Genomic DNA, 56,962 nt, shown 5'->3' on the forward strand with positions numbered 1-56,962 from the left:
CACCGGCACCGCCCTCGACGGCAGCGGCAGCACCACGTCCGGTTCGACCACGGTGCTGTGGACGCCGAACTCCAGCACCAACAACCAATGGACCATCACCCCCGTATGAGCACCCGCGCTCCCTGTCACTCCCCTGACCACGGAAGAAGGAGAGCATGAAACGCAAACCGCTCTTGATGTCCCTCGTGGCCGCGCTGCTTCTCGTCCTGGCGGCCGCGGGCACGTCGTTCAGCAGCGGCCTCGGCGCACCCACGTCGGTGACGAGGACCGCCGCGGCCAGCACCGGCTGTGGCAAGCCCCCGGCGCTGACCAGTGGAAACCACACGATCCAGAGCGGCGGCCAGAACCGCAGTTACATCCTGCGGGTCCCCGCCGGCTACGACAGCAACCGCCCCTACCGGCTGATCTTCGGCTTCCACTGGCGGGGCGGCACCGCGAACGACGTCGACTCGGGCGGAACGGACGGGTACAACTGGTCCTACTACGGCCTCAGGCGCCTGGCGGACAACGCGAACAACGGCACGATCTTCGTCGCGCCCCAGGGCAACGGCAACGGCTGGGCCAACCCCGGCGGCCAGGACCTGGCCTTCGTCGACGCCCTGGTCAACCAGATCGAAGCCGGCCTGTGCGTCGACACCACCCAGTTGTTCGCCGGGGGCTTCAGCTACGGCGGCGGGATGTCGTACGCCCTCGCCTGCTCCCGGGCCACGGTCTTCCGCGCGGTCGCGGTCTACTCCGGCGCCAACCTCAGCGGGTGCAACGGCGGCACGCAGCCCATCGCCTACATGGGTCTGCACGGCATCAGGGACAACGTGCTGCCCATCTCACTGGGACGGGAACTGCGCGACACCTTCGTCCGTAACAACGGCTGCACCCGGCAGAACCCGCCCGAGCCCCGTCAGGGAAGCCTGACACACATCATCACCACGTACTCCGGGTGCCGGTCCGGATACCCGGTCGTCTGGGCCGCGTTCGACGGCGGCCATGACCCCGGTCCCGTGGAGGGCTCCACCGGCAGCGGCTGGCGCACCTGGACGTCGGCGGCGGTGTGGCAGTTCTTCACACAGTTCGGCTCGAACACGCCGACGCCGCCAGAGCCCTCCGGCAACCAGAAGATCGTCGGTCAGCAGTCCGGGCGCTGCCTCGACATCAACAACCTCACTACGACCAACGGCACGCAGGCACAACTGTGGGACTGCAACGGCGGTACCAACCAACGGTGGACCTACAGCACCGGAAAGCAGCTGGTGGTCTACGGCAACAAGTGCCTCGGCGTGGGCCAGGCGGCGGGCAACGGCACGCCGGCGGCGATCTGGGACTGCAACGGTCAGGCGGACCAGCAGTGGAACATCAGCCCCGACGGCACGATCACCGCGGCGCAGTCGGGGCTCTGCCTGGACGCCAGCGGTCAGGGGACCGCCAACGGGACGAAGATCCAGCTGTGGAGTTGTTCGGGCGGCGCGAACCAGCACTGGCGCCTGGAGAACTGACCCACCGGGGCCAGGCACGGCATCCTACGGGCCTGGCCCCCACAGACGGACGGGGCGCAACCGCAGCTCCGGGCCGGGTACGCCTCGGGCAGCGCCCTGCGGCTGGCCGGCATCGGCGGCTCAGGGCGAGTTACGGCACCCGGCCCGCTGAACGGCGACCGGTAGGGCGGCGTGCGGTGACCGCGATCCGTCCGGCGCCCATCCCGCCGCCATTCGTCCGCGCCCTCCGTTCTCACATCGAGCGATGCGGCTTGGCGCAGGACGGCCGGCTGTTCCGGCTGCGATACCTGTGGGAGGCATCGGGAGGCGCCTCGCAAACCAGGCCCGATGTCGACCGCCCTGAGAGTGAGGCGCCTGACGGGCGAAGGACCAGCTCAGGCGCCGGAGGCGGACGCACGTCCCACCCACGCTCAGGCGGGTTGTGGGGCCGTCCTCCTGGCGCCCCACCGGCGGGTGCGGTAGCTGCCCGCCAGCCGGCAGACGGCGTAGATGGTGAACGAGATCGTCGTGACGTAGGGGCTGATGGGGATGGAGCTGCCCAGGGCCAGCAGGATGCCGCCCTCGATCGAAGCCACGGCGAAGAGCACGCTCAGCAGGGGGAGGAGCACCGGAGAGGCGGTGAGGCGGGCGGCGGCCGCGGCCGGGGTGACGACGAGGGTGAGGACCAGGAGCGCCCCGACGACCTGGACCGACAGTGCGACCGCGAGCCCGAGCACGATCATGAAGGCGAAGGACAGGCCGCGCACCGGTACGCCGCGGGCCTCGGCGACGTCGGGGTCGGCGCTGGCGAAGGTCAGCGGCCGCCACATCACCGCCAGCGCGACGAGCACGACCGCCGACGTGCCCAGCAGCCACGCCGTCTGCGGGGTGTCCACCGCGACGATCTGCCCGGTGAGCAGGCCGAACTTGTTCGCCGCCCGGCCCTTGTAGAGGGCCAGGAAAAGCACCCCGAGGCCCAGGCCGAACGGCATGAGGATGCCGATGGCCGAGTTGCGATCGCGGGCCCGCGCGCCCAGGACGCCGATCGCGCCGGCCGCGACGAGCGAGCCGACGATCGAGCCTGCCACCACGTTCGTCTCCAGCAGCAGCGCGGCCGAGGCCCCCGCGAAGGACAGCTCACTGATGCCGTGCACCGCGAAGGGCAGGTCCCGCATGATGACGAAGACCCCGGCCAGGCCGCCGATCAGGCCGAGCGCGACGCCCGCGATGAGGGAGTTGCGGACCAGGGCGAGGAGCTCGCCGTAGTTGTCGTAGCTGAAGATCTGCTGCCAGATCCCGTCGGCGAGTGTCATGGGCGGATTCCGTCGGTCTTGTGGAGTTCCTCGGTGTGGTGAGGCTGGACGGCCGGCTCGTCCGGGGCTCCGACGACCACGATCCGGCCGTGCACCCGGACGACGTCGACATGCGTGCCGTAGAGCCGGGACAGCGACTCGGAGGTCAGGACCTCCTCGGGCGGGCCGACGCGGTGGGCGCCCGGTGCCAGATAGAGCACGCGGTCCACCAGGTCGAGCACAGGGTTGATCTCGTGGGTCACGAAGACCACCGCCGTGTCGTGGGAGCGGCGCCGGGCGTCGATCAGTTCGGTGACGGCCCGCTGGTGGTTCAGGTCGAGGGAGAGCAGCGGTTCGTCGCACAGCAGGATGCGGGGGTCCGTGGCGAGGGCCTGTCCGATGCGGACGCGCTGGCGTTCACCGCCGGACAGCAGGCCGAGGGGGACGTCGGCATAGGCGGTGGCCCCGACCGCCTCCAGGATCTCGTCCACCCGGCTGCGGACGGCGCGGGTACGCGGCCGTAGGCCGAAACGGTGACCGTCGATCCCGAAGCGCACCAGGTCGCGGGCCCGCAGCATGGCGTGCGCGGAGAGCGTCGCCTGCTGGGGCACGTAGCCGAGGTGCCGACTCGCCTCTCGGGGCGAGTGACCCATGACCGTCAGCGTGCCGGCGGACAGCTGCTGCCGGCCCAGCAGGGCCTTCACCAGGCTGGTCTTGCCCGACCCGTTCGGACCGAGCACGGCCAGGAACTCCCCTGGCCGTACCTCCAGGTCGACTCCCCGCCATACGGTGCGCGCGCCGTAGGACAGCGCGGCACCGCGCAGGCTGATCACCGGCGCGGCGCCGGCGCCGCCCCTCTCGGTGCGGGGCCCGTCCGCACGGGCCCGTGGTACGGGGGCCATGACCGGATGCCTCACTTGTTCAGGGCCGCGGCGAGCGCGTCGACGTTCGACGTCATCCAGCCGAGGTAGTCCTTGCCCTTGGGCAGGGTCTCGGTGACGGGCACGACGGGGATGCCGGCCGCCTTGGCGGCGTCCTCGACCTTCTCGGTCTGCGGTCCGGAGGTCTGCGCGTTGTACACGAGCGCCTTGACCTGCTTGCCGCTGTACAGCGCGAGCGTCTCCTGGAGGATCTTCGGGGAGACGTCGTCGCCCTCCTCGATGGCCTCGCTGAACTCCTCGGGCGTCTTGTTGACCAGGCCGCTCGCCTCGGTCATGTACAGCGGCACGGGCTCGGTGATGCCGATGGCCTCGCCGCCGTGCTGCTTCTTGATGTCCGCTTCCTTGGTCTCCAGCGGTTTCAGCTTCGCCTTGAAAGTCTCGGCGTTATTGGTGAAGGTCGCGGCGCTCGCGGGGTCGGCCTTGCCGAGGGCCGCGGCGATACGGTCGGCGATCTTGGCGACGCCGGGGAAGTCGTACCAGACGTGCTCGTTGAGTTCACCGCCCTCGGGGGCGGTCCTGCCGGAGACCTTGACGGCGTTGATGACCTCGGCGGAGGAGTTGTCGCTGCTCTTCAGCATCCTGTCGACGAAGTCGTCGTAGCCGCCGCCGTTCTCTATGACGACCTTCGCCTTGGACAGGGCCAACTGGTTCTGGGTGTTGGCCTCGTAGGAGTGCGGGTCCTGGTCGGGGTCGCTGATGATCGACGTGATGCCGACCTTGTCGCCGCCGATCTGCTTGACGATGTCGCCGTAGACGTTCGTGGAGGCGACCACCGGAACAACGGAGTCGGAAGCCGGGCTCGCCGAGGCGCCCCCGCCGTTTCCGGAGTCCGACGAGCTGCCGCAGCCTGCCAGCAGGGCCAGACCGGCACCGGATATCAGGGCCGCCAGGCGACGGGACGGGGACGCGGGCATGGATCCTCCACGACAGATGGGGCGATGTCACCGCCAACGCTAGGTGGAAACGAATGTCAAGACCAGCTTTCAGTCTGATCATTATGAAAATCGTTGCCAAGCGTTGACCTCTCCTGGCACTGGTCGCAGATGCCGGTGAGTTCCACGGTGTGCTCGACCTGGGCGAATCCGGTGCCTGTGGCCACGTCGTCCGCCCATCGCTCGACGACCTCCGCGTCCACGGCCCGGCTCAGGCCGCAGTGACGGCAGACCAGATAGTGCCGGTGTCCGTCGGCGGGTCGCGGGCGATAGAGGCGCTCGCCTGCCTTTTCTCGTACGACGTCGACGTGTCCGTCCCGCTCCAGCGTCCGGAGGGTCCGGTAGACCGTGGTGAGCCCGACGGCTGTTCCTCCGGCCGTCAGTGCTTCGTGCAACTCCCGGGCGGAGATGAAGCCGGGGGAGTCGTGCAGTACGCGCAGCACGGCGTACCGCTGCCGGGTCAAACGCCAGTCCGGCAGCCGCTCCCCGGTCGACGAGCCGTGCACGGCGCACCTCCCACGATGCTGGGGCCGATTTGTCGTGCCAGGTTAGTTGAACATGATTTCCATGACTACTGTCAAACTCGCCCCGCCGGGCCGCAGGCGGCAACTGACCGCTGTCCGTGCCATGCATGGCCCGGTCCCGCGCGAGGGCGCCGCTGTCGCGGCGGCGGCGCCGCCCGGCGAGGTGAGGGCGTGAGGTATCCGGTCTCAGCAGTCGCGGAACTCCGGTGACTGGTTGAGGATCTGTGACCGCAGTGAGGTGAAGCGGGTGTGGGTCTCGCCGCCGCGTGCCTCGGGGTGGAAGACCGCGACGCGGTGGCAGTTCTGGAAGGCCAGCGCCACCCCGAAGTGCCGTTCCAGGCTGCCGCGGATGGCGTCGCTGGACAGCGCACGCAGCAGCTGGCCGCGTTCCCTCTCGGAGGGCGGAGGGGTCCGGTTGTCGGCGAACTCCCCGGTGCCGGAACGCAGTTCGGTGACCAGACGGGCGACCAGGTCGTAGGCGTAGGGCAGGGAGGTGCGGACCGTTTCCACGAAGTCCTGCTCTCGCACCTCGCCGTTCTCGGCTTCGGCGAGCAGCTGCGGGGAGACGTCGAGTGACATGGAGGTCTTTCCTGTTCTGTGGTGTTGTTCTTGGGGCGGGCGGGCGGGCGGGGCGGGCTCAGGCGAGCGCGCCGAGAGCCTGGGGTCCGTGCTGGAAGTCGGGGTCGACCTGGGTGGCGAGGTCCTGGCCGGTGGCCTCGTCGGCCCAGGCGGTGGCGTTGCGCAGGTGGAACTCGACGGCATGCTGCTGGAATACGGCCCAGTCCTTGGGGCGGGCGTCCACGGCCGCGCGGAGCCGATCCAGCGTGCGCATGTTGTGCGCCTCCAACTCGCCGTGTTCGCGGCCCTGTTCCTGGGCGCGGACGTAGGAGGACTGCACGCAGTGGGCGATCAGGTCGTCGCCGACGTGGGTGCGGAGGAAGTCGAGGTCGTCCTCGCCGGTGACCTTGTTGCCTACGACCGCGACGGGGATGCCGAACTCGGCGGCGTGGTCGCGGTACTGGCGGTAGACGGAGACGCTCTTTCGGGTCGGTTCGGCGACCAGGAACGTCATGTCGAAGCGGGTGAACAGGCCGGAGGCGAAGGCGTCGGCGCCGGCGGTCATGTCGACGACGACGTACTCGCCCGCCTCGTCGACCAGGTGGTTGAGGTAGAGCTCGACCGCGCCCAGCTTGGAGTGGTAACAGGCCACTCCGAGGTCGCTCTCGTCGAAGGCGCCGGTGACCATCAGCGGGACGCCGGCCACTTCCTGCACGTGAGAGGAGTGGACCTCGTCGTCGCCCAGCAGCCGCAGCAGACGGGAGCCGCGGCCCGGCGGGGTCGTCTTGACCATGGCGTCACGGGACGGGATCCGCGGGTTGCAGCCCCGCAGGTAGTCCTTGATCTCCCCGGTCCGCGCGCTGAGCGGCGGTGCGGTGAACAACTCGTCCTCGTCGAGGCCGAGCGCGTAGGCCAGGTGCTGGTTGATGTCGCCGTCGATCGCGACGACCGGCGCGCCCGAGCGCGCGAGGTGACGGGAGAACAGGGCGGACAGGGTGGTCTTGCCGCTGCCGCCCTTGCCCACGAAGGCAACGCGCATCGCTAGCGACCCCTATTGGAAATGGATGTCATGAGCATAGGCTGATGGGTGCACGGAACCGGTGTCAAATCACTCGCGCCTCAACTTCCTTGCCTACCAGGCGAGTTGGGGTTCTCGTGGCGCAAACAGGGGGTCTCTTTGACCATCGCGAAGGAGAGGCGGAGATGAGTGACGCCGTACGCGACCCTCGGGCCCGTCCGTTCACGCTCGTCGTCTGCGGGGCCTGTGACGCTGCCCTTGCCGGACGGGTGAGGGGGGCGTTGCGCCGGGTGGTCCGGGGCTGCCCGCACGCCGTCATGGTCTCCACGGGCTGCCTGGAGAAGGTGCTGCACTGCCGGAGCGGGCGCGGTCTGTACGCCGCCGTGCAGCCGTGCGCGGCCGACCGCAGGCCCACCGGTGCCGTTGTGCGCCTGGGTCCACTCGTCACCGAGGCCGACGCCGAGGAGGTCGGGAGCTGGCTGCGGGCCGGAATGCCCGACGACGGCACGCTGCCCGACCGGCTCCGCGCGGCCCCCGCTCCAGGGCGGGTGGCCCACCTCAACTGACGGGCAGTCCCTGGGCATGCCGGATGGCGTCCAGCACGACGGGGGCGACGTGCCCGTCGGTAACGGCGTACGGCGCCGTGGTGCCCTCGGGGCCGTCGCTGGCGAGGCGCCCGGCGCTGACCGACCGCCGGGCGCCTGTCGGGCGCGGCCCTCCTCAGCGATACCGAGCCGGCGGGGCGGGAGGGCTGGACGTCCCTCCCGCCCCTTCTCAGCGGTCAGCGGCCCGGAATCGCCCTGACCGCCGGCCGACTGATACTCAAGGCAGCTGAACGAGGTTGAGCCGGTACTCCTCGACCTGTGGCAGCCGCTGCTCGGCTAGGCCGGCCAGCATCTCCCGGTACGCGGCGGGCAGCTCGTCGTACATCCGGGGTGGGAGAGCGCTGAGCCTCTGGGACGCGAGGATCCGGGCTCCCGGTCGCCACATGGTGAGTTCGGCCGGATCCGCGCAGGTCCACTGCATCCGGGCCTCGACCTTGCTCAGCGCGTCGTGCTGGTCCTGGGTGTCGATGATGCCGGGGCCGGCGGTGTCCAGGGCCAGCAGCGAACCGGGGAAGCGTCCGGCGATCAGGTCGACGACGTGGCGGACCTGTGCCTCGCTCAGGAACGGCAGCACGGCCTCGGCGGAGAAGAAATACGGGCCCGGGGATTTCACCGCGTCGGTCCATGCCTCGTCCGTCACCGACGCGGCGATCATCGTCCGGCGCGGGCTGTCGGTGAAGAAGGTCCGGCGCAGGTCGATCACGTCGGGCAGGTCGAGGTCGAACCAGTGTGCCTGGCCGTTGTCGAGGCGTTCGTGGCGGGTGTTGAGTCCGACCCCGATCTCCACCACGCTTCCGGTCGGGTGGGACGTGAGGAAGTCCGCGACCCACCGGTCGAACAGGCTGGTGCGCAATACCGTGCCGATCAGGCTGGGCAGGTTGTCGAAGCGCGCGAAGTCGTAGTCGATCGACGCGACGATGTCCTCAGCCCGGGGGTCGCGCAGCGCTGGTTGCGGTTTGCGGTTCTCCACCGCGCGGCCGTACAGCGGGATGAGGAGTGTCTCCTGGACCTTACCCAGGTGCACGCCGCGTTCTGTCATGGTGGGCCTCCCTCGCTCGGGGTGTACCGGGCCGGGCGGAGCCGTGGCTGCGAACCTCCGCCCGGTCCGGAGTCCTCAGACCTGTGCCATCGGCACCGGCGTCTGCTCCATGTGCTCGTGCTCGCAGGTGTCATCGATGCCGTACGCGTCCCACGCGGGGAACGGATCGCCCGACACGGTCTCGCCGTCCGCCATGAGGCAGTCGGTGAGGGCGGATCGGAGTGCCTCGGAGTGCAGGTGCGTGCCGATGAAGACGAGTTCCTGGCCGCCGGGGCTGTCGTCGTCGCGTGCGGCGGAGGGCTCGAAGCGGGCGACGGAGCCCGCCTGCGACCACAGGCCCGTCACGTGCGGGCGGCTGGCGAGCGTGAAGAAGCCCTTCGAGCGCAGGATCTGCCCGTACGCGCCGCTGTCGAGCTCCTTGGTCACGAACGACCACAACCGGTCGGGTTGGAAGGGGAGTTCGGAGCGGAAGACGGTGGAGGAGATGCCGTACTCCTCCGTCTCCGGGACGTGGTCGCCGTTGAGTTCCATGACCCAGCCGGGTGCTTGTTGGGCGCGTTCCAGGTCGAACAGCCGGGTGCCGAGGACGTCCCGGACAGCGATCCGGCCGTGGACGGCGGGGACGATCCGGGCGACGGGGTTGAGGCGGGTGAGCGTCGCCCGCAGCCGGTCGGCGGTGTCGGCGTCCACCAGGTCGAGCTTGTTGAGGACGATGACGTCGGCGAACTCGATCTGGTCCATCAGCAGGTCGCTGACGGTGCGTTCGTCGTCCTCGTACTGGTCGAGGCCGCGCTCGACGAGTTCGTCGCCGCCCGCCAGCTCGGGCAGGAAGTTCGCGGCGTCGACGACCGTGACCATGGTGTCGAGGCGGGCCAGGTCGTCCAGGGTGGCGCCGTCGTCGCGGGCGAAGGCGAAGGTGGCGGCCACGGGCATGGGCTCGGAGATGCCGGACGACTCGATGAGGAGATAGTCGAAGCGGCCCTCGCGGGCCAGCCGGTCGACCTCCTCCAGCAGGTCGTCGCGCAGGGTGCAGCAGATGCAGCCGTTGGTCATCTCGACCAGGCGTTCCTCCGTGCGCGAGAGGGCCGCCTCGCCGCCGCGCACGAGGGCGGCGTCGATGTTGACCTCGCTCATGTCGTTGACGATGACCGCGACGCGCAGGCCCTCACGGTTGCCGAGGACGTGGTTGAGCAGGGTCGTCTTGCCCGCGCCGAGGAACCCGGACAGGACGGTGACGGGCAGTCGCTCGTAGTCCATCGCCGGTCAGCCCTCCGGATGCAGCAGCCCGCGCTCGTACGCCTTGGCCAGCCGTCGGGGGACGAGGTAGGTGGAGCCGTCGACCGTGATCGGCACGAGTTGCGGCGTGGCGGCCTTCCACTGGGCGCGGCGGTGGCGGGTGTTGCTGCGGGACATCTTCCGCTTGGGAACGGCCATGAGGGTCTCCTCGGTCGGTGGGCGCCACGTACGCTACATGAAAATGGGATCCATTACTAAGTGGTAGGTCAAGGGGTCGGCGGCGGTTCGCGGGGGAGAGTGAGCCGTGGAATGGTTTTGAAAATCATATTCATCTACCCTGTGTGGCGTCCCGCCCACAGAAGGAGATCCCCGCCATGCGCCCCGCCCTGATCCGCCGCACCCACTCCGCACTCGCGGTCACCCTGTTGGGACTTGGCGCGAGCGCCTGCTCGACGGCGGCCTCCTCGGACTCCGCCACGTCTTCGGACGGGCCGATCCAGGTGGTGGCCGCGGAGAACTTCTGGGGCAGCATCGCCCAGCAGCTCGGCGGCAGCCAGGTGAAGGTCACCAGCGTCATCAACAACCCCAACGCCGACCCGCACGACTACGAACCGACCGCCGCCGACGGCCGGAGCGTCGCCACCGCCCGCTACGCCATCGTCAACGGCATCGGCTACGACGCCTGGGCCGACAAGCTGCTGGCCGCCAACCCGAACAGCGACCGTGCGGAACTCGAGGTCGGAGACGTCGTCGGACTCAAGCCCGGTGACAACCCCCACCGCTGGTACTCCCCGGACGACGTCGACAAGGTCATCGAGAAGATCACCGCCGACTACAAGAAGATCGACCCCGGCCACGCCGCGTACTTCGACTCCCGCAAGAAGGCGTTCGAGGACAAGACCCTCGCCCCGTACAACGAGCTGATATCCGGCATCACGAAGACCTACGCGGGCACGCCGATCGGGGCCTCGGAGTCCATCGTCGGCCCGCTCGCCGACAACCTCGGCCTGAAGATGCTCACCCCCGAGTCCTTCCTCGAAGCCGTCAATGACGGCACCGACCCGACGGCCAAGGACAAGGCCGCCATCGACCGGCAGATCGCCGACAAGAGGATCAAGATCTACGTCTACAACAGCCAGAACTCCACCCCTGACGTGCAGGCTCAGGTCAACGAGGCCAAGGCGCGGGGCATCCCGGTGGTCACGGTGACCGAGACGCTCACCCCGGCCGGCGCCTCCTTCCAGGAGTGGCAGGTACGGCAGCTGCGCGAGCTGAACAGCGCGCTGGCCGAGGCGACGGGCCGGCGATGAGCTTCGACACCGTACGCCGCCGGGTCCCCGCGCCTCGGGCGGAATGCTCCGTGCCGCCGGTGATCCGCATGCGGGACGTCGCTGCCAGGGTCGACGGGCGGCCCTTGTGGTCGGGGGTGGAACTCGACGTCCACGCCGCGGAGTTCGTGGCGGTCCTGGGGCCGAACGGGGCGGGCAAGTCGACCCTGGTGAAGATGCTGCTCGGGATGCTCCCGCCCGCCGCCGGCGAGATCCGGGTGTTGGGCGAGGCGCCCGGCCGCACCGGCGACCGCGTGGGCTGTCTCCCGCAGCGCCGGCACTTCGACGCATCCCTGCGGATCCGCGGGACCGACGTCGTACGACTCGGTCTGGACGGCCACCGGTGGGGCGTGCCTCTGCCGCTGCCCGCCCGCTTCAGCACCCGCCGCCGCACGGAACGCCGACGCGTCGCCGAGGCCGTCGAGCTGGTGGGGGCGAGCGGGTACGCGCACCGTCCGATCGGGGCGTGCTCGGGCGGTGAGCAGCAGAGGCTGTTGATCGCCCAGGCCCTCGTACGAGAGCCGGAGCTGCTGTTGCTCGACGAGCCGCTGGACAGCCTGGATCTGTCCCACCAGGGTGCGGTTGCCGCGTTGCTCGGACGGATCTGCCGGGAGCGGCGGATCAGTGTGGTGATGGTCGCGCACGATGTGAACCCGATCCTGCCGTGGCTGGACCGGGTGGTGTACATCGCCGAGGGCGGGGTCGCCGCGGGGCCGCCGGAGGAGGTCATCACCACCGAGACGCTCACGCGCCTGTACGGCGCTCCGGTGGAGGTGCTGCGGGCCCGTGACGGACGGCTGGTCGTGGTCGGCATGCCCGAACCGCCCGCCGTGCACGCCGATCGGCACGCGTTGTGAGCGGGCCGGCCGAGATCTGGGCGTATCCCTTCATGGTCAACGCCTTCCGGGCCGGCACGGTGGTGGCCGTGCTGGCGGCGGTCATGGGGTGGTTCATGGTGCTGCGGCGGCAGAGCTTCGCCGGGCACAGCCTCGCCATGGTCAGCTTTCCGGGCGCCGCCGGCGCCACGCTGCTCGGCATCAGCGCGACCTTCGGCTACTTCGCGTTCTGCGTGGGTGCGGCCCTGGTCATCGCCGTCCTGCCGCGGTCCGGCCGTGATGGCCAGGACGGCCAGGGCGCGGCGCTCACCGGCACCGTCCAAGCCTTCCTGCTGGCCTGTGGCTATCTCTTCGTCGCTCTGTACAGAGGTTTCCTCGGCGGGATCAACTCCCTGCTGTTCGGGAGCTTCTTGGGCATCACCGACGCCCAGGTCGTGACGCTCGCGGTGGTCGCCGTGGTCGGGCTGGGGGTGCTGGCGCTGATCGGGCGGCCGCTGCTGTTCGCGTCGGTCGACCCGGATGCCGCCGCCGGACGAGGCGTGCCGGTACGGGCCTTGTCGGCCGCCTTCCTGGTTCTGCTGGGTCTGGCGACGGCGGGCGCGTCGCAGATCACCGGCAGCCTGCTCGTCTTCGCGCTACTGGTGCTGCCGGCCGCGACCGCCCAGCAGCTCACAGCACGGCCGGTGTTGAGCCTGACCGTCTCTGTGTTCCTTGCGCTCGTGGTGATCTGGGGCGGGCTGGTGGCCGCGTACCACTCGCCGTATCCGATCGGGTTCTTCGTGACGACCTTCGCCTTCGCCGTCCATGTCGCCGCCCGGCTGGTCCGGACGGTCCGGGGCGCGTGGCCGGCTTGGGCTGTGAGGTTCAGTGGTACGCGGCTCGCCCGGACCGTGACCGTCAGGGGCACCCGATGAGCGCCTTCGACCATCCCTTCTTCGTGCACGCGCTGCTGGCGGGCACAGCCATCGCGCTCGCCGCCGGTCTCGTGGGCTACTTCCTGGTGCTGCGGGCCCAGGTGTTCACCGGCGACGCGCTCAGCCATGTGGCGTTCACCGGCGCGTTGGCCGCCCTCGCGGCGGGAGTGGATCTGCGGCTCGGGCTGTTCGCAGCCACCATCGGGGTGGCCGTGCTCATTGGAGTAATGGGCCGCCGGGGGCGGGCCGACGACGTGACCATCGGCAGCGTCCTCTCATGGCTGCTGGGCCTGGGGGCCTTCTTTCTCACTCTCTACACGACCTCCCGCGGCGCCGGCCACGGCACGGCGGGGGTGAGCGTGCTGTTCGGATCGATCTTCGGCCTGTCGGGCGGTCAGGCGGGTGTCGCGGTGCTGGTGGCCGCCGGTATCTGCGCGGCCGTGCTGCTGATGGCCCGACCGCTGCTGTTCGCCTCGCTGGACGAGGCGGTCGCGGCGGCGCGCGGGGTGCCTGTACGGGTCCTGGGCATCGCCTTCCTGGTCCTGGTCGGCGCGTGTGCCGCCGAGGCCACCCAGGCCGTCGGCTCGCTGCTGCTCCTCGGCCTGCTCGCCGCACCCGCCGGCACCGCGCACCGGGTCACCCCACGTCCGTTCCGCGCCCTGCTGTTGTCGGCCGGGCTCGCGGTCGTAGAGATGTGGACCGGCCTCGCCCTCGGCTACGCCGTGCCGTCCCTGCCGCCCAGCTTCGCGATCCTCGCCGTGGCCACCGCTGTCCACGCGGGTGTGCTCGCCCTCGGGCGACCGCGTCCGCATGGGGCTGTCGCGGTGACCTGAGGTCAGCCGGGTCGTGGATGGACCCTGTCCGTCGCCGGGGGTGCCTCCCATGCCCTCAAGGCAGTGGGGGAGCACCGGCCGGAGGATCGCCGTCGAGGAACTCGACGGGCTCCGGGCCGGGTACGGCTGCGACACGACCAGCGGGGCACGCTCTCCTCCCGGCCCTTCCACCAGCTCGGACTGAGGCCGCCGAGGGGAGATGCGACCCGTGACCGTCCTGTCGTAGGGGGCGGTGGGGAGCGCGAGCAGGCGTGGAACGGAGCCGTACAAGCTCGGCCGTTCACGGCCGAGAAGGTGACAGGCTCCTTCGCGCGGTGGCCCGCAGGTCGTCCTCGGAAATCTGTCCGGCGGGGCGGTGCTGAGTCCAGCGGCGGGACTCGCCGTCCATGGGCAGGACGGCGACGACCGTCTTCAGCGGCGGGAGCCCGGCTCGGTGCAGGCTGGTTCCCGGATCACGACCGCGGTGTCCTCGTCGAGGCCGAGCAACGTGCGCACGGTCTCCCTCGGCTCGCGCGGACTCGGCCCAGGTCGTCCCGGGCGGACTCCCAGTGGCACGGCGGGGGTTCTCCTTCGTCCGGGGCGGGTCGGCAGCCGGCGCAGATGCCGGCGAGTTCGACGGTGTGCTCCACCGTGGTGAAGCCGGCGTCGGCGGCGATCCGTCCGGCCCACCGCTCGACGACCTCCGAGTCGACCGGCCGACTGGGGCAGCGGCTGCGGCAGATCAGGTGGTGGCGGTGGCCGTCGTCGGGGCGCCGACGACGGAGCCGCTCGCCCGCCTCGTCGCGTACGACGTCGACACCGCTGGACCGTCCAGGCGGTCGCTGGTAGGCGCGACCATTGCGGGCGACGTCGTCGGGGCGGTCGTCCCCGGCGGGCCCGAAATGTGCCAAGCTGACCTCGTGATACTTATTGAAAATCGTTTTCGTTTCCTGTTAGCTTGCGCTCGACGGCTTGACGCACTGGCTGTCCGGTTCGAGGGAAGGGAACGACGGTGGGGGAACGGCATATTGCGCGCAGGACGGTGCTGCGGGGGGTCGGCGGTTCCGTGGCCGCGGCCGCGGCCACGGGTCTGGTGACCGCCTGCGGTGGTGACGGCGGTGGCGCGACGCCGGCGGCGGACGACGGAAAGCCCCGGCACGGCGGGCGGCTGCGGGCGGCCTTCACGGGGTCCAGCGCGGAATCGGCGAGCGTCCTCCAGGCGACCTCGACGCCCGTCGACTACGTGCGGGCGCGGATCGTCTGGGACACGATCGGCGAGATCGAGAACAGCAAGCCGGTATGGCGGGTCGCCGAGTCCGTCGAGCCCAACGACGACGCGACGGTGTGGACGGTGCGCGTCCGGGACGGCATCACCTTCAGCGACGGCAAGGCCCTCACCGCCGACGACGTGCTGTTCACCCTGCGCACCTTCGCCACGCAGCCCACCACCCAGAGCGCCTTCCTGGCCGGACTCGACACCAAGGCGTCCAAGGCCCGCGACAAGCGCACGGTCGAACTGCACCTGAAGGGCGCGGACGGCTTCTTCGACCTCGCGCTCGCCCAGTCGATGTTCGTGTTCCCGGACGGTACGAAGGACTTCGCGAAGGCGCCGGGTTCCGGGCCCTTCGTGCTCAAGACATGGTCCCGGGGGAAGAGCGGTCTGCTCACGGCCCGCAAGGACTACTGGGGGAGCGGCGGACCGTATCTCGACGAGATCGAGCTGCTGTCCGTCACCGAGGCCGGGGCGCGCCTGAACGGGCTCAAGGCCGGGCAGTTCGACTACGCGGGCGCCCTGTCCCTGCCCACCACCCGGGCCGAGGCGAACAACTCCCGCCTGCGCATCACCACCGCTCCGCGCGAGCTCTGGGGCGAACTGGCCTTCTCCATGAACCTCTCCACGGACCCCTTCACCCAGGCCGAGGCCGTCCAGGCGGTCAGGTACGCGATCGACCGCGAGGCCATGGTCCGCACCGTCACCCTGGGCAAGGGGGAGGCCGCCGACGACGCGATGGGCCGTCACCAGGCCTGGTACGACAGCTCCTTGCCGCGTGTCCCGCACGACCCCGACCGCGCGCGGCGGCTGATGTCCTCCGGGAGTCTCAAGGGCACGAAACTGTCCATCCGGACCAGCAACTACGAGTACGGGCCCCTGGAAGCCGCCACCGCCTTCGTCGAGCAGGGGCGGGCGGCCGGGCTGAAGGTCGCCGTGGACAAGGTGCCGCCCGCCGACTTCTACACCGACATGAAATCCCTGCTGGGCGCGCCGCTGAAGACCAGCTTCTACCACCCGCTTCCGCTGCCGCTCGCCCTGAGTTCGTACTACGGGCCGCAGGCGTCCTACCCCTTCACCGGCCCGTCCGACGACACCCTGAACGGGCTGATGAGCGCCATGCGCGCCGCAGTCGGCGAGGACAGGCGCACCGGCGCCGTGCACGACGTTCAGCAGTACCTGTACAAGCACGGCGGCGACGCGGTGTTCGTGAGGGTCCCCACGGTGGCGGGCGCGACGCCGGCCGTGCGCGGGGTGCAGGCATACGGTTTCTTCGACTATCCGTCGCTGCGTGACGCCTACCTCGCCTCGTGACCGGCACACCGGGCGTCGCGTGGTGGCTGCGGCGGGCCGGCATCGCTGCCGTCACCCTGCTCACGGCCTCCGTGCTGGTCTTCGGCGCGACCCTGCTCGCGCCGGGCGACGCGGCCGCGGCCCGGCTCGCCGGGCAGGGCGCCAGTCCGCGGCAGATCGCCGGACTGCGGCACAGCCTGGGCCTGGACCGGCCCGCCTGGGAGCGCTACGGCAGCTGGCTGTGGGGCGCGCTCCACGGTGACCTCGGCCGCTCGTACGCCACCGGGGAGACCGTCTCCGGGCTGATCGCCGAACGGGCGGGGAACTCCCTGGCGCTGGGCGCGGTGGCGGCGGTCCTGCTGGTGCCGTCGGCCGTGGGGCTGGGGCTGTGGGCGGGGCTGCGTGCCGGGCGGTCCGCGGACCGGGTGGTGTCCACGGCCACGCTGGCGCTGGTCAGCCTCCCCGAGTTCGTCATCGGGACCGTGCTCATCCAGATCTTCGCCGTCGGGACCGGGTGGCTGCCCGCGGTGTCCTTGCCGCCCGCCGGCGAGGGGCCGTTGTCCCAGCCGCAGATCCTGGTGCTGCCCGTGCTCACGCTGCTGTCGGTCTGCCTGGCCCAAAACGTGCGCCTGATCCGGGCCGGGGTGACGGAGGCGGTGGGTTCGGACGCGGTGCGGGCGGCCCGGCTCGGCGGGGTGCCCGAACACCGTGTGGTGCTGCGGTGGGTGCTGCCGGCGGCGGTCGTCCCGGCCGTCCCGGTGCTCGCCCGCTATCTGGCGTACCTGCTCGGCGGGACGCTCGTCGCCGAGACCCTCTTCGGATATCCGGGGCTCGCCGCAGCTCTGGTGAACGCCACGGCCGCCCGGGACGCCCCCGTCGTCCTCGGCGTCAGCATGCTCGTAGCCGCCGTGACCGTGACTCTGAACCTGCTGGCGGACGCTGTCGCTGCCGCCCTCAACCCGGCGACGAGGAGGCCGAGTTGAACCGTCTGGTGCGCCGCATGGCGGCCGCCCGGTTGTCCCGCCGGGCGGGCGCGGTGGCAGCGGGCGTGGTCCTGGCCACCGTCGTGCTGCTGGCGCTCATCGGGCCCTGGCTCGCCCCCCACACGCCGGGTGCCGTCCTGGACATGCCGTACGCGCCGCGCAGCGGGCATGCGCCCCTGGGCACTGATCACCTCGGCTCCGACGTGCTCAGCCGCTTCCTGACGGGCGGGCGCGCGCTGGTGCTGCTCGCTGTGGGCGCCCTTGCCGTCGCGTACGTCCTGGGAGCCGGTCTGGGCATGGTCGCGGCGCTGCGGGGCGGGCTCGTGGACGCCGGCGTGCTGCGCCTGGTGGACGTGTTGCTGAGCCTGCCCTCCTTCCTGCTGCTCAGCGTGGTCGTGGTGGCCGTGGGGCGGGGCGCCGGCGGGGTGGCGGTCGCCACCGCCGTCGTCCTCTTCCCCGAGATCGTGCGGGTGGTGCGGGCGGCGACGCTCCAGGCCCTCCAGCACGACTACGTCGAGGCCGCCGTCGCGCGCGGTGAGACGACCGGCCATGTCCTCGCCCGCGAGGTGCTGCCCAACCTGGCGCCGGTGCTCGCCGCCGACGCCGGAGTGCGGTTCGTGGGCGCGGCGTTCACGGTCGCCACCGCCGGGTTCCTCGGCTACGGGGCCCAACCGCCCGCCGCCGACTGGGGGTTGATGATCCTCGAGAACCGCGACGGCCTCGCGCTGCAGCCCCTGGCCGTGATCGTGCCCGCCACCGGGATCCTGGTCCTGCTGCTGAGCGCCAACCTCCTGGTCGACGCGGTGCTTCCGACGGCTCGTGTCCACCGGCCAGGTTCCGTCGGTGGTACGGCCGTGGACATCGACGCCGGCGACGCGGCGCTTCGCATCAGAGACCTCACCGTCGAGGCCGACGGGATGCGAGTCCTCGACGGCATCGAACTCGACGTCCCCCGCGGCCGCGTCCTCGCCCTGGTCGGCCCCTCTGGATCCGGCAAGACGACCCTGGCACTCGCCGCCTTCGGCGAACTGCGCCCCGGGCTCGCGGCGACATCCGGCACGGTGCATCTGGCCGGGACGTCCGTGTTCGGGCTGCGCCCCCGGCAGCTGCGGCAGCTGCGTGCCCGGCATGCCGCGTACGTCCCCCAGGACCCGCGCACCTCGCTGGCGCCGACCCTGCGGGTGGGCGACCACATCGGGGAGTTCCTGCGGGCCCGCGGCGTGCCGCGCGCCGAGCGGCAGGACCGTGTGCGGATGGCTCTGCGCAGCGCCCGGCTCCCGGACGACGACGCCTTCCTGCGCCGCCGCCCGCACCAGCTCTCCGGCGGGCAGCGGCAACGCGTGGCCCTGGCCGCCGCCCTCGCTCACAGCCCCGACCTGCTGGTTCTCGACGAACCCACCAGCGCCCTCGATCCGGTGACGGCCGCCGGGCTCCTGGCCGACCTCGGGCGGATCCGTGAGCAGGGCGGACCGGCCGTCGTACTGATCGCCCACGACCTGACGCATGTGGCGGCGGTGGCCGACGACGTGGTGGTCCTGGAGCGGGGTCGAGTGGTGGAACAGGGGCCGGTGGAGGCGGTGTTGGCGCGGCCGGCGAGTGAACCGGCCCGGCGCCTGGTCGTCGCCGCACGTGCTGCCATGGCGCCCCGGCCTGTGGGCGGTCGAGCGGAGGGCCCGACCGTCCTGTCCGTACGCGACCTGAGTGCCGACCGCGGCCGACGGAACGTGCTCAGCGGTGTCGATCTGACTGTCGCCGAAAGCGGCTGCCTGTCGGTGGTGGGCCCCTCGGGCGGTGGGAAGACGACGCTGCTGCGCTGTCTCGCCGGGCTGCACCCCGACTGGGCCGGCGAACTCCGGCTGGACGGGCGGAACGTGGAGCACGGTGTGCGCGGGCGGACCCGCGACGACCTGCGCCTGCTCCAACTCGTGCCGCAGGACCCGTACGACTCCCTCAACCCGCGCCACACCGTGGAGCGGATCGTCTCCCGGCCGCTGCACCTGCACCGGCCCGAACTCGACGCAGATGCGCGCCGGGCCGAGGTGCACCGGCTCCTTGAGCGGGTCGGCCTGGACGCGGCCCACGCCGCCGTGCGGCCCGAACGGCTTTCCGGGGGACAACGTCAACGCGTCGCACTGGCCCGGGCTTTGGCAGCCGAACCGCGGGTGCTGCTGTGCGACGAGGCGACCAGTGCGCTGGACGCACCCACGGCGGCCACGGTGCTGGCGCTCCTCGACGAGCTGCGACGGGACCTCGGGCTCGCGCTGGTGGTCGTCACGCACGACATGACGGTTCCCGTACGGCTGGGCGGGGATCTCGCGGTCCTCGTCGATGGCGCGATCCGCGAGGCGGGGCCCGTCGAACGCGTCGTCGCCGCGCCCTTGGACCCTGTGACCGTGCAACTGCTCAGCGCCGTACCTCAGTTGCCGAGTTCGACGACCTACGAAAGGACGGGTCCGTGAACCGTCTCGAAAGCGCTTGGCTGCGCCGCCCCCGTCCGCAGCGGCACCCGGCGGTGCGGTTGCTGTGCCTGCCGCACGCCGGCGGGTCGACCGCGTTGTACCGCTCCTGGAAAAACCTGCTGCCACCGGAGGTCGAGCCGGTGTTGGTCTGTCCGCCGGGACGGGAGGACCGCATGGATGAACCGCTGCCCGAGGAGCTGCCTGAGCTGGTGGCGGGGCTCGCCCGGGCGGTGGAGCCGCTGCTCGACCGGCCGTGGGCGGTGTTCGGGCACAGTATGGGCGCCACGGTCGCGCACGAGCTCGTCCTGCGGCTGCTGAGAGGACGCCACCGGGCGCCGGAGCACCTCTTCGTCTCCGCGCGCGAGGCACCGCAGCACCACCGCGGCGGCACCGTGCACCTCCTGGACGACGACGCCCTGGCCGCCGAGCTGATACGGCTCGGCGGGACCTCCCCCGAGCTGCTCGCGATGGCCGAGGTACGCGGACTGGTACTGCCCGCGGTCCGAGGGGACTACCGGCTCATCGAGACGTACGCGGCGGATCCGCAGGGTCCGGTGCCGTGCCCGCTGACCGCGCTGATCGGCGAGGCGGACACCGAGCTGACCGCCGAGGAGGCAGCGGGCTGGGAGAAGTGGACCACCGGCCCCTTCCAGCTGCTGACCTTCCCCGGCGGCCACTTCTACCTCTCCGACCGGCCGCAGGCGGTGGTCGATGCCGTACGCCGCCGCCTGCTCATTCCTGCGTGACAGGGGTCTCGTAGGTGTCCTTGTCACGGACCAGCACCAGGCTCGCCGCAGCCGCCACCAGGGCCGCGATCCCCGCGATCAGGAAGATCTGCGAGAGCGCCTCGGTGTAGGCGCTGCGGGCCAGGGAGAGCACCGGGCCGCGGGCCGTCCCCGGCACGGCCGCGGCGACCGCGTCGAACTGACCCGCCGTGACCAGGCGGCGCAGCTGCCCGCCGGCCGAGTCGGGAACAGCGTGCTCACCCAGGGCACCCGCGGACATGACGTCGTTCACCTTGCTCGTCAGGACGACGCCGAAGACGGCCACGCCGGTGGCGGTGCCGAGCGGGAAGAAGCTGTTGGCCGCGCCCGAGGCGGTGCCGGCGCGCGAGGGCGGGACCACGTTCACGGCCAGCGACAGCAGATGCGGCAGCGTCAGACCGGCGCCGACACCGATCAGGACCAGCATGGGAAGCAGCGCCGTCCAGTCGTCGTCCGGCGAGATGCCCACGGTCAGCAGTACTCCGGTCCCGACCGCCGCCATACCGAGGGCCAGCACGCGCGACACCGGTACCACCTTGGTCAGCAGCCCGCTCAGCGGTGCGCCGATGATGATCGCGACCGACTGGGCGAGCAGCACCAGGCCGACCTCGATCGGGGTGAGGTGCAGCATCCCGCCGAGCCACAGGGTGATGAAGGGCAGCATGCCGAAGCTGAAGATCCGGGCGGCGAAGCTGAGCAGCAGCGCACCGGCGAAGGTGGGGATCGTGAACAGCCGCAGGTCCAGCATCGCGCGCTCGCCGAGCCGCCACTGCACGGCGACGAACGCCACGGCCAGCAGAGCTCCCGTGATCAGCGAGGCCAGTACGTCCGCCTGCGACCAGCTGTCCTCCGAGCCGGCCAGCAGGCCGTAGTTGAGCAGGAAGAGGGCCAGCACCGCCAGAATCGCTCCGGCGTAGTCGATCTGCCGCGAGCCGCCGGTGCCGCCGCCCTCGGGGACCTTGCGCACGGTGCCGTAGATGATCAGGAGCCCGAGCGGCACGTTGACGGCGAAGAGCCAGGGCCAGCTCAGCCACTCCACGATGGATCCGCCGACCAGCGGGCCCAGCGCCGCCGACACGGCGCCTCCGGCGGTGAACAGGCCGATGGCCGTCGTGCGCGCCCGCGCCGGAGCTCCCTCGAAGACGCCGGATATCAGGGCGAGCGACGTACCGAGAACCATGGCCCCACCCGCTCCCTGAACGGCCCGTGCCGCGATCAGCACGCCGGCGTTCGGGGCCAGCGCGCAGGCCGCCGAGGCGAGGGTGAAGACCGCGACGCCGGCGAGGAAGATGCGCCGGCGGCCGATGAGGTCCGACACGGATCCCGCAGTGAGCAGCAGTGCCGCGAAGCTCAGGGTGTAGGCGTTGACGATCCACTGGAGGCTGTCCAGCGACGCACCCAGGTCGGCGCCGATCTCGGGCATCGCCACGTTGACGACGGTGATGTCGAGCGTCATCAGTGCGGCCGCCAGCGCCGTCACGGCGGTCGTCCAGTGCCGAGCGCTGCGGACGTCCGGTGGCGTCTCCTCCTGGTGTTCGATCTTCAACTCCGGTGCACTGCCTCCCTGTTGGGTGGCTTCGGCTTCAGCCATGGCCTTCCTCTCCAGTTGTCCGTGCGAGCTGACGCTAGCGAGAAACCCAGCTCTTGTAAATGAAAATCGTTTCCATTAGTTTGGGCTTTGGCCGGAACGGACCGTGACTCGAGGGGGATGCATTCAGGTGGCACAGGAACGCACGGACGAGGGCATGGATCTGCCGGGAGCCGTCGGCGAACTTCTGGGGCTGCGCTCCGAGGAGATCGACGACAACGTCCACCTCATCAACCTCGGGCTGGACTCACTGGCGATGATGCGACTGGCCGGGCGATGTCGGCGCGCCGGCCTCGACATCGGATTCGCGGATCTCATCGCCGAGCCGACACTCGCGGCCTGGCGGCGGCTCGTCGCCGAGCGGCGCACCGAGGGCCCGGCTTCCGAGACGGCTGCCGTGGACGAGGCGGAGCCCTTCGATCTCGCTCTCATGCAGCACGCCTACTGGGTGGGGCGGGCGGACGGGCAGCAACTCGGCGGTGTGGCAGCCCACTTCTACCACGAGTTCGACGGCCGGGACGTGGACCCGTCGCGTCTGGAGGCCGCGGTACGAGCCGTCCTCGCGCGGCACGGCATGCTGCGCGTGTGCGTCCTCGACGACGGGCGCCAGCGCATCCTGCCCGAGAGTCCCTGGCCCGGACTGCTCGTGCACGACCTCCGGGATCTCTCCGGGGTGGACGCCGAGCAGCGCCTCGCCGGCCTGCGCCGCGACCTCTCGCACCGCCACCTGGACATCACGGCCGCGGAGGTCCTCGACGTGCAGCTGTCGCTGCTGCCCGACACCCTGCGGCCGGGCGGCACGCGGCTGCACGTCAACCTCGACATGGTCGCCGCCGACGCGCTCAGCCTGCGGGTGCTGCTCGCCGACCTGGCCCGTGCCTACGCCGACCCCGCGACACCCCTGGCCGAGCTCGGCTACAGCTTCCCCCGCTACCTCGCCGAACGCCGCGCCGCCCGCGACTCGACGGCCCGCAAGGCCGCGCTGGAGGCCGACCGCGCGTACTGGCGGGAACGGCTGCCGGATCTGCCTGCCGCACCCCGACTCCCGGTCGCCGCCGGGGACGCCGAGGCCGTCACCGTCGTACGACGTCATCTGCACCTCGATGCCGAGCGCACCCGGCGCTTCGAGCAGGCCGCGCGCCGGCACGGTCTGACCCCCGCCATGGCGCTCGCGGCGGTGTTCGCCGAGACGCTGCAGGCGTTCGGCGCGGAGCCCGAGTTCCTGCTCAACCTTCCGCTGTTCGACCGCGAGCCGCTGCACGACGACGTGGCGGCACTCGTCGGCGACTTCACCTCGTCCGTGCTGCTGGCCTGGCACGGAGGGACACCCGGAACCTTCGCCGAGCGCGCCGCCCGCCTGCAGGAGCGCTTCCACCAGGATGTGGCGCACGCCGGGTACTCGGGTGTCGAGGTGCTGCGCGACGCCTCCCGGCTGCACGGCGAACGCATGCTCGCTCCCGTCGTCTACACCAGCGCTCTGGGCCTGGGCGAACTGTTCGCGCAGGAGGTGCGGGAGAGCTTCGGCGAGGCGTCCTGGATCATCTCGCAGGGACCGCAGGTCTGGCTCGACGCGCAGGTCACGGAGATGGGCGGCGGGCTGCTCGTGAACTGGGACGCCCGCGAGGACGCATTCGCGCCGGGCGTTCTGGATGCCATGTTCGCCGGCTACAGCGGTCAGCTCGACCGGCTGCTGCACGACCCGGCGGCGTGGACCGAGCCTGTGCCGTCCATGCTGCCCGACGCGCAGGCACAGGTGCGGGCAGTGGTCAACGACACGGTGTGGCGGCCGGACGACGTGCGCCTGCACGACGGTTTCTTCGCGCGGGCGGCGATCGGGCCCGACTCGCCCGCGCTGCTGTGGGGCAGTGGTGAGTCGCTCACCTACGGCGAACTCTCCTCGCGCGCACTTGAGTTGGCAGGCCACCTGCGGACCCGTGGCGTCGGCCCAGGAGATCTGGTGGCCGTCACCCTGCCCAAGGGACCCGACCAGATCACCGCCGTACTCGGTGTCCTGGCCGCGGGCGCCGCCTACCTCCCCCTCGGCATCGACCAGCCCACTGCCCGCCGCGAGCGCATCCACACCGCGGCCCGCATACGCCTCGTACTCGACGACACCACAGTGCCGGACAGCACCCAGCCCCTCCCCGCACCCCTCCCCGGCAGCCCGGCCGACCTCGCGTACGTGATCTACACCTCGGGCTCCACCGGAGAGCCCAAGGGCGTCGAGGTGACGCACGCGGCCGCCGTCAACACGGTCGCGGACCTCAATGATCGTTTCGGCATCGGGTCCGCCGACCGGACCCTGGCCCTGTCCGCGCTGGACTTCGACCTGTCGGTGTACGACGTCTTCGGCACCCTCGCGGCCGGCGGCGCACTCGTCTGCGTCGAGGAACCCGCTCGCAGGGATGCCACCGTCTGGGCGGATCTGGTCCGCACCCATGGCGTGAGTGTCGTCAACTGCGTACCGGCTCTGCTCGACATGCTGGTCACAGCCGCGGGCAGCAGTGGACTGCCCACGGTGAGGCTCGCGTTGCTCGGCGGCGACTGGGTGCCGCTCGACCTGCCCGACCGCGTGCGGACGGTCGCACCGGACTGCCGCTTCGTGGCGCTGGGCGGCACGACCGAGACCGCCATCCACTCCACCGTCTGCGAGGTGGGCGAGGTGCCCGCCGAGTGGGTGTCGGTGCCGTACGGGACACCGCTGCGGGGCGTCCGGTGCCGTGTCGTCGATCCGCTCGGCCGCGACTGCCCGGACTTCGTGCCCGGCGAACTGTGGATCGGCGGAGCCGGAGTGGCGCGCGGTTACCGGGGGGATCCGGTCCGCACGGCCGAGAGGTTCACCGATGTGGACGGGGTGCGCTGGTACCGCACCGGTGACCGTGCCCGCTACCGGCCCGACGGCAGCCTGGAGTTTCTCGGCCGTGCCGACCATCAGGTCAAGGTGCGAGGGCACCGCATCGAACTCGGCGAGATCGAGGCCGCGTTGGCCGCGGTGCCCGGGGTGGAGAAGGCCGTGGCGGTCGTCGGCGAGGACCGGCGCCTCGGCGCCGCCGTCACCGGTGTCGCCGATCCCGCGCAGTTGCGTGCCTGGGTCGCAGAGTCACTGCCGGCGGCGATGGTGCCGGAACGCGTCGTCGTCCTGGTCGAGTTGCCGCTCACCCCCAACGGGAAGATCGACCGGAAGGCGATCGCGCAGCGGGTGGCGGAATGCGGCGCCGCGGCTGCTCGGGCCGTCACACCGCCGCGCGACGAGCGCGAACGACAGATCGCCGAGGCGTGGTCGGCGATCCTCGGCGTCGGTGACATCGGACGAGAGGACGACTTCTTCGCCCTGGGTGGCGACTCGCTGCTGGCCACCCGCCTCGTCGCACGGCTGCGTACCGGCGGATGGGGCGACGTACGCCTCGCCGACCTCTTCACGCACCCCGTGCTCGCCGCGTTCGCCGCACGGCTGCGCCCTGACGGGACGGGCCGCACCGAGCGGGCGGTGACCGCCGCCCCCGAGCACCGCCACGAACCGTTCCCGCTCACCGACGTGCAGCGTGCCTACTGGCTCGGGCGCGGCGAGGACTTCACGCTGGGCGGCATCGGCTGCCACTTCTACCGCGAGTACGACGTCGAGGATCTGGACGCGGGACGGCTGGAAGCGGCCATCGACCGGCTCGTCGAGCGCCACGAGATGCTGCGCGCCGTCGTCGACGAGAACGGCGAGCAGCGCATCCTGGCCGAGGTGCCGCGGTTCACCGTCGAGATCACCGATGCGGGCCCCGATGCCGAGGCCGCCTTCGCCGAACTGCGTGAGACCGCCTCGCACCAGGTGTTCGATCCCGCCGTCTGGCCGCTGTTCGCCGTACGCGGGGTGCGCGCGGGAGGTCGTACACGACTGGGCATCGGCATCGACAACATCGTCCTCGACGCGCTGAGCATCCTGGTCTTCTACGCCGAACTCGCCGCGCTGTACGCCGATCCCGACGCCGAACTCCCTTCCGTGGACGTGTCGTTCCGCGACTACGTCTGCTCCACCGCCCCCGACCCGGAAGCCATCGCCTCGGCCCGCGACTACTGGACCGAACTGCTGCCACAGCTGCCTCAGGCCCCGGCGTTGCCGCTGGCCAAGGACCCGTCCACCGTCGAGCGCCCTCACTTCACCCGCCGCGAGGCCCGCATCGCACCGGATCGCTGGCAGGCCCTCACCGAAAGGGCCCGTGACCACGGACTCACCCCCTCCGGCGTGCTGCTCACCGCCTTCGCCGAGGTGCTCGGCCGGTGGAGTGCCCGTCCGGAACTCACCCTGAACCTGACCCTGTTCGACCGCCGTGACGTACATCCCGACATCGGCCGTGTCCTCGGTGACTTCACCTCGCTGATGCTCGTCTCGTCCCGCCCGCAGGCCGGGGACAGCTGGCTGACGCGGGCCCGCCGCGTTCAGGAGGAACTCTGGCGTTCTCTCGACCACCGGGAGGTCTCCGCCGTCTGGGTGCTGCGTGAACTGGCCCGTCGCAGTGGCGAGCCCGAGTTGACCATGCCCGTCGTCTTCACGAGTGCGTTGGGGGTGGGCGGCGAGACTCCGCGCGCGCCCTTCGACCGGCAGGTGTGGGGCGTCTCGCAGACCCCGCAGGTGTGGCTCGACCACCAGGTCACCGAGGACGGCGACGTTGTCCGCCTCAACTGGGACGTCGTCGAGGAACTCTTTCCCGAGGGCTTCGTCGACGCGATGTTCGACGCCTATCTCGGGCTGGTGGACTGGCTGGCCACGGGCCCCGGCTGGACCGCACCCGCCCCCGATCTGCTGCCCGCCCCGCAGCGCGCCACCCGTGCGACCGTCAACGCGACCGGCGCCGGCGTGCCCGGCCTGCTCCACCGCGACTTCTTCCGCCGCGCCGCCGACCAGCCGCACCGCACCGCTCTCGTCCGGGACGACGGCGAACGGACCGAGCGGATGACCTACGGCCAACTCGCCGACCGGGCCCTGCGACTGGCGACCGTGCTCGCGGAGCGCGGGGTACGGCGGGGCGAGACGGTCGCCGTCTGCCTGCCCAAGGGCCCGGACCAGATCGTGGCCGTTCTGGGCGTGCTGGCCGCCGGGGCCGCGTACGTGCCGGTCGGCGTCGACCAGCCGCGGGCGAGGCGCGAGCGCATCCACCGCCTCGCGGGCGTACGCCTGGTCGTCGGCGAGGTGGAGACGGCCCCGACCGAGGGGGTCCAGGCGGTGCCGGTCGACGCGGCGCCCTCGACGGACGTGGCCGCCGCCCCTGTCGACGTACCCGGCGACGCACTCGCGTACGTCATCTTCACTTCCGGGTCCACCGGCGACCCCAAGGGCGTCGAGATCACCCACCAGGCCGCCGCCAACACCGTCACCGACATCAACGAGCGCTACGGCGTGACGGAGGCGGACCGGGTGCTCGCGGTGTCCGCGCTGGACTTCGACCTGTCCGTGTACGACGTCTTCGGGCCGCTGTCGGCCGGGGGCGCGCTCGTCCTCATCGAGGAGGAGGACCGGCGCGACGCGCGCCGCTGGCTCGACCTGGTGCGCCGCCATCAGGTGACGCTCTGGAACACCGTCCCCGCCCTGCTCGACATGCTGCTCACCGTCGCCGAGGGTGCTCAGCCGCCCGACCCGCTGCGGCTCGTGCTCGTCTCCGGCGACTGGGTGGGCCTCGACCTGCCCGGCCGGCTCGCCGAACAGTGCCCGTGGTGCCGGTTCGTCGCGCTCGGCGGTGCGACGGAGGCCGCGATCTGGTCCAACGCCTGCGAGGTCGAGGCGATCGACCCGGAATGGCGCTCCATCCCGTACGGGCGTCCGCTGCGCGGCCAGCGCTTCCGCGTCGTCGACGCCCACGGCCGCGACTGCCCCGACTGGGTCCCCGGCGAGCTGTGGATCGGTGGTGCGGGGGTGGCCCGGGGCTATCGCGGGGCGCCCGAGCTGACGGCGAGGCAGTTCGTGGCCGAGGGAGCGGACCGCTGGTACCGGACCGGCGACCTCGGACGCTACTGGCCCGACGGCACCCTGGAGTTCCTCGGCCGTGCCGACCACCAGGTCAAGATCCGCGGTCACCGCATCGAACTCGGCGAGATCGAGGCGGCGTTGCGGGACGCGCCCGGCGCGGGGCGTGCCGTCGTCACGGTGGCCGGGGAGGGCGCGGCACGACGGTTGGCCGCCGCGGTCGTTCCGGCCCCCGGCTCCGCGCAGGGGAACGTGGCCGACGCGCAACCGGGGGCATCGACACGGGAGTTCCGTGAGCGTGCCCGTCGGGTGGAGAGCGCGGCGGCGGAGTCCTTCCTGACTCGCCTTCTGGACCTGCACGCACGTGCCGGGCAGCCCTCCGGTCTCGCTCCCGCACAGTGGGCAGCCCTTCTGGAGGTCGCCGGGGAGCACCTGCCGGTTCTGCGGCTGTGGCTGCGCTGGCTCGCCGAACGCAAGGTCCTCGTGGAGGACGGGGGAACGTACGCCGTGGGCCCCCGGCTGGGAGACGCCGAGGCGGAGGGCGCACAGGACACCTACGGAGCCCTGATCACCCGCGCGCGTCAGCGCCTGACCGAACGCCTCGGCGACTTCCGGGACATCCTCGCCGGGCGCCTTGCCGCCACCGTGCTGCTCGAGGACGACGTGCTCGCTCCGGCGCGACTCGCCGCCGCCGACCCCGGCAGCGAGCGTGCGATGGACGAACTCGCCCTCCGAATAGACGAGTTGGCCACCGAGGCAGACGGGCCCATAGAGGTCGTGGAACTCGGCGGTGGGGACGGCAGCGGTGCCGAACGACTCCTGGGCCGCCTCGCACCCGAGAAGGTGCGCTACACGCTGCTCGACAGTGATCCGGCCCTCGTCGATGCGGCCGAGCGCCGACTCGCGGCCTCGCCGCACAAGGTCACCTGCCGACGGCAGCACGGCATCGTCGTCCCCGACGACCTGCGGCACCGCTTCGACGTCGTCGTGGCCGACCAGGCACTGCACCGCAGCCCGGACCCGTCCCACGGGCCCGCCCTGGCCGGGCTGCTGGCACGACGCGGTGGCGTCCTGCTGGCCGTCGAACGGTCCGAACTCACACCGGTCGCCCTGCTCACGGCCGCCCTGCTGGACGGCGGATACGCGCACTTCGACCGCGAGCGGCGCACCGCGGGCACCCCGATTCTGCCTCCTGCGCGCTGGGCCGAGCTGCTGACCGGTGCCGGATTCGACGGGGTTGCGCATCAGCCCCTCGCGGACTCCTTCGTCGAGATACTGACGGCCCGCAGGCCCCAGGACGCCGTCGACCTCGATCCGGCCGCACTGCGCGACCACGCGGCGGCCAGGCTGCCCGCGCACATGGTGCCTGAGCAGATCACCGTGCTGCCGTGGCTGCCACTCGGCGCCAACGGCAAAGTCGACCGCGCCTCTGTCGCCGCGCTCGCCGCGGCGGCGCGGGACGAGGATCCGGACGAGCCACCGCAGGGCGAGCTGGAGCAGGCCGTGGCGACCATGTGGGCGGACCTGCTGGGCGTGTCGGCCGTGGGCCGCCGGCAGAGCTTCTTCGTACTCGGCGGCGACAGCCTCCTCGCGACCCGCTTCCTGACGCTGGCGGAGCAGCGGTTCGGGGTGCAGCTGCCACTGCGGAGGCTGTTCGCGGGGCCGACACCGGAGCGGGTCGCGCACGCCCTCGCCCAGGAGTCGGCACAGAGCGCGGAGACCGAGGAGGGCGCGCTGTGATCGGCGTACTCGGGGGATACGGCGCCGTCGGCGGCCATGCGGCGCGGCTGCTGGCCCGGTGGGGGGCCGGGCCCCTGCGGATCGGCGGCCGCGACGACGTACGGGCCAAGCGGTTCGTCGCCGCCCACCTGGCCGGTACGGAGGCGGAGGCGGCCGCCGTGGACGTCGACGACGCGGCCTCGCTCGCCGCGTTCGTCCGGGGCTGCGACCTTGTCGTGCACTGTGCGGGCCCCTCGCACCGCACCTCGGAGCGGGTCACTTTCGCCGCGCTGATGGCGGGAGCCGACATGGTCGACGCCGGAGGCGGCGGGCGACTGGACCGCGTGCGGACGGCCGTCGGGGAGCGCACCGCGCTGTACGACGCCGGGGCGCTGCCCGGTCTTTCGGGGCTGCTGCCCCGCTGGCTGGCAGCCGAACACTTCGACTCGGTGCACCGACTCACCGCGTATGCGGGAGTGCTGGACCGCTTCACAGAGACCGGCGCGCACGACTACCTCGACGGGGTGCTCGACGGCACGACCGAACCCCTCGCCGCCTGGCGGGACGGTGCCCGGCGCGGGGGCGCTCTGCAGCGGCTCAATGGGCAGCAACTGCCCCACTTCGCAAGGGAAGTGGTGACCCTCCCGTACCTGGATGCGGAAGGGGAGCGGCTGGCCCGCGACCTGTCGCTCACCCACGGGAACTGGTTCACGGCGGTGGACGGCGAACACCTGGCCGCCGCGCTCGACGCGGCCCGCTCCCTCGACCGGGCCGACGCCGTGGTCGCCCTGTGCCGGGCCGCCGCGCTGGACACCGCCGGCCGCAGCCCGTACGTCACGCTCCTCGCGCAGCTCGACGGCACCCGCGCGGGCCGGAGCGTGACACGCACGGCGATCCTGCGGGCGCCGGGCATCTCACAACTCACCGGCGCCGTCACAGCCGTGGCCGCACTGGCGGCCCTGCGCGGCGACGTGCCGCGCGGCACCCACCGCGCCGACACGGCACTCGACCCGAGGTCCGCCGTCGCGCGCCTGCGCGCCGAGCCCGGGCTGTGCGACGTGACCGTGCACGACACGGCGATCTCGGAACTCGCCACGATCGAGGAAGGCGCACTGTGAACACGCGGCTGAAGACAGTGGTCTGCGGGACGACGTTCGGGCAGTTCTACCTGGCCGCCCTGGCCGGCATGCCCGCCGACTTCGAGATCGTCGGTGTGCTGGCCGCGGGCAGCGAGCGGTCCGTGGCGTGTGCCGCGCGGCACCGGGTACCGCTGTACACCCACGTCGACCAGGTGCCCGACGACGTGGACCTCGCCTGCGTCGTCGTCCGCTCCGGAGTCCTGGGCGGTGTCGGCACCGACCTGGCGCTACGGCTGCTGCGGCGCGGCGTCCACGTCGTGCAGGAGCAGCCCGTGCACCACGACGACCTGGTCGCCTGCCTGCGCGAGTCGCGCAGGAACGGCGTGCGGTACCGGCTCAGCGATCTCTACGTGCGTCTGCCGGAGGTCCGGCGCTTCACCGAGGCCGCCCGTACGGCCCTCGCCCGGCAACCCGTGGCCTACGTCGACGCCGCATGCGCCTCGCAGGTCGCCTTCCCCCTGCTGCACATCCTGGGAGAGGCACTCGGCGGTCTACGGCCCTGGCAGGTGAAGGCTGCTTCCACCGACAGCGGCGGTCCCTTCGCGGTCCTCACCGGCACCATCGCCGGCGCACCGCTCACACTCCGCGTGCACAACCAGGTCGACCCCGACGACCCCGACAACCACCTGCATCTCCTGCACCGCGTCACCCTCGGTACCCCTGGGGGCAGCCTCACCCTGACCGATCCGCACGGCCCGGTGCTGTGGAGCCCGCGCCTGCACATCCCTGAACCGGTCAGGAACCGCTTCGACTTCGACGCTCCCGGCACCGAGCACCTGGACGAGCCGAGCACGTCCCCGCTGGGCGCAGCCGGTCCGCCCGACTACCGGCACCTGCTGCGCGAGCAGTGGCCGGCCGCCATCGGCGCGGACCTGAAGGCGGCACGCGCCGCGATCCTCGGCGACCCGGATGCCGAGCGGCCCGACCAGTACCACCTGACGCTGTGCCGCATGTGGCAGGACCTGACGAAGGAGCTGGGCTATCCGACGCTGCGACCCGGGCAGTCCCATCAGCCACTCCGCACAGCCGAGTTGACCAGCGCGGGATCCGACCTGCGTGAACTCGTGCGGTACGCGACGACCGAGGCCGACCGCCGCGTCGGCACCGTCGATCCCCGCCTGGCCGACGACTTCGTACGGCAGCTCGACGAGGCGGTGCTCGCCTCGATGCTCGCCGCGCTACAGCACTCCGACGCACTGAGTGACCCCGGGCGTACACAGACCGCCGAAGAGGTACTGGCCTCCGCCCGCGTGGCACCGCCCCATCACACCCTGATCCGGCGGTGGCTGCGCATCCTCGCCGACCGCAAGGTGATCGAGCGGGACGGAGACGGATTCCGCGGTGCCTCGCCCGTGGATCCCGCCGCGGTGCGCCGGGCCTGGGACACGGCCGCCGCCACCTGGCAACGCGGCCTCGGCACACCGGAGTTCGTCACGTACCTGCGACGCAACGCCGAGCGGCTGCCCCAGTTGATGACCGGCGAGCAGCAGGCGGCACTGCTGCTCTTCCCCGAGGGCCGCACCGAGGTGGCGGACGCCGTGTACCGGGACACCATCACCGCCGGCTACCTCAACACCGCTGTGGCCAGTGCCGTACGCTCCCTGGCCGCGGTGCGCGACGCCGCCCGCCCGCTGCGGGTCGTCGAGGTCGGGGCGGGGACGGCGGCAACCACGGAGGCCGTCGCCCAGGCCCTCACGCAGAACGGACCCGGCAGGCCGCCGGTCGACTACCTGTTCACCGACGTCTCCCACTTCTTCGTCACCACGGCCAAGGAGCGCCACGCCGGGCACCGCTGGATCCGCCACGGCCTGTACGACATCGACCAGGACCCGGCTGCCCAGGGGCTCGAGCCCGGCAGCGCGGATGTCGTCATCGCCGCCGGCGTCCTGAACAACGCGCGAGACACCGACGCGACAGTGCGGTCACTCGTCGGACTGCTCGCTCCGGGCGGCCATCTGTTCATCACCGAACCGACCCGCGAACACCTGGAGATCCTCGCCTCCCAGGCGTTCATGATGACCGCCTCCGAAGACGCCCGACGGACTTCCGACACCACGTTCCTCTCCCGTCGGCAGTGGCTCGACGTCCTGGCGGGAGCGGGACTCGGAGATGTCGTCACCGCGCCGGACGAGGACCATCCGCTGGTACCGCTGGGGCAGCGGCTGTTCGCGGCCCGTACCAACTGATCACGTCGGGGGAGAACACCGTGCTGAGATGCAGCCACGTCCTGTGCAAGGTCGACGACGTCCGGTCGGTCGTACGGGACTACACAGAGCTCGGCTTCACCGTCGAGTGGGGGAGCGCACCAGAACGCGCCCACAACGCGCTGGTGTGGTTCGAGGAGGGACCCTTCATCGAGTTCTTCCAACTGCCTCCTGCCTTCCGTCTGTTGAAGTGGCCCATGAGTGCCGTCAACGGTGTGGCGGCCGGAGAGCGGCTGGTGCGCTGGGCCCGCCCGGGCGAGGGCTGGCGGGACCTGGCGCTGGAGACCGACGACACGGAACTGGCCGGCGTTCATTCGGCGCTGCGCGCCGGCCAGCTCCGCGTCTCGCGCGTCATGAAAGGCCGCCGCACCCGGCCGGACGGCGACCGCGTGCGCTACCAGTTCCTCGCCGCCCGCCCGGCCCGGCTGCCGTTCGTCGTCTCCGCCTACGACCCGCCGCAGCGCCCCGCCGCCGTGCACCACCCGAACGGCGCACGGCGCATCACACGGGTGCGCATGGGGGTGGCGGACCATGACCGCGCCGCCTTCGACGCGCTCACCGCCCATGTGCGCGGGGACGGTCTGCTCGCCGTGGAGGGGGCTGAGCATACGGGCGTCATCGCGGCCGAACTCGACGGACTCACACGTCCGTTGGACCCGACCCGGCTGCACGGCGCGGTCCTCACCTCGCCCGCACGGAAGGACTGACCGGTGACCACTGCTGCCGTGACCCTTCCGGGATTCCGCGGCCGGATCCTCACGCCGGGCGCCCCCGGCTACGACCGCGCCCGCCGTGTCCGCAACGCCCGCGTCGACCGCCGGCCCGCCCTGATCGCCCGCTGCACCGACGTCGACGACGTGATCGCCGTCCTCGCCCACGCACGCACCCTGGCTCTGCCGGTCGCCGTCCGCGGCGGCGGAGCCAACGTGGCCGGCTGGGGCACCTGCGACGACGGCATCGTCCTCGACCTCGGGGCGATGAAGCGCCTCGACGTCGATCCCCTGTCCCGTACCGCGGTCGCGGAGCCCGGCCTGACGTGGGGCGAATTCGACGCCGCCACCCAGGAGTTCGGGCTCGCGGTGCCCGGCCCGCGCAACACCGACGTCGGCATCGCCGGCCACACCCTCGGCGGCGGCGTCGGCGACCTGTCCCGCCAGTACGGGCTCACCAGCGACAACGTCACCTTCTTCGAGCTGGTGACCGCCGACGGAAGACACCTCAGGGCGGACGCCGAACATCACCCGGAGCTGTTCTGGGCGCTGCGCGGAGGCGGCGGCAACTTCGGGGTCGTCACCCGTTTCGGCTTCCGGCTGCACCCTGTCAGGGGCGTCGTCGCCGGAGCTCTCGTCCATCCCGCCTCCCAGACGCGCACAGCCCTGCGCACGGCCCGGGACTGGCTGGCCACGGCACCCGACGCGGCCTCACTCGTCGCCGTCGTCTGGACCGCGCCGCCGCTGCCGTTCGTGCCCGAGCACCTGCACTTCGAGCGGTGCGCCGTTCTCATCCCGAGCTGGTTCGGGCCTCCCGAGCAGGCCGACGAGGTGCTGGCACCCCTGCGGTACGGCGCCGCCCGCCCGATCGCCGACGGCGTCACCGAGCTGCCGTACACCGCCTACCAGCGGCTCCTGCCGTCCCCGCCCGATTTCGCCCGTCAGCACGTCTACAACCGCGGCGAGCTCCTCACCGAACTGACCGACGCCACGCTCGACGGGATCCTCGACCACTGGGAGTCCGCCGGACCGAACTTCTCCGTCGTGCTGGGGGCGCTCGGGGGCGCCATCTCCCGGGCTCCGGCAGGACCGACCGCGTTCACGCACCGCGGCGCCCAGTGGTTCGTGGAGATCTGCGCCCAGTGGTACGGCGCCGCCGACGACGGCGAGCACCTGGAGCCGGCCCGCACCGGCTGGCAGGCACTCCAGGACGTCGCCGAGGGCCCTTACGTCAACCTGCTGCCCGACCCGGAGGCCCGGTGGGTGCGCGCCGCGTACGGAGACGCCACCTACGCGCGGCTGGCCGGCCTGAAGGCCGTCTGGGACCCGGACAACCTCTTCCGCTTCAACGCCAACATCCCGCCGCTCGCGGCCGGGGCCAAGGAGACCGACCGATGACCATCGCATCCACCCCGGCCGCGCTGATCGCACACCTGCGGCAGGCGGGCGTACAGCTGTGGGACGAAGACGGCACCCTGCGCTACCGCGCCCCGAAGGGGACCCTGAGCGCCGGGCAGCTTCAGGCGCTCAAGGACCACAAGGCCGCCGTACTGGAGTGTCTGCGGGCCGAGGCCCGGCCCGCCGCGCTCACACCCGACCCGGGGGCCCGCCACGAGCCGTTCCCGCTGACCGACGTGCAGGCCGCCTATCTGCTGGGCCGCAACGAGGTCTTCGAATACGGCGGCGTCGCCTGCCACGTCTACCTCGAAGTCACCTACCCCGACCTGGACCCGACCCGCACCGAGGACGCCTGGAACCGGCTCGTCCAACGCCACGACATGCTGCGCGCCGTCATCGACCCCGCGGGTCACCAGCAGATCCTGCCGACCGTGCCGCGGCTCACGGTGGCCGTCACCGACGCGCGGGGAGCAGCGGACGCGGAGGCCGCGTTGCTGCGGGCACGCGAGGAGATGGGCCATCGCGTGTACGACAGCACCCGCTGGCCCTTGTTCGACCTGCGCGTCACCCGCACCGACGCCCGGGCCGTCCTGCACCTGTCGATGGACTTCCTGATCGCCGACTGGGCCAGCATCTGGCTCCTGCTCGCCGAGTTCGAGACCCTGCATGCCGACCCCGCCGCCCAACTCCCGCCTCTCGACGTGCAGTTCCGGGACTACCTGCTCGCCGAACGCGGCCTGCGCGAGTCCCCGGCCCACCAGCGCGACAAGGACTACTGGTCGGCGCGGCTCGACACGCTCCCGCCCGCCCCCGACCTGCCGCTCGCCGAAGCCGGAGCACGCCAGCAGCCCCGCTTTCGCCGTCGCTACCTGAAGTTGGACTCGGCCGCCTGGGAGCGTCTGAAGGACCGGGCCACGCGCCGGGGCCTGACCCCGTCCTCCGTCGTCCTCGCCGCCTACGCCGCGGTGATCGGCCGCTGGAGCCGCAGTCCGCGCTTCTGCCTCAACCTGACGGTGCTCAACAGGCTGCCGCTGCACGAGCAGATCGACCGCGTCGTCGGCGACTTCACCACCGTCAACCTCCTCGCCGTCGAGGCGGCGAACGGCGCGCCCTTCGCCGAGCGGACGCGCACCCTCGCCGGTCAGCTCTTCGACGACCTCGACCACCGCCTGTACTCCGGCGTCGAGGTGCTGCGCGAGCTCGCCCGAAGGCGTGGCCGGGACGCCGCCCTCATGCCGGTCGTGTTCACCAGCGCCATCGGGCTCGGCGACGCCGGCACCGGCAAGCGGGCCGAGGGCCGTCTGGACGGCTTCGGCATCACCCAGACCCCGCAGGTGTTCATCGACTGCCAGGCCATGGACGACGCGGAGGGCCTTCAGGTCAACTGGGACGTCCGCGACGGGGTCTTCCCCGACGGTCTCGTGGACGACATGTTCGACGCCTTCGACACGCTGATACGCGGCCTCGCCGACTGCGACGGACTCTGGGACACCGCTGACGTCGTGGCGCTGCCGGCGTGGCAGGCAGAGGAACGCCGCCGTGCCAACGACACCTCCACCGACCTGCCCGACGGCCTCCTCCACCACCGCGTCCTCGACCAGGCCGCCCGCACCCCTGACCGGCCGGCCGTGATCGGCTCCACCTCGGTGCTGAGTTACCGCGAACTCGCCACCCGCGCCACGACCGTGGCCGAGCGACTCAGGGACGCGGGCTGCGCCCCGGGTGAGCGGGTCGCGATCGTCATGGACAAGGGACCCGAGCAGGTCGTCGCGGTCCTGGGCACCCTGCTCGCCGGTGGTGTCTACCTTCCGGTCGACACCGCGCAGCCGGCGCTGCGCCGTGCCGCCCTGCTCGCCGACGCGGACGTCCGGCACATCCTCACCCAGTCGTGGCTGGACGCCGACTGGCCCGAGGGCTGCCGGGCCGTCGCCGTGGACACGCTCGCTCCGGCGCGGAAGGCAGCCGAAACCCCGTCCGACGGCGACCCCGACGCACCCGCGTACGTCATCTACACCTCGGGCTCCACCGGCCGCCCCAAGGGCGTCGTGATCAGCCACCGGGCCGCGCTCAACACGATCACGGACATCAACCGCCGCTTCGGCATCACCGCGGACGACCGAGTCCTGGGCCTGGCGGGTCTCGGCTTCGACCTGTCCGTGTACGACATCTTCGGCCCGCTGTCGGCCGGCGGCGCCCTCGTGCTGCCCGACCCGCAGCGGCGCACCGACCCCTCCCACTGGGCCGACCTGATCGCCGCACACGGCATCACCGTCTGGAACTCCGTACCGGCCCTGATGCAGATGCTCGCGACCTACCTGGAGACCGAGCCGGATCTCGACCTGTCCGCACTGCGCCTGGCCCTGCTGTCCGGCGACTGGATCCCCGTCACCCTGCCCGGCACACTGGCCGGCCGCCTGCCGGACCTGGACGTCGTCGCGCTCGGCGGCGCCACCGAGGCGGCCATCTGGTCCAACTACCACCGCTGCAAGGGCAGTTACGAGGGCAGCAGCAGCGTCCCGTACGGCTTGCCCCTCGCCAACCAGGGATTCCGGGTGCTGGACGCGGAGCTGCGCGACTGCCCGGTCTGGGTGGCCGGCGAGCTGTACATCAGCGGGCACGGGCTGGCCCAGGGCTACCTGGGAGACCCGGAGACCACCGCCCACCGGTTCGTCACCCATCCCCGCGATGGTCAGCGCCTGTACCGCACCGGCGACCTGGGCCGCTATCTGCCCGGCGGCGAGATCGAGTTCCTCGGCCGCGAAGACACCCAGGTCAAGGTGCGTGGGCACCGCATCGAGCTCGGCGAGATCGAGGCCGCGCTGCTGGAGCACCCGGCCGTGTCCGCAGCGGCCGTCGTCGTCGACGGTACGGGCGAGGAACGGGCGCTCCTCGGGGCCGTCGAGGCCGCGCCCGCCGAGCGGTCCGCCGAAGGGGCCGCCACCCTGGCACCCGCGGTGCGGGTGGCCGCCGACGCCGCCGTCCCCGGAGTCGGCCGCGACCGCGTGTCCGCCCACGTCGACGCCTTCGACACGGCCGTGCTGGCGTCCATGGCGCGCACGTTGGGGGAGTTGGGCCTGTTCCCGGCCGCCGGCGACAGGGAGGTGCGGGACGCGGGGATCGAGCAGCGCCACCACTGGCTCGTGCGGCGCTGGCTCGCCGTCCTCGACGAGCGGGGCACCGGCCAGGTCGACGACCGCACCGTGAACGCGCTGTGGAAGGAAGCCGAGGCGGCCTGGAGCGACGACATCGCCTCCCGTGACTTCCTGACGTACGTGAAGAACCACGCCGACCGACTGCCGCAACTGCTGACCGGCCGCCAGGACCCGGTCGAACTCCTCTTCCCAGAGGGGGACTTCGACACCGCGCACGCGCTCTACCGCCGCAACGCCACCGCCCGTTATATGAACCGGGCCGTCGCCGGCGTCCTCGAGCACATCGCCGCCGAGCATCCTGCCGACAGCCCGCTGCGCGTCCTCGAAGCCGGCGCCGGCACCGGAGGCACGACCGAGGACGCCCTGGCGGCGCTGGCGGATCGGTACGGCACCTACCACTTCACCGATGTGGCGGGCTTCTTCCTGCCCGAGGCCAGGCGGCGCTTCGGCGACCGTGACCGCCCGGAGACACGCTTCGGCCTCTTCGACGTCGACAGCGACCACCGAGCCCAGGGGCTCGCCCCGAACGCCTACGACGTCGTACTCGCAGCCGGAGTGCTGGAGAACGCCCGCGACATCAGGGCATCCCTCGCCCGGCTGGTGGAACTCGTCGCTCCACGCGGCTGGTTGATCCTTACGGAACCCACCCGCGAACACCCGTGGATCCTGGCCTCCCAGGCGTTCATGATGACCGAGCCGGAGGACGAACGGGCCCTTGGCGGCCCGTCGTACCTCGACCGCGAACGCTGGCTCGACCTGCTGGCCGAGGCCGGCGCGGAGCAGATCCTGTGCCTGCCCGACGACGCTCACGCACTCGCTCCGCAGGGCGTCCATCTGTACGCCGCGCGGATGAAGACCGACCGGGCGTACGTCACCGAGGCGGACCTGGCCGCGCACCTGCGCGACCGTCTGCCCGCCCACATGATCCCGTCGCACCTCCAGATCGTCGACGCCCTCCCCCTGACCGGCAACGGCAAGGTCGACCGGCGCGCGCTCCAGGGCTGGCGGCCCACTCTCACCGACACCGCACCCGAGCAGAGCGCACAGGCGCCGGCCGACGCCTTCGAATCCCGCCTCGCCGCCTTGTGGGCGGACGCGCTGCCCAGCGGACGCGTCGGCCGCACCGACAGCTTCTACGACCACGGAGCCGACTCCCTGATCATGGCCAGGATGGCCGGCCGCCTGCGCGAGGAGGTCCCCGAGGCGTCCGGCATCCCCTTCGACACGCTGCTGCGCCGGCTGCTCAACCACCCCACGCTCGCCGACCTCGCGGCCTTCCTGCGCACCAGCGGCGAGACCGGAGCCCAGCCCGCCCTCCGCCGCGCCTCCACCGGCAGCAACGCCGCCCTGATGTCCTTCAGCGCCACCGGCGAAGGCCCCCTGCGCGTGATGTTCCACGCCGGACTCGGAACCATGGACTGCTACCGGCCGCTCGCCGCCCGCCTCGTCGAGCAGGATCTCGGCCCGGTCCTCGGCGTCGTCATCGACGACACCGAGCGCTACCTCTCCCAGGATCCGGCCACCGTCATCGAGCGCGCCGCCGACGACTACGCCGAGCGGGTCATCGCCGAGGGGCACGACCGTGTCCAGCTCATCGGCTACTGCCTGGGCGGCCTGTACGCCACCGAGGTCGCCCGGCGCCTCGACGAACGCGGCGTGACCGTCGAGGACCTGACCCTGATCAGCAGCCATCCGGTCGTGGTCGACGTCGAGGACGACCTGATGATCGAGATCCTGTTCGTCCCCAACCTGCACATCTCGCTCGACAGCACCGGATTCGGCGACATCGACGCGGACACCGTCGTCCGTGGCTTCATGCACGTCATCGAGCACAACGGGGGAAAGGTACCGCTCGGTGCGCTCGCCGAGGTCGGCGGGGATCCCGATCTCGACCGGGCCGGGGAGTTCTTCCGCAGGCTCGGCTCGCACACGCGCGAGGAGCGGTTCGCCGCGTACGCCCGCACGGCCACCGAGTCGAGCGGCGAGGAGATGCCGCCGGAGATGGTCGCCGCGATGTTCCGGGTCTTCCGGCAGAGCTTCCTGTCAGCCCGGTTCACCCCGCCCCCGTTCGCGGGCGACATCCGCTTCCTGCTGCCTCGCGGCGCCTCCGGCTTCGCGCCGGGAATGGACGACACGACGCTCGCCTTCTGGCGCGACGTGTGCATCGGCGACCTTCCCGTCACCGGCATCGACGGCAACCACTTCAGCTGCATCGAGGAGCCGAACGTCGCCCATGTCGCCGACCTCGTGGCCGCCCCGCTGCGCGCGCCGCGCAGCCGCTGACCACATCCAGGAGACCGCGCCATGACCGAGCAGTACCACCACACACACATCGACGGACCGTTCGACCCCCTCGCCGCCGTCGCCCACCTCGTCGGCTCCGGACTGATCACCGAGTACGTCGTCTACGAGCACGACCGCCACTGGTACGTGGCGGGCAACCCGATCGGCGAGATACGCGTCGACGCCCACACCGTACGTACGCGTTTCACCGCGCCCCGACTCCAGCACCAACTCGCCTGGGCGGGCACCCCCTGGGAGCCGATCCGGTCCGCCCTCGACAAGACCCCCGTCGACGGCTGGAACGCCTACGGCTGGCTGTCGTTCGAACTCGCGAGCGGGAACCGGGCCGGGCAGGAGAAGGATCTGCTGGCCCATCTCATCGTGCCCGGCACGGAGTTGACCGTCACCGAGGACGGCGTCGAGGTCCGTACCGTCGACCCCGACCTGCCCGACCGCCTCCGCAAGACCCTGGCCGAGGCCCCGGCGTACGCGACACCACGGTCCCCGAAGCCCGTCGACATCCACGCGCCCCACGGCCCGTACCACGGACACGTCACCCACGCCGTGACCGAGATCGGCCGCGGCAGGCTCGACAAGGTCATCCTCTCCCGCACCGTCCCCGTGCCCTTCACCGTCGACATGCCCGCCACCTACGTGACCGGCCGCACCGCCAACACTCCCGCCCGCTCCTTCCTGCTCGACCTGGGCGGGACACAGGCCGCCGGCTTCAGCCCCGAGACCGTGATCGAGGTGTCCGGCGACGGCACCGCCGTCACCCAGCCACTCGCCGGCACCCGCGCCCTGACCGGCGACCCGGACAGGGACGCCGCCCTGCGCGCCGAACTCCACCGCGACCCCAAGGAGGTCTACGAGCACGCCACCTCCGTGAAGCTCGCGGTGGAGGAGCTGACCTCCGTAGGTGTCCCGCACAGCACCCGCGTGGGCGAGTTCCTCACCGTCAAACCACGCGGCAGCGTCCAGCACCTCGCCTCCCGCGTCACCACCGACCTCGCCGAGGGCCGCAGCGCCTGGGACGCGCTCGGCGCGGTCTTCCCTCCGGTGACCGCGTCCGGCATCCCCAAACAGGCCGCGTACCAGCTGATCCACGAGCTGGAGGAGGAGCCGCGCGGACTCTACGCAGGCGCGGTGCTCCGAGCCGGCAGCGACGGATCCCTGGACGCGGCCCTGGTGCTGCGCGCCGTCTACCAGCGCGGCGACCGGGCCTGGCTGCGCGCGGGCGCGGGCATCGTCGGGGCCTCCCGACCGGCCCGCGAGTACGAGGAGACCTGCGAGAAACTCCGCAGCGTCGCCCCCTACGTCGTCCCGAAGGAGGGCTGAGCATGCTGGACGGATTCACTCCGTGGCCGAAGGAGTTCGCCGACCGCTACCGCGAACGCGGTCACTGGGGCGGTCGTACGCTCGGCTCGCTGCTGCGGCAGCGGGCCGCGGCCACCCCCGAAGCGATCGCCGTCGTCGACGGCGACCGACGCTGGACGTACCGCGACCTCGATGAGCGCGCCGACCGGCTGGCGGCCGGACTGCACGGCCTCGGCCTCGCATCCGGTGACCGCGTGCTCGTCCACCTGCCGAACATCGCGGAGTTCCTGGAGCTGTCCTTCGCCCTGTTCCGGCTCGGCGCCCTCCCCGTCATGGCGCTGCCCGCCCACCGCGAGGCGGAGATCGGACACCTGCTGGCCCTGTCCGAAGCGGTGGCGTACGTCATCCCCGACACACACCTGGGCTTCGACCACCGCCCGCTGGCCCGCACCGTAGGACAGAAGGCGCCGGCCCTGCGTCATGTCCTGGTCGCCGGCGATCCTCAGGAGTTCACCGCTCTGGCATCGCTGTCCGCCGAGCCGCGCCCGCTGCCGGAGCCCGACCCGTCCGACGTGGCGCTGCTGCTCCTGTCCGGCGGCACGACCGGCGCGCCGAAACTCATCCCGCGCACTCACGACGACTACCTCTACAACGCCGCCGCCAGCGCGGCCGTGACCGGCCTGACCTCCGGCACCCGTTACCTGGCGGCGCTTCCGGTCGCCCACAACTTCCCCCTCGCCTGCCCCGGACTGCTCGGCACGCTCCACGCGGGCGGCACCGTCGTGATGTGCCCCCATCCGAGCCCGGACACGGCCTTCCCGCTGATCGCCCGCGAACGCGTCACGGTCACCGCCCTCGTGCCCTCCCTCGCCCTGTTGTGGCTGGAGGCGGCGGAGTGGGCCGATGACGATCTCGGCAGCCTGGAGCTGTTGCAGGTCGGCGGTTCCCGGCTCAAGGCCGAGGCCGCCCGGCGGATCGGCCCCGAGCTGGGCTGCCGCCTCCAGCAGGTGTTCGGCATGGCCGAGGGACTGCTCTGCTACACACGCCTCGACGACCGCGACGACCTCGTCCTCGACACCCAGGGCCGCCCGCTGTCCGAGGACGACGAGCTCCGCATCGTCGACGCCGAGGACCACGAGGCGCCGGACGGCGAGGTGGGCGAGCTGCTGGTCCGCGGCCCGTACACGCTGCGCGGCTACTACCGCGCCGACGACCACAACGCCAGGGCCTTCACCGAGGACGGTTTCTACCGCAGCGGCGATCTCGTACGGCGCCTGCCGAGCGGGCACCTCGTCGTGGAGGGCCGCATCAAGGACGTCATCAACCGCGGCGGGGAGAAGGTCCCGGTCGAGGAGGTGGAGAACCATCTGCTCGCCCATCCGGCCGTCCTGGACGTGGCCGTGGTCGGGCTGCCGGACACGCGGCTGGGGGAGCGCTCCTGCGCCTGCGTCGTCCCCCGCGGCACGCCGCCCAGCCGCGCCGACCTGATCGCCCATCTCACGGGACGCGGCCTGGCCGCCTTCAAACTCCCGGATGAGGTCAAGGCGTTGGGCTCCTTCCCCCGCACCGCCCTCGGCAAGGTCGACAAGGCCGCGCTCATCCGGCAGGTGAGCGCATGAGTTCCCTGCGTACCGTTGTGGACCTTGCGGCGAGCTCCCAGCGGGTCCGTCGGCAACTCGGGCAGGCCGCGACACTCGGTCTGTTGAGCGGCGTGTGCGCCGTCGCGGGCTTCGTCTGCGTGGCGTACGCCGTCGGGCAACTCCTCGCCGACGACCCGTCGGGGGCCGTCGTCACCCGCTGGACGCTGGGTGCGCTCGCCGGCCTGCTCGGCGGCTTCGGCGCGCGCTGGTTCGCCGAGCACCTCGCCCACGAGGCGAGTTACGAGCTGGAGGTCGTGCTGCGCCGCCGGCTCGCCGACAGCCTCGCGCGCATGCCGCTGGGCGAGGTGCAGCGGCTCGGCGCCGGACGGATCAAGAAGATCGTCCAGGACGACGTGAAGTCCCTGCACAACGTGGTCGCCGACGCGCTGCCGTTCCTCGGCTCGGGCGTTGCCCAGCCCGTGGCCGCGTTGATCGCGCTGGGCGTGGTGCAGTGGCGGATGCTGCTCGCCGTGCTCCTGATCATCCCCATCGCGTTCGCCGTCTTCTCGCTGATGGCCCGCGACTACGGGGCCCAGCGCGAGCGCTACAACACGGCGAACGAGAACGTGAACGCGGCCGTCGTCGAGTTCGTCCAGGGCATGCCGGTCGTGCGCACCTTCGACGACGGCCGGGCGTCCTTCGGCCGCTTCTCCACCGCGGTCGAGGAGTTCACGGACGCCGTCGCCGCCTGGATGGCCACCACCCGCTCCTCGGGCCTGCTGCACCGGCTGTTCATCGTGCCGCTGCCCACCCTGCTGATCGTCGCCGCCACGGGCGTGCCCATGCTCGACGCCGGGTGGATCTCCCTCACGGACCTGCTGCTCGCCCTCCTCATCGGCACCATGCCCATCGAGGCGGTTTCACCCCTGATGCACCTGACGAACCACATCAACGACGCCAAAGCGGGCGCCGTCCGCGTGACGGAACTCCTGAACGCGCCACCGCTCCCGGAACCCGACGATCCGCGCGAACCGCACGGCTCCGCCGTCCACTTCGAGTCGGTCACCTTCCGCCACCCCGGCCGCGACGGCCGCCCGGCTCTGGACGGCATCGACCTGGAGATCCCCGAGGGCACCGTGTGCGCCCTGGTCGGTCCCTCCGGCTCCGGCAAGTCCACGCTGGCCCGGCTGATCCCGCGCTTCCACGACGTCGACTCGGGCGCGGTGCGCGTCGGCGGTGAGGACGTCCGGGACATCGCCACCGATGTCCTGCTGCGGCACGTCGCCCTCGTCTTCCAGGACCCGTTCCTCGTCACCGGGACCGTCGCCGAGAACATCCGGCTCGCCCGCCCCGACGCCACCGACGCGGAGGTCCGCGCCGCCGCCGAGGCCGCCGCCGCCCACGACTTCATCGTGCGCGAGCTCCCCGACGGCTACGACACCCAGGTCGGCGAGCGCGGCGGTCTTCTCTCCGGCGGTCAGCGGCAGCGCGTCACCATCGCCCGCGCGATCCTCTCCCGCGCCCCGATCGTCGTCCTCGACGAGGCCACGGCCTTCACCGACCCCGAGACCGAGGCCGCCATCCAACAGGCCGTCGCCCGCCTCACCCGGGGCCGCACCGTCCTCGTCATCGCCCACCGCCTGTCCACCGTCACCGACGCCGACCAGATCGTCGTCCTCGACCAGGGCCGCATCGCCGAACGCGGCCGCCACGCCGAACTCGTCGCCGCGGGCGGCCACTACGCCCGCCTCTGGGCCGGCCATCAGCAGGCCGCCGCCTGGGGCATGACCGGCGGCCGCACCAGGGAGGTCACCCCGTGACGCGCATCCTGCGCCTGATGCTCACCGCGGCGGGCCCGTACGCCCGGCAGTTCCGCGCCACACTCCGCACGTCGCTGCTGGCGACCATGCTCCAGGCCGCCGCGTACGCCTGCTTCGTGCCCCTGCTCGCGGAGCTCTGCCGCGACCCGGTGCGCACCGGCCGCGCCTGGACGTGGATCGGCGCACTGGCCGTCCTCGTCGCCGCCGAAGGCGCTCTGCGCGTGCGCGAGATGGCGTTCACCTACGACTACTGGCACCTGGTGACGGGCTCCACCCGCCTCCGTCTGGGCGCCGCCCTGCGGGCCATGCCGCAGCAGGAGCTGAACCGGCGCGCCGCGGGCGACCTCACCCAGGTCGTCGGCGGCAACGCGACGACGGCCGCCACCGCCGTCTCCTCGCTCGCCGCCCTGTTCGTCCAGCTGGTCACCGTCCCGCTGGTACTCGGCGCGGTCGTGATCGCCCTGGACTGGCGGCTCGGTCTCGTGCTCGTCGTGGGCACGCTGGCCGCCATTCCCCTCGTACGCCAGGTGCAGCGCCGCTCCGGCTCCGGGTTCCGTGAGGTGGACGAGGCCGACGGGGAAGCGGCCGCGCGCATCGTGGAGTACGTCCAGGGCCTGCCGGTGCTCAAGGCCACCGGCCAGGCGGGCGCCGACTCGCCACGCCTGCTGCCGGTACTGGACCGCCAGCACGAGACCCAGGCCGCCACCAACAGATCCGCCGCCCTGCCCGTTGCCGGGGCCCAGCTCCTGGTCCAGCTGGCCCTCGTGGGCCTGGTCGCCCTCGGCGCCGCCCTGGTCCTCGACGCGCGGCTCACCCCCGCGACCCTGCTCGCCGTCACCGTCGCCGCCGCCCGTTTCGCCGAGCCGCTGAGCCTGGCCGCCGTCATGACCAAGCTCTTCGAACTGTCGGAGGCGGCACTCGCCCGTATCGACGACGTGCTCGCGGTGCGCCCGCTGCCGGTGGCCGAGGGCGGCCGCCCGCCCACGTCCTTCGACATCAGCTTCGAGCACGTCACGTTCGCCTACGACGGGCAGCACGAACCCACTCTGAAGGACGTCGACTTCACCATCCCCGAGCGCAGTCTGACCGCCCTGGTCGGCCCCTCCGGCTCCGGCAAGACGACCGTGACCCGACTCATCAGCCGCTACGCCGATCCGCAGCACGGCACGGTCCGCATCGGCGGTGTCGATATGGCCGGTCTCTCACCGGACGAGGTCCTGCGCCACATCGCCGTCGTCTTCCAGGACGTCTACCTCTTCGACGACACGATCCGCGCCAACATCGCCCTCGGCCGACCGGACGCCACCGACGCCGACATCGAGGACGCGGCCCGCGCGGCGGGCATCCACGACTTCGTCGACGCCCTGCCCGAGCGCTACGCCACCCGTGTCGGCGAGATCGGTTCCGCCCTCTCGGGGGGCGAACGCCAGCGCATCTCCATCGCCCGCGCCTTTCTGAAGGACGCCCCGATCGTGCTGCTCGACGAGCCCACCGCGGCGCTGGACAGCATGTCCGAGACAGTCGTCCAGCAGGCGGTCGACCGCTTGGTGGCCGGCAAGACGGTGGTCGTCATCGCGCACCGGCTGTCCACCGTGGTCGGCGCCGACCAGATCCTGGTCGTGGAGGACGGCCGTGTCACCCAGTGCGGCACCCACACCGACCTGCTCACGGCGTCCGACGGCCGCTACGCCCGCATGTGGGCGGCCCAGTCGGCCGCGCGCGAGTGGCAGATCCCGGGCGGCGCGCACGCGCTCTGACTCTTGGGTCGCGCGGGCCGGAACGGCACAGAGACGATCACTGAATGGCGACGGCGGCGGGTGACCCTCCAGGCGAGGGCCGCCCGCCCTTCCTGTGTGGCCGATCGCCCGGCCGCCGTCGGTGCTTGTCAGAGCCCGGCCGACTCGGAAGTGGCGGTGGCCGGGGTGTCGCGCAGGCCGAGGCGCAGAGGCTCGACGTGGTCGAGCGCCTGATCGAGCAGCTCGGCGACATGGTTGTCGGGCAGCGCATAGGTCACGGAGCGTCCGCGGCGCTCGCCGGTGACCAGCCCGAGGTTGCCCAGCAGGCGCAACGGGTAGGAGCAGGCGGACTGTTCCATGCCGACGGCGTCGGCGAGTTCGGTCGCCGCACACGGGCCCTTCTGGAGGTGGGCCAGGTTCCGCAGCCGGGATGGGGTCGCGAGGGCCCGGAGCGTGGCGGCCACGTCGGCGGCGCCCACGCCAGGGGCCGGGCTGGCTCCGTCCTCGCTCTGAAGACGGCCGACGCGGTGATCGCGCTCTCCCGCCGTGCCCGGAAGCCGGTCGTGCAGAACCTGGCGATCGCAGGGCTGTTCATCGCCGGCCTCGTCATCTGGGACCTGGCCGGCCGCCTACCGCTGCCCTTCGGTGTCGCGGGCCACGAGGGCTCGACTGTCGTCGTCGGCCTCACCGGACTGCGCCTGCGCGAGACGCGGCCTGGAAGGGGGCCGCGTCGCAGGACACCGGGTGAGCCGTTGCCGCGACGACCTGACCGGGGCCCGGCATGCCGAACTGCTGCGGGAGGCGGGTTTCCGCCATGTCACGTCCCTCCGGCAGTTCGGCGACAGCCGGGTCCTGGTCGCGGTCAAGGACTGATCAGCACCGTCCGGGAGCCGATCGGGACGCCGTTCGGGTCGTTCGCGGACGGTGGTCAGAGGGCGAGGCTCATCAGGATCTCGTCGCGGTCGTCACCGGGGGCGACCCGCAGTGCCCCCGGCCATCGGCCGACCTCCACCCAGCCCAGCCCGCGGTAGAAGTCCTCAAGCCCCAGGCCGGACCTCGCGGTGAGCCCCAGCCGTTCCAACCCCATCCCGTCACGGGCGACGCCGGGGACGCGGCGCATCAGCGCGGCACCGATGCCCTGGCGACGGAACCTGGTGTGCGTCTGCACGTGGTTGACCACGCCGCAGTGCGCGACGAGCGGGTGCGGATCGCGGCGAAGGAGCAGCCATCCCGCCAACACGCCGTCCACGGTGGCCACGAGCAGCCGGCTCCGTTGCGGGTCGAGTGCGTCGACGATCCGGTCGAGCACCGGTTCGACGTCCCGCGGGCTCAGCGGCGGCAATGTGACGCCGTGCGGGATGACCGCTCCGCCGGCATTGCTCACCGTCACCCAGCAGTCGACCAGCTCCTGCCTCAGGCCGGAGGCCAGCTCGTGGGGCCGGGTGATCTGTGTGAACTCGGGTGACCTCACTGTCTTGAGCGCTCCCATGGCGATCAGCCTGCCAGACGGGCCCCGTCGGCGGGCCCGTCCGTCAGGTGTTCACTGACCTCCGCAGCGCTCTGTCACTTGCTGGAGTAGGGCAGGAGGGCCATTTCGCGGGCGTTCTTGATGGCTGCGGCGAGTTGGCGCTGCTGTTGAGCGGTGACGTGGGTGACGCGCCGGCTGCGGATCTTCCCCCGGTCGGAGATGAACCTGCGCAGCAGATCGGTGTCCTTGTAGTCGATGTAGGTGATGCCGGCCGCGACGAGGGGATTGGAGCGGGACTTCACCGGCTTGCGGGTGTTGACACGTCGGGTCATGCGGATTCCTCGGGTGGGGTTGTGACGGGTGACAGGTGGACGGGGCGGTGGATCACGCGGCGTCGAGCAGGGAGTCGAAGGCCGCCGGCAGACGCTGCCACCCTTCGGGTCCGGCCGCGTATTCGGCGTCGGTGAGCAGGCAGGAGTCGAGGAGTCGCTCGATGCCGGCGCGGTCGAGTCCGGGTGAGGTGAAGACGAGGTGCTGGCAGCGGTCGCCGTGCTCCGGATGCCAGTCCAGTGCGGCGGCCGCTCGCCGTACCGGGGGGACCAGTTCCCATGCGGCGTCGGGCAGGGAGGCGAGCCACGGGCCCGCGCCTTCGACGCACAGGGCGCCGCCGGCCGCGTCCCAGGAGAGCAGGGTGTCAGGGCGGTCGGCGAGCCAGAAGCGGCCCCTGCTGCGGGCGGCGGCGCAGCACAGATCCTCCAGAGCCTGGTAGAGGCGTTCGGGGTGGAAGGGGCGGGTGCGGTGCCAGACCAGCGTCGCGACGCCTGCCTCGTCGGCCTCCTGAGGCAGGAGCGCACAGGCCGGATGCTGGGCCGTGGCCGCCGCCTCCACGTCGAAGCCGGCGAAGGCCAGGTGCGCGAGTTCACCTGAGAGCGCGTCGACGTGGCGTGCGGTGGGGTGCAGCTGGGTCAACAGGGCGTGGTCGTGTTCGTCCGCGTCCGCGCTGTCCACGAGAGCGAGCACCGGCGCGTACTCCATCTGGCGGGCCCAGGTGTCGCCGACGGTGCGCTGGTCCGTCGCCGCCGCCGCGAGTCCCGCCTCGGCCAGGTCGTCCCCGTTGGAGAGGTACGGCAGGACCAGTGCCGGGTCCACCGCGGTGATCACGTTGGTGAGCGTCAGGTCGTCGCCGCTGTGCGCCGCCACGACCTCGGCCATGGCCTTGGGCTCGACCGAGTCCCACAACTCGACGATCGCCAGCCGTGTCAGACCGTGGTCGGCCAGCCGCTGGAGCTCCGGGACGAGGTCCTCGCGCAGTGCGCAGCAGGCGCAGTCGTTCACCAGCGGCGTCTGGCCCGACGCGAGCACGCCGGACGCGTCGCGCAGGAGCCGTCGTACCGTTCCCTCGCCCGCGGTGGCGAGTTCGTGGTGAAGGGCGACGCTGCCCGGCACCGCTCGCAGGAGGCGGTCGACCACGTGCCGGCGGGCGTCCGTGTGCAGGCCGGCGACGATGACGACCGGCAGTCGGCCTTCCTCGCGCATCACCGGCCTCCGGATCGGCCGTAGCGGCGTTCGAAGCGCTCGACGCGGCCCGCGGTGTCGAGGACCCGGGCGGTACCGGTGTAGAAGGGGTGGCTCGCCGAGGAGATCTCGACGTCCACGACGGGATAGGTGTTGCCGTCCTCCCACTCGATGCGCTTGTCACTGGAGAGCGTCGAGCGGGTCAGGAAGGCGAAGTCGGCGGCCTTGTCGCGGAAGACGACGGGGCCGTAGGCGGGGTGGATGCCGGGCTTCATGGCGGGCTCCCTGGAGGGGTGGGTGGTCGGATCAGCGTTCTTCACGGAAGTCGACGTGCCGGCCGACGACAGGGTCGTACTTGCGCAGGACCATGCGGTCCGGGTCGTTGCGGCGGTTCTTCCGGGTCACGTAGGTGTAGCCGGTCCCCGCGGTGGAGCGGAGCTTGATGATCGGGCGGAGTTCGTTGCGAGCCATGAGCGCTACTATATGGGAACGATTTCCATTATCGATAGTCGCCCGTCCAAGGAGAGGCAGGTCACCCCATGTCCGCCCACTGCCAACTGACCGGCGCCCAGCCGGGCTTCGGCAACCACATTTCCCACTCGCACCGGCGTACCTCCCGCCGCTTCAACCCCAACATCCAGCGCAAGCGGTACTGGCTTCCCAGTGAGTCCCGACATGTGCGGCTGACGCTGAGCACCCGGGGAATCAAGATCGTCGACACCATCGGCGTGGAAGCGGCGGTCGCGCGCATCCGTGCCCGGGGAGGAAAGGTCTGATGGCCAAGCGAAGCAAGATCGCGAAGAACGAGAAGCGCAAGGCCGTCGTGGAGCGGTACGCCGCCAGGCGGGCCGAACTCAAAGAGATCATCCGACGCCCTTCCTCGACGGAAGCCGATCGAGCGGCCGCGGTCGCCGAACTGCGTCGGCAGCCCCGCGACGCCAGCGCCACCCGCGTCCGTAACCGTGACAGCGTCGACGGCCGTCCCCGGGGCCACTTGCGCAAGTTCGGGCTCTCCCGTGTCCGCATGAGGGAACAGGCACACGCGGGCTTCCTGCCCGGTGTCACCAAGTCCTCCTGGTGACACCGTCCCTCCGTGCTCGCGGAGGAGGACCAGAGGGCGCGTCTCAGCATGAACTTCGTCCACCAGGGGGCATTCTCGAATCCGGTCCGCAAGGTCTTCTACAACCTCACCGTCACCGGCCTGTCCACCGCCGTGGCCTTCCTGATCGGCATGTTCGAACTCGTGGGCGTGCTGCACGGGAAGCCCGACATGCGCGACGCCCTGACCGGCTGCATCGCCGGCCTTGACCTGGACGACGTCGGCTACCTGATCGTCGGTCTGTTCGTCGTGGGGTCGGCCGCCGCGGTGGCGTACTGGAGGCTGGCCGGGGTGGAGCAGCGGTGGGCGGCTCGGCTGGGTGAGAGCGGCTGACACCGCGGTACCGTCTGCGGGCCGGGAAGCCTCGACGTTTCCCGGCCCGTCGCTTCGCGTGTCTCCTTGAGCGGAAACCGGACCGCTGTCCCGCGCGGGCACGCTGCTGGCCCTGGACGGCACGCCTGCGTGCGCCCACGCTGCGCTCCAGACCGCCATAGCCGCCCTTGGTGCCGGGGAGGCGGGATGCCCGGCGCCGACGTCATGTCACGTCATGTCAGGGTGATGCCGTCCAGCTTGCCTGCCTTGGCGTCGGTGACGATCGAGGAGAACTGGTCGGCGCTCATCCGGACGCGCTGGCCGAAGTCGTCGGTCAGGATGATCCGCTGCTCGGCCGGGGCGGCGGGGTCGACGAAGAGCTGGGGACAGTCGCAGTTGCATTCGCCGCAGAACGTCGCCACCGGTTCGAGTTCGTTGATGTCGGTCATGCTGTTCCGCCTCCGTGGGCACAGGGGGTGCGGCGCGCCGGCTTCCGGCCGGGGTGGCCGCGGGGGACTCCCCGAGGCATACCCGGCGCGCTGGACGAGGACGCGAGCCCCCGCCGGGTGCGGGGGCGCGGCGGGTAGCCGGTGTGCGCTCGTGCTCCGTCCACGCTTCCGTTGCCTCGATTCGGCCACCTTGTCCGGGAACTGAACGGGGTCTGTATCCGACCCGCGTAGGGGGCGGGTCGACCAGGTGGTTCGTGGGCGGTGGTGCGCATGCGCGGACGAGGGTGGGGCGCCGCCGGCCGCGTGGCAGCATCGGGTGCCATGAAGGTAGCCCTGGTGGTGCGGAGCGTGCGCGCGGCGGTGTTCGCCGGTACACCAGCCCGACGAGCGCACGCTGGTGCGGCGGGAGCTTGCAGCGGCGGTCACCCTCACGGGTGACGATGAGCATGGTTACCCACTCGACCAGGGCGTGCGGGAGGGCGAGTGCGGCAGGACAAGGAACCAACGAGGCTCCTGCGCCTATGAGCTCGTGACACGATCTTGTTGAACGGCCCTGGTCGACCGTGACCGGTGTGATGATTCAGCCGTTCGGGAGGGTGTGAGTACTCGGCCGTGGATCGTGGACGATGACCTGTGCTCGCTGATCGAGCCGCTGCTGCCGCCCTGGCCCGAGAAGGCTCCCCGCCCGCGGCCGGTGCCGGACCGGCAGTGCCTGCAGGGCATTCTGTACGTGCAGCACAACGACATCGCCTGGCAACTGCTGCCGCGGGAGCCGGGCTTCGCCACGGGCCAGACCTGCTGGCGGCGGCTTGAGCGGTGGCAGAAGGCCGGGACCTTCGACCGGCTGCACCGGATCCCGCTCGTCAAGCCGAACCCGGCCGACGAACTGGACTGGTCCAGAGTCGGTGTGGACGGATCCCACGCCGCGCGAAAAAAAGGGGGAGCCGGCACCGGCCCGTCGCCGGTCGACCGGCGCAAAACAGGCCGTAAGCACCACGTGATCTGCGATGGCCGGGGTACACCTCTCAACGCCCGGGGATCAGGACGGACTCCATGGACGTCTCGTAGCGCGACGTCTCGGCGCGCACGTCGTGAGCCATGGCGGTCAGGCGTCCGCGCCGGTCGTTGCGTGAACGGCCGGCTTTGGACGGCCGGTGGATCTCGGCTGAATCCTGGGTGACTGCCCGTCAGGGCAGCGCGGGATAGAGGGCGCTGACGCCTCCGGCCAGCCCGGCTTGCACTTGGCGGCTGACGTCGTCCGCGACGATCTCGTAGACGCCCTCGGCGATGCCGTCGGCGGCGAGCCGGGCGATGTCGGCGGGCGCGGACTTGGGGGCGGTGACCGCCCGGGTCATGTCGGTGTCCATGTAGGCGACGTGCAGTCCGGCCACCCGGATGCCCCGGTCGGCGAGTTGGAGGCGCAGGGAGTTGGTGAGGGACCACTGCGCGGATTTCGCGGCGCAGTAGGCGCCGGACTCCGGGAAGCTGAACCAGGACAGGGCGGAAAGGATGTTCAGGATGGCGCCGCCGCCGTTGGCCGCTATCTGGGGCGCGAAACCGCGGACGACCGAGAGGGTGCCGTAGAAGTGGGTGTCCATCTCCAGGCGGATGTTGTCCAGGTCGCCTGCGAGCAGGTCGGTGCCAGTGGATGAGCCGGCGTTGTTGATCAGAACCGTCACGTCACCCGTGGCTTTGGCTGCGGCCGCGACGGAGGCGGGGTCGGTGATGTCGAGCGCGATCGGCGTGACGCCCGGCAGGTCCACCTGGTCGGGGTTGCGGGCGCCGGCGTAGACAGTGGCGCCGCGGCTGAGCAGCTCTGCGGCGAGGGCGCGGCCGAGGCCGCGGTTGGCTCCGGTGACGAGGGCGGTGCTGGTGGAGAGGTCCATGTGAAGTCCCTTTTTCCATGGGGGGAAGGAATTGCTGATGGGATCGGGGTGGTGTTCCGTGCCTTGACGCGGTTCAGCCGCAGGTCAGGAAGCCGGAGAGGTGCCCCGGCCGACGTGTTGACGCGTGTGTGCGGGTTGCCGGTCGGCGGCCGGGAAGATCAGGCAGGTGGTGGTGGACGGGCGAGCGGCCGACCGGCGAGATCGGTGATGGCGGCGGTCGCGTAGGCGGTGCGTCGGCCGACGTCGAGAGCGGTGCCTTCGCAGCGGGTGCGGCCGGTTTCGATGGTGACCGGGCGCAGGAAGGTGACGTCGATGCCCTGCGTGGTGTAGCCGGTTCCGGCGGGGAGGCTGGTGTAGACGCAGGCGCCCAGCGCGTTGTCGGCGAGGGGCGCGAGGACGCCGCCATGGACGGTGCCGAGTGCGCTGTAGTGCCGGCCGGTGGGGGTCAGCTCGAACACGACGCGGCCTGGTTCGATCTCGACGGGTTCTATGGCGAGGGTGTCCATGGCCGGCGGGGCCGGCAGCGTTCCGTCGCCGATTCCCTGCAGTACCTCCAGGCCGCTCAGCCGTTGGATGGCCTCGGCGGTCGGCTGGGGATCGTGCCAGGTGTAGGTGCGGTGCTGAGGCGCGGGCGCCGCGCTCATGAGGCGGTGGGGGTGGTCGAAGGGCTGTGCATGTGCGTTCCGTTCTGGTGGGGGCGGTTGTGTACGGCGGTCAGGGCCAGCACGGCCGCGGCGAAGAACACCGCGGCGACGACGGCCAGGCCGGTGTGCACGCCGGAGGCGAAGGCGTCCTCGATCGCCGCCCGTCCTGCACCGGCGGGTGGTCGGGTTCCGGTGCTCCCGGAGGCGACGGCCGCCTCGATGGGTGCGCGGGCGGCCACGGGCACGCCGTGTGCGGCGAGCTGGTGGGGGAGGTCCGCGCTGAAGCGGGCGGTGAACAGCGAGCCGAGCAGCGCGGTGCCCATGACCGAGCCCACTTGGCGGGCGGTGTTGACGGCGCCGGAGGCCATACCCGCCCGTTCGGGGGCGACGCTGACCAGCGCGGCGGCGGTGCTGGGCGCGATGACCAGGCCACTGGCGGCACCGAACAGGACGAACAGCGGCCAGACCTGGCTGTACGGCGTGTCCTGGCCGACCGTTGTCAGACCGAGGACGGCAAGAGCGCCGAGCAGCAGGCCGGTTGTCAGTGGTGCCTTGAAGCCGGTGCGGCGGATGACCCTGCCGGTGAGGAACGCCGTGACGACGTAGACGCCGAACAGGGGCAGCATGCGCCAGCTGGTGTCCAGCGCGTTCAGGTGCTGGACGTTGTTGTAGAACATCACGGTGAGGACGGCCACGCCGGTGAAGCCGAACAGCGACACCGCGGCGATGACCATCACGGCGCTGAACGAGCGCGAGACGAACAGCCGCATGTCGAGCATCGGCACCGCGACATGTGGTTCCACGACGACGAACGCCACCGAGCCGACCACCGTCACGATCCACGCGGCCATCACGGGCGGGGCGGTGTATCCGTCCTGGCCGCCCTGGATGAGCGCGTAGACCAGAGCCGCGATAGTCACCGTGCCCAGCAGCGCACCGGCCACGTCCAGGCGTTCGCCGCGGGCCAGGGACTCCGTGGCGAACGGGACCGCGAGCAGCAGCGTGACCACGCCCAGAACGGGGTCCGACACGAACACCGCGTGCCAGCTGGAATGGTCGAGCAGGAAACCGGCGAGCAGCGGGCCGATGGCCAGGCCGATGCCCGACGCCGCCGCCCAGACGGTGATCACCTCGGTCCGCCGCTGCGGGTCTGTGAAGGTCGAACCGAGGATGGCCAGGCTGTTGGGCAGGATCAGTGCGCCGCCGAGGCCGGAGATCAGCTGCGCGGCGATCACCACGGCGGTGGTGTCGGCGGTCGCGGCGAGCAACCCTCCCGCGATCATGACCACCGCACCGACGCAGAACATCCGCTTGCGGCCGAGTAGGTTGCCCAGCGTGCCGGCCGACAGCACCAGACTGGCCACGACCAGCGTGTACGCGCTGGGAATCCAGATCAGCGCACTCGGGCTGACGTGCAGGTCGGCCTGGATCGCCGACAGCGCCGAGATGGTGGCGGTGATGAGCAGGAACGTCATCATCACGCCCAGGCACATCGCCACCAGCGTGAGAAGTTCCCTGCGCTGCACGGCAGTTCGTCTGCCGGTCGGCAGGACACGGTCCCTGGTCATGGAGGTCTTCCTCGTTTCCCCGCACGGCGCCTATGCCTGCTGGTTGATGAGCCCGGCGTAATGGCCGAGATTCCGCTCGATCTCATCGAGACCGACCTCGTCGATGGCCTTGCCCAGCCGCGGCACGCGCGCCTGGAAGCCCGGCCAGTGGACCGACTCGGCGAACTCCGCCCAGGACGCGCGCAGATCGGCCACCGGCGGCAGCGTCGACCGGTTGATCTGCGCCTTCGCGCCCAGGACGGACGCCTTGTCGAAGGACGCGATGCGCGCTGCCACGCCGTTGACGAGGTCATCGAGCTCGGCGTCCGGGACGGCCCGGGTCACCCATCCGTACTTCTCGGCGCGCTCGGCGTCGTAGTCCTCGCTGGTGAGGACCGCTTCGAGCGCGCGATCCCGTCCCAGCAGCCGAGCCAGACGGTCACTGCCGCCACCGCCCGGGACGATGCCGATCGCGACCTCGGGCTGGCAGAAGACCGCCTCCTCGAGGCTGGCGTAGCGCAGGTCGAAGGCCAGGGTGATCTCGTCGCCCCCGCCCCGGGTACGCCCGCGGATGGAGGCGATGCTGACGAAGGGGGCGCTGCTCAGCCGCGTGACGAGTTCGACCCACGTCGGGGTCCCGTCCGCGCCGTTCAGCGCCAGGAGTTCGGGCACCTGGCCGAGATCGGCGTGGTTGAAGAAGTATCCGGGCGTGCCGCTGTCGAAGACGACGACCTGAACTCTCTCGTCCTTGCTCAACTCATCGACGACGTCGAGCAGCTGGACGACAGTGTCCGCGCCGACGACGTTCACGGGCGCATTCGTGAAAGTAACGCGGCGGATCTTCGGCGCCACGGTCGCGATACTGAACATGCTGTGCTGCGTCATGCTGTGCTCCGGTTCTGAAGTGTTCGAGCGGGGGCGGGAAGGGTCGTGTGGGCCGGTGTGAACGCGCGGTGCACGTACGCCGGAGGGAGATTCGGCCAGACGACCCGGCTGCGCTCCACGCTGGAGAACCGCGTGGCCAGTTCGGCGGCGAACCGGCGGGCCGGGGGAGTCCAGACCGCGTGGACGTATGCGAAGGTGCTGAACCGGCCGTCCGCGCTCAGTACGCGGGCCACCGCGTCGAGGATCCGGCGCTGTCGCTCATGAGGCATGACGGTCCACGGCAGACCGGAC

49 protein-coding genes and 2 pseudogenes (2 of these 51 cut by a window edge) are annotated in these 56,962 nt (G+C 71.6%); 27 read left to right on the plus strand and 24 right to left on the minus strand.

Features of this window, described 5'->3' with window-relative positions; translation table 11 throughout:
- Together ACIOC0_RS01520 and ACIOC0_RS01525 are read left to right on the plus strand one after the other, a co-directional pair.
- Positions 1-109 carry the 3' portion of an alpha-L-fucosidase gene (locus tag ACIOC0_RS01520; protein ID WP_402150940.1) on the plus strand. The gene continues 1,874 nt to the left of window position 1, outside the view, so 109 of the gene's 1,983 nt are visible here — the last part of the coding sequence; its start codon lies beyond the left edge, outside the window; its stop codon occupies positions 107-109.
- A gap of 67 nt (positions 110-176) precedes the next feature.
- Complete coding sequence (locus ACIOC0_RS01525; RefSeq protein WP_402153132.1) at positions 177-1,490, plus strand: RICIN domain-containing protein; 1,314 nt, start codon at positions 177-179, stop codon at positions 1,488-1,490.
- 410 nt (positions 1,491-1,900) lie between these two features.
- Here the strand turns inward: ACIOC0_RS01525 and ACIOC0_RS01530 are convergent, their stop codons facing one another.
- The 4 genes from ACIOC0_RS01530 to ACIOC0_RS01545 are packed head-to-tail and all read right to left on the minus strand — an operon-like array spanning position 1,901 to position 5,140.
- Positions 1,901-2,782 (minus strand): metal ABC transporter permease, encoded by an 882-nt coding sequence (locus ACIOC0_RS01530; RefSeq protein WP_402150943.1) that lies wholly within the window; start codon positions 2,780-2,782, stop codon positions 1,901-1,903.
- On the minus strand, positions 2,779-3,663 hold the full coding sequence (locus ACIOC0_RS01535; RefSeq protein WP_402150946.1) for a metal ABC transporter ATP-binding protein: 885 nt from the start codon (positions 3,661-3,663) through the stop codon (positions 2,779-2,781). The genes ACIOC0_RS01530 and ACIOC0_RS01535 overlap by 4 nt, the downstream gene beginning before the upstream one ends.
- Positions 3,664-3,674: 11 nt before the next feature.
- A complete protein-coding gene (locus ACIOC0_RS01540) occupies positions 3,675-4,616 on the minus strand; it encodes a metal ABC transporter solute-binding protein, Zn/Mn family (RefSeq protein ID WP_402150949.1) in 942 nt (313 codons plus the stop codon).
- Between the two features lie 56 nt (positions 4,617-4,672).
- On the minus strand, positions 4,673-5,140 hold the full coding sequence (locus tag ACIOC0_RS01545; protein WP_402150952.1) for a Fur family transcriptional regulator: 468 nt from the start codon (positions 5,138-5,140) through the stop codon (positions 4,673-4,675).
- 61 nt (positions 5,141-5,201) lie between these two features.
- On the opposite strand from ACIOC0_RS01545, the gene ACIOC0_RS01550 reads away from it, so the two are divergent.
- Positions 5,202-5,333, plus strand: coding sequence for a hypothetical protein (locus tag ACIOC0_RS01550; protein ID WP_402150955.1), 132 nt, complete (start codon positions 5,202-5,204; stop codon positions 5,331-5,333).
- A gap of 11 nt (positions 5,334-5,344) precedes the next feature.
- Here the strand turns inward: ACIOC0_RS01550 and ACIOC0_RS01555 are convergent, their stop codons facing one another.
- Both ACIOC0_RS01555 and ACIOC0_RS01560 read right to left on the minus strand, forming a co-directional pair.
- Positions 5,345-5,737, minus strand: a complete 393-nt coding sequence (locus ACIOC0_RS01555; RefSeq protein ID WP_402150958.1) for an SCO5389 family protein — start codon at positions 5,735-5,737, stop codon at positions 5,345-5,347.
- A gap of 58 nt (positions 5,738-5,795) precedes the next feature.
- On the minus strand, positions 5,796-6,755 hold the full coding sequence (locus ACIOC0_RS01560; RefSeq protein WP_402150960.1) for an ATP-binding protein: 960 nt from the start codon (positions 6,753-6,755) through the stop codon (positions 5,796-5,798).
- Positions 6,756-6,919: 164 nt separating this feature from the next.
- Between ACIOC0_RS01560 and ACIOC0_RS01565 the strand changes: the two genes are divergently transcribed.
- The gene (locus ACIOC0_RS01565; RefSeq protein WP_402150963.1) at positions 6,920-7,300 is read left to right on the plus strand and encodes a hypothetical protein; all 381 of its coding nucleotides are present in this window, start codon (positions 6,920-6,922) and stop codon (positions 7,298-7,300) included.
- A 256-nt stretch (positions 7,301-7,556) separates the two neighbouring features.
- Here ACIOC0_RS01565 and ACIOC0_RS01570 read toward each other — a convergent pair whose 3' ends face one another.
- The 3 genes from ACIOC0_RS01570 to rpmF form a co-directional block, all read right to left on the minus strand.
- The gene (locus ACIOC0_RS01570; protein WP_402150966.1) at positions 7,557-8,378 is read right to left on the minus strand and encodes a class I SAM-dependent methyltransferase; all 822 of its coding nucleotides are present in this window, start codon (positions 8,376-8,378) and stop codon (positions 7,557-7,559) included.
- Between the two features lie 75 nt (positions 8,379-8,453).
- A complete protein-coding gene (locus ACIOC0_RS01575; protein WP_402150969.1) occupies positions 8,454-9,635 on the minus strand; it encodes a GTP-binding protein in 1,182 nt (393 codons plus the stop codon).
- A gap of 6 nt (positions 9,636-9,641) precedes the next feature.
- Positions 9,642-9,812, minus strand: a complete 171-nt coding sequence (gene rpmF, locus ACIOC0_RS01580; RefSeq protein WP_402150972.1) for a 50S ribosomal protein L32 — start codon at positions 9,810-9,812, stop codon at positions 9,642-9,644.
- Between the two features lie 176 nt (positions 9,813-9,988).
- Here rpmF and ACIOC0_RS01585 point away from each other — a divergent pair, with 176 nt between their 5' ends.
- Genes ACIOC0_RS01585 through ACIOC0_RS01600 form a run of 4 tightly spaced genes read left to right on the plus strand, consistent with a single transcriptional unit; the run spans position 9,989 to position 13,525 of the window.
- Entirely contained in the window at positions 9,989-10,924 is a 936-nt protein-coding gene (locus tag ACIOC0_RS01585) for a metal ABC transporter solute-binding protein, Zn/Mn family (protein ID WP_402150974.1), read from the plus strand.
- Entirely contained in the window at positions 10,921-11,799 is an 879-nt protein-coding gene (locus ACIOC0_RS01590) for a metal ABC transporter ATP-binding protein (RefSeq protein ID WP_402150977.1), read from the plus strand. Before ACIOC0_RS01585 ends, ACIOC0_RS01590 begins: the two co-directional genes overlap by 4 nt.
- A complete protein-coding gene (locus ACIOC0_RS01595) occupies positions 11,796-12,692 on the plus strand; it encodes a metal ABC transporter permease (protein ID WP_402150980.1) in 897 nt (298 codons plus the stop codon). Before ACIOC0_RS01590 ends, ACIOC0_RS01595 begins: the two co-directional genes overlap by 4 nt.
- Positions 12,689-13,525, plus strand: a complete 837-nt coding sequence (locus ACIOC0_RS01600; RefSeq protein ID WP_402150983.1) for a metal ABC transporter permease — start codon at positions 12,689-12,691, stop codon at positions 13,523-13,525. Before ACIOC0_RS01595 ends, ACIOC0_RS01600 begins: the two co-directional genes overlap by 4 nt.
- Positions 13,526-13,977: 452 nt before the next feature.
- On the opposite strand, the gene ACIOC0_RS01605 is transcribed toward ACIOC0_RS01600, so the two are convergent.
- A complete protein-coding gene (locus ACIOC0_RS01605; RefSeq protein WP_402150986.1) occupies positions 13,978-14,415 on the minus strand; it encodes a hypothetical protein in 438 nt (145 codons plus the stop codon).
- 101 nt (positions 14,416-14,516) lie between these two features.
- Between ACIOC0_RS01605 and ACIOC0_RS01610 the strand changes: the two genes are divergently transcribed.
- Genes ACIOC0_RS01610 through ACIOC0_RS01625 form a run of 4 tightly spaced genes read left to right on the plus strand, consistent with a single transcriptional unit; the run spans position 14,517 to position 20,255 of the window.
- Positions 14,517-16,088 carry an ABC transporter substrate-binding protein gene (locus ACIOC0_RS01610; protein WP_402150988.1) on the plus strand — a complete coding sequence of 524 codons (1,572 nt, stop codon included), beginning with the start codon at positions 14,517-14,519 and terminating at the stop codon, positions 16,086-16,088.
- Positions 16,085-17,050 (plus strand): ABC transporter permease, encoded by a 966-nt coding sequence (locus ACIOC0_RS01615; protein ID WP_402150990.1) that lies wholly within the window; start codon positions 16,085-16,087, stop codon positions 17,048-17,050. The genes ACIOC0_RS01610 and ACIOC0_RS01615 overlap by 4 nt, the downstream gene beginning before the upstream one ends.
- Positions 17,047-19,509, plus strand: coding sequence for an ATP-binding cassette domain-containing protein (locus ACIOC0_RS01620; protein WP_402150992.1), 2,463 nt, complete (start codon positions 17,047-17,049; stop codon positions 19,507-19,509). Before ACIOC0_RS01615 ends, ACIOC0_RS01620 begins: the two co-directional genes overlap by 4 nt.
- On the plus strand, positions 19,506-20,255 hold the full coding sequence (locus tag ACIOC0_RS01625; RefSeq protein ID WP_402150994.1) for a thioesterase II family protein: 750 nt from the start codon (positions 19,506-19,508) through the stop codon (positions 20,253-20,255). Before ACIOC0_RS01620 ends, ACIOC0_RS01625 begins: the two co-directional genes overlap by 4 nt.
- Here the strand turns inward: ACIOC0_RS01625 and ACIOC0_RS01630 are convergent.
- Positions 20,242-21,864, minus strand: a complete 1,623-nt coding sequence (locus tag ACIOC0_RS01630; RefSeq protein WP_402150997.1) for an MFS transporter — start codon at positions 21,862-21,864, stop codon at positions 20,242-20,244. The two genes, ACIOC0_RS01625 and ACIOC0_RS01630, sit on opposite strands and share 14 nt — an antisense overlap.
- Positions 21,865-21,991: 127 nt before the next feature.
- On the opposite strand from ACIOC0_RS01630, the gene ACIOC0_RS01635 reads away from it, so the two are divergent.
- Genes ACIOC0_RS01635 through ACIOC0_RS01680 form a run of 10 tightly spaced genes read left to right on the plus strand, consistent with a single transcriptional unit; the run spans position 21,992 to position 46,887 of the window.
- Positions 21,992-29,548, plus strand: coding sequence for an amino acid adenylation domain-containing protein (locus tag ACIOC0_RS01635; protein ID WP_402151000.1), 7,557 nt, complete (start codon positions 21,992-21,994; stop codon positions 29,546-29,548).
- A complete protein-coding gene (locus tag ACIOC0_RS01640) occupies positions 29,545-30,645 on the plus strand; it encodes a saccharopine dehydrogenase NADP-binding domain-containing protein (RefSeq protein WP_402151003.1) in 1,101 nt (366 codons plus the stop codon). Before ACIOC0_RS01635 ends, ACIOC0_RS01640 begins: the two co-directional genes overlap by 4 nt.
- Positions 30,642-32,852 (plus strand): Gfo/Idh/MocA family oxidoreductase, encoded by a 2,211-nt coding sequence (locus ACIOC0_RS01645; protein WP_402151006.1) that lies wholly within the window; start codon positions 30,642-30,644, stop codon positions 32,850-32,852. Before ACIOC0_RS01640 ends, ACIOC0_RS01645 begins: the two co-directional genes overlap by 4 nt.
- Positions 32,853-32,872: 20 nt before the next feature.
- A complete protein-coding gene (locus ACIOC0_RS01650; protein WP_402151009.1) occupies positions 32,873-33,577 on the plus strand; it encodes a VOC family protein in 705 nt (234 codons plus the stop codon).
- 3 nt (positions 33,578-33,580) lie between these two features.
- Positions 33,581-34,978, plus strand: a complete 1,398-nt coding sequence (locus ACIOC0_RS01655) for an FAD-binding oxidoreductase (RefSeq protein ID WP_402151011.1) — start codon at positions 33,581-33,583, stop codon at positions 34,976-34,978.
- Positions 34,975-40,413: an amino acid adenylation domain-containing protein gene (locus ACIOC0_RS01660; protein ID WP_402151014.1), complete on the plus strand. Its 5,439-nt coding sequence runs from the start codon at positions 34,975-34,977 to the stop codon at positions 40,411-40,413. The genes ACIOC0_RS01655 and ACIOC0_RS01660 overlap by 4 nt, the downstream gene beginning before the upstream one ends.
- Before the next feature lie 21 nt (positions 40,414-40,434).
- Positions 40,435-41,751, plus strand: coding sequence for a salicylate synthase (locus ACIOC0_RS01665; protein ID WP_402151016.1), 1,317 nt, complete (start codon positions 40,435-40,437; stop codon positions 41,749-41,751).
- Between the two features lie 2 nt (positions 41,752-41,753).
- Positions 41,754-43,349: a (2,3-dihydroxybenzoyl)adenylate synthase gene (locus ACIOC0_RS01670; protein ID WP_402151019.1), complete on the plus strand. Its 1,596-nt coding sequence runs from the start codon at positions 41,754-41,756 to the stop codon at positions 43,347-43,349.
- On the plus strand, positions 43,346-45,130 hold the full coding sequence (locus tag ACIOC0_RS01675; protein WP_402151022.1) for an ABC transporter ATP-binding protein: 1,785 nt from the start codon (positions 43,346-43,348) through the stop codon (positions 45,128-45,130). Before ACIOC0_RS01670 ends, ACIOC0_RS01675 begins: the two co-directional genes overlap by 4 nt.
- A complete protein-coding gene (locus tag ACIOC0_RS01680; protein ID WP_402151024.1) occupies positions 45,127-46,887 on the plus strand; it encodes an ABC transporter ATP-binding protein in 1,761 nt (586 codons plus the stop codon). Before ACIOC0_RS01675 ends, ACIOC0_RS01680 begins: the two co-directional genes overlap by 4 nt.
- Positions 46,888-47,015: 128 nt before the next feature.
- Here the strand turns inward: ACIOC0_RS01680 and ACIOC0_RS01685 are convergent, their stop codons facing one another.
- Positions 47,016-47,345, minus strand: coding sequence for an ArsR/SmtB family transcription factor (locus ACIOC0_RS01685; RefSeq protein WP_402151027.1), 330 nt, complete (start codon positions 47,343-47,345; stop codon positions 47,016-47,018).
- 265 nt (positions 47,346-47,610) lie between these two features.
- On the opposite strand from ACIOC0_RS01685, the gene ACIOC0_RS01690 reads away from it, so the two are divergent.
- On the plus strand, positions 47,611-47,739 hold the full coding sequence (locus ACIOC0_RS01690; RefSeq protein ID WP_402151030.1) for a hypothetical protein: 129 nt from the start codon (positions 47,611-47,613) through the stop codon (positions 47,737-47,739).
- A 55-nt stretch (positions 47,740-47,794) separates the two neighbouring features.
- On the opposite strand, the gene ACIOC0_RS01695 is transcribed toward ACIOC0_RS01690, so the two are convergent.
- From ACIOC0_RS01695 to rpmG, 5 genes are all read right to left on the minus strand, one after another.
- On the minus strand, positions 47,795-48,355 hold the full coding sequence (locus ACIOC0_RS01695; RefSeq protein WP_221753953.1) for a GNAT family N-acetyltransferase: 561 nt from the start codon (positions 48,353-48,355) through the stop codon (positions 47,795-47,797).
- A gap of 74 nt (positions 48,356-48,429) precedes the next feature.
- On the minus strand, positions 48,430-48,666 hold the full coding sequence (rpsR, locus tag ACIOC0_RS01700; RefSeq protein ID WP_402151033.1) for a 30S ribosomal protein S18: 237 nt from the start codon (positions 48,664-48,666) through the stop codon (positions 48,430-48,432).
- 52 nt (positions 48,667-48,718) lie between these two features.
- The gene (locus tag ACIOC0_RS01705) at positions 48,719-49,870 is read right to left on the minus strand and encodes a CobW family GTP-binding protein (RefSeq protein WP_402151036.1); all 1,152 of its coding nucleotides are present in this window, start codon (positions 49,868-49,870) and stop codon (positions 48,719-48,721) included.
- Positions 49,870-50,124: a type B 50S ribosomal protein L31 gene (locus ACIOC0_RS01710; protein WP_221753950.1), complete on the minus strand. Its 255-nt coding sequence runs from the start codon at positions 50,122-50,124 to the stop codon at positions 49,870-49,872. Before ACIOC0_RS01710 ends, ACIOC0_RS01705 begins: the two co-directional genes overlap by 1 nt.
- Before the next feature lie 31 nt (positions 50,125-50,155).
- Positions 50,156-50,320 carry a 50S ribosomal protein L33 gene (gene rpmG / locus ACIOC0_RS01715; protein ID WP_009716346.1) on the minus strand — a complete coding sequence of 55 codons (165 nt, stop codon included), beginning with the start codon at positions 50,318-50,320 and terminating at the stop codon, positions 50,156-50,158.
- Between the two features lie 68 nt (positions 50,321-50,388).
- Here rpmG and rpmB point away from each other — a divergent pair, with 68 nt between their 5' ends.
- From rpmB to ACIOC0_RS01730, 3 genes and pseudogenes are all read left to right on the plus strand, one after another.
- A complete protein-coding gene (gene rpmB / locus ACIOC0_RS01720; RefSeq protein ID WP_402151040.1) occupies positions 50,389-50,625 on the plus strand; it encodes a 50S ribosomal protein L28 in 237 nt (78 codons plus the stop codon).
- A complete protein-coding gene (rpsN, locus tag ACIOC0_RS01725) occupies positions 50,625-50,930 on the plus strand; it encodes a 30S ribosomal protein S14 (protein ID WP_402151043.1) in 306 nt (101 codons plus the stop codon). The genes rpmB and rpsN overlap by 1 nt, the downstream gene beginning before the upstream one ends.
- A gap of 48 nt (positions 50,931-50,978) precedes the next feature.
- A pseudogene (locus ACIOC0_RS01730) lies at positions 50,979-51,281 on the plus strand (HoxN/HupN/NixA family nickel/cobalt transporter); the annotation flags it as partial.
- A 212-nt stretch (positions 51,282-51,493) separates the two neighbouring features.
- Here ACIOC0_RS01730 and ACIOC0_RS01735 read toward each other — a convergent pair.
- Together ACIOC0_RS01735 and ACIOC0_RS01740 are read right to left on the minus strand one after the other, a co-directional pair.
- A complete protein-coding gene (locus tag ACIOC0_RS01735) occupies positions 51,494-51,709 on the minus strand; it encodes a hypothetical protein (protein WP_402151046.1) in 216 nt (71 codons plus the stop codon).
- 364 nt (positions 51,710-52,073) lie between these two features.
- A pseudogene (locus ACIOC0_RS01740) lies at positions 52,074-52,214 on the minus strand (IS5/IS1182 family transposase); the annotation flags it as partial.
- A 114-nt stretch (positions 52,215-52,328) separates the two neighbouring features.
- Between ACIOC0_RS01740 and ACIOC0_RS01745 the strand changes: the two are divergent.
- The gene (locus tag ACIOC0_RS01745) at positions 52,329-52,889 is read left to right on the plus strand and encodes a transposase (protein ID WP_402151049.1); all 561 of its coding nucleotides are present in this window, start codon (positions 52,329-52,331) and stop codon (positions 52,887-52,889) included.
- Positions 52,890-52,896: 7 nt separating this feature from the next.
- Here the strand turns inward: ACIOC0_RS01745 and ACIOC0_RS01750 are convergent, their stop codons facing one another.
- The 5 genes from ACIOC0_RS01750 to ACIOC0_RS01770 form a co-directional block, all read right to left on the minus strand.
- Positions 52,897-53,595 carry an SDR family oxidoreductase gene (locus ACIOC0_RS01750; protein ID WP_402151052.1) on the minus strand — a complete coding sequence of 233 codons (699 nt, stop codon included), beginning with the start codon at positions 53,593-53,595 and terminating at the stop codon, positions 52,897-52,899.
- Between the two features lie 158 nt (positions 53,596-53,753).
- A complete protein-coding gene (locus tag ACIOC0_RS01755; RefSeq protein ID WP_402151055.1) occupies positions 53,754-54,239 on the minus strand; it encodes a PaaI family thioesterase in 486 nt (161 codons plus the stop codon).
- Positions 54,236-55,807 carry an MFS transporter gene (locus tag ACIOC0_RS01760; protein ID WP_402151058.1) on the minus strand — a complete coding sequence of 524 codons (1,572 nt, stop codon included), beginning with the start codon at positions 55,805-55,807 and terminating at the stop codon, positions 54,236-54,238. Before ACIOC0_RS01760 ends, ACIOC0_RS01755 begins: the two co-directional genes overlap by 4 nt.
- A gap of 30 nt (positions 55,808-55,837) precedes the next feature.
- Positions 55,838-56,671, minus strand: a complete 834-nt coding sequence (locus ACIOC0_RS01765; protein ID WP_402151061.1) for an enoyl-CoA hydratase/isomerase family protein — start codon at positions 56,669-56,671, stop codon at positions 55,838-55,840.
- Positions 56,668-56,962: the 3' end of a class I SAM-dependent methyltransferase gene (locus ACIOC0_RS01770; protein WP_402151064.1), read on the minus strand. Its footprint extends 323 nt past the window's final position; the window shows 295 of its 618 coding nt (coding positions 324-618); the start codon falls outside the window, past its right edge — the gene reads right to left on this strand; it ends in the stop codon at positions 56,668-56,670. The genes ACIOC0_RS01765 and ACIOC0_RS01770 overlap by 4 nt, the downstream gene beginning before the upstream one ends.

The organism is Streptomyces sp. NPDC088254 (assembly GCF_044740925.1).
Taxonomy (GTDB): domain Bacteria; phylum Actinomycetota; class Actinomycetes; order Streptomycetales; family Streptomycetaceae; genus Streptomyces.

Bases quoted from the DNA above. Each gene is read 5' to 3' on its own strand.
- ACIOC0_RS01525 (WP_402153132.1), top strand. From the start codon at position 177: ATGTCCCTCGTGGCCGCGCTGCTTCTCGTCCTGGCGGCCGCGGGCACG.
- ACIOC0_RS01530 (WP_402150943.1), bottom strand. From the start codon at position 2,782: ATGACACTCGCCGACGGGATCTGGCAGCAGATCTTCAGCTACGACAAC.
- ACIOC0_RS01535 (WP_402150946.1), bottom strand. From the start codon at position 3,663: ATGGCCCCCGTACCACGGGCCCGTGCGGACGGGCCCCGCACCGAGAGG.
- ACIOC0_RS01540 (WP_402150949.1), bottom strand. From the start codon at position 4,616: ATGCCCGCGTCCCCGTCCCGTCGCCTGGCGGCCCTGATATCCGGTGCC.
- ACIOC0_RS01550 (WP_402150955.1), top strand. From the start codon at position 5,202: ATGACTACTGTCAAACTCGCCCCGCCGGGCCGCAGGCGGCAACTGACC.
- ACIOC0_RS01555 (WP_402150958.1), bottom strand. From the start codon at position 5,737: ATGTCACTCGACGTCTCCCCGCAGCTGCTCGCCGAAGCCGAGAACGGC.
- ACIOC0_RS01560 (WP_402150960.1), bottom strand. From the start codon at position 6,755: ATGCGCGTTGCCTTCGTGGGCAAGGGCGGCAGCGGCAAGACCACCCTG.
- ACIOC0_RS01565 (WP_402150963.1), top strand. From the start codon at position 6,920: ATGAGTGACGCCGTACGCGACCCTCGGGCCCGTCCGTTCACGCTCGTC.
- ACIOC0_RS01570 (WP_402150966.1), bottom strand. From the start codon at position 8,378: ATGACAGAACGCGGCGTGCACCTGGGTAAGGTCCAGGAGACACTCCTC.
- ACIOC0_RS01575 (WP_402150969.1), bottom strand. From the start codon at position 9,635: ATGGACTACGAGCGACTGCCCGTCACCGTCCTGTCCGGGTTCCTCGGC.
- rpmF (WP_402150972.1), bottom strand. From the start codon at position 9,812: ATGGCCGTTCCCAAGCGGAAGATGTCCCGCAGCAACACCCGCCACCGC.
- ACIOC0_RS01585 (WP_402150974.1), top strand. From the start codon at position 9,989: ATGCGCCCCGCCCTGATCCGCCGCACCCACTCCGCACTCGCGGTCACC.
- ACIOC0_RS01590 (WP_402150977.1), top strand. From the start codon at position 10,921: ATGAGCTTCGACACCGTACGCCGCCGGGTCCCCGCGCCTCGGGCGGAA.
- ACIOC0_RS01600 (WP_402150983.1), top strand. From the start codon at position 12,689: ATGAGCGCCTTCGACCATCCCTTCTTCGTGCACGCGCTGCTGGCGGGC.
- ACIOC0_RS01630 (WP_402150997.1), bottom strand. From the start codon at position 21,864: ATGGCTGAAGCCGAAGCCACCCAACAGGGAGGCAGTGCACCGGAGTTG.
- ACIOC0_RS01660 (WP_402151014.1), top strand. From the start codon at position 34,975: ATGACCATCGCATCCACCCCGGCCGCGCTGATCGCACACCTGCGGCAG.
- ACIOC0_RS01665 (WP_402151016.1), top strand. From the start codon at position 40,435: ATGACCGAGCAGTACCACCACACACACATCGACGGACCGTTCGACCCC.
- ACIOC0_RS01670 (WP_402151019.1), top strand. From the start codon at position 41,754: ATGCTGGACGGATTCACTCCGTGGCCGAAGGAGTTCGCCGACCGCTAC.
- ACIOC0_RS01675 (WP_402151022.1), top strand. From the start codon at position 43,346: ATGAGTTCCCTGCGTACCGTTGTGGACCTTGCGGCGAGCTCCCAGCGG.
- ACIOC0_RS01695 (WP_221753953.1), bottom strand. From the start codon at position 48,355: ATGGGAGCGCTCAAGACAGTGAGGTCACCCGAGTTCACACAGATCACC.
- rpsR (WP_402151033.1), bottom strand. From the start codon at position 48,666: ATGACCCGACGTGTCAACACCCGCAAGCCGGTGAAGTCCCGCTCCAAT.
- ACIOC0_RS01705 (WP_402151036.1), bottom strand. From the start codon at position 49,870: ATGCGCGAGGAAGGCCGACTGCCGGTCGTCATCGTCGCCGGCCTGCAC.
- ACIOC0_RS01710 (WP_221753950.1), bottom strand. From the start codon at position 50,124: ATGAAGCCCGGCATCCACCCCGCCTACGGCCCCGTCGTCTTCCGCGAC.
- rpmG (WP_009716346.1), bottom strand. From the start codon at position 50,320: ATGGCTCGCAACGAACTCCGCCCGATCATCAAGCTCCGCTCCACCGCG.
- rpmB (WP_402151040.1), top strand. From the start codon at position 50,389: ATGTCCGCCCACTGCCAACTGACCGGCGCCCAGCCGGGCTTCGGCAAC.
- rpsN (WP_402151043.1), top strand. From the start codon at position 50,625: ATGGCCAAGCGAAGCAAGATCGCGAAGAACGAGAAGCGCAAGGCCGTC.
- ACIOC0_RS01735 (WP_402151046.1), bottom strand. From the start codon at position 51,709: ATGACCGACATCAACGAACTCGAACCGGTGGCGACGTTCTGCGGCGAA.
- ACIOC0_RS01750 (WP_402151052.1), bottom strand. From the start codon at position 53,595: ATGGACCTCTCCACCAGCACCGCCCTCGTCACCGGAGCCAACCGCGGC.
- ACIOC0_RS01755 (WP_402151055.1), bottom strand. From the start codon at position 54,239: ATGAGCGCGGCGCCCGCGCCTCAGCACCGCACCTACACCTGGCACGAT.
- ACIOC0_RS01760 (WP_402151058.1), bottom strand. From the start codon at position 55,807: ATGACCAGGGACCGTGTCCTGCCGACCGGCAGACGAACTGCCGTGCAG.
- ACIOC0_RS01765 (WP_402151061.1), bottom strand. From the start codon at position 56,671: ATGACGCAGCACAGCATGTTCAGTATCGCGACCGTGGCGCCGAAGATC.